We start from the raw sequence: 57671 nt of genomic DNA on the forward strand, positions 1-57671 counted from the left end.
TCGCGACTGCGCGAGGGTGTCGGCGCTGAGCGTGACGGTCGGCCAGGCCACGAGCAGCGGGCGGATTTCACGATCGACGAGATGCAGGGTATCCAACGCGTCACTCCATCGAAAAGGCGGGATGCGCGCTCACAGCACGCTGCGCGCAACGACCCAACGGTGTACCTCGGTCGGGCCCTCGAAGATGCGCATCAAACGCGCTTCGCTGGCCATCTGCTGCAGCGGCATTTCCTTCGTCATGCCCATCGCGCCGAGCGTCTGCATCGCATGATCGATGACGCGCCAAGCCATTTCGGTCGCGAATACCTTGACCATCGAGATCTGCGTGCGCGCGTCCTGCCCGGCATCCACGCGCGCGGCCGCTTCGTAGGTCATGAGGCGGCACGCATGGATTTGCGTGAGCGCATCGGCGACCCACCACTGGATCGCCTGGCGTTCCGCGAGCAGCACGCCGAAGGTCTTGCGCTGTTTCGCATGGTCGCACAGCAGCGCGACCGCGCGCTCGGCGCGGCCGATGCACCAGGCGGCCATCTCCAGCCGCCGGTTCGCGAGCCGTGCCTGCATCGGCGCGAAACCGGCGCCTTCCCGGCCCAGCAGTTGCGCGGCGGGAATGCGGCAGTTCTCCAGCACGATTTCATACGTGGACAGCCCGCCGATCATCGGGATCCGGCGTTCGATGATGAAGCCCGGCGCGTCGCGGTCGACGATGAACGCCGACATGCCGCCGCGCTTGCCTTTGCTTCGATCGGTGAGCGCCATCACGATCGTCCAGTCGGCTTCGGTCGCGTGGCTGATCCAGATCTTGCGGCCGTTCAGCACCCAGATGTCGCCGTCGCGCACGGCCGTCGTGGACAGCGCGCCCGGATCCGAGCCGGCGCCCGGCTCGGAGATCGCCATCGCGGCCCGCGTGACGCCGCGTGCGTACGGGTCGAGATAGCGTGCGCGCTGCGCATCGTCGGCCACGTCGCACAGCATCCGCAGGTTCGGCGAGTCGGGCGGCAGGATGTACGGGGTCACGGTCGTGCCGATCGCTTCGTTCACGCCGACCATCGCGACGGCCGGCAGGTCGGCGCCGCCCGCATCGAGCGGCGCGTCGAGTCCCCACAGGCCGAGCTGCCGCGAGCGCTCGTCGAGGCGCGTACGTTCGTCGTCGAGCAGCCCGAAGGGCTGGCCGTCTGCTTCGCGCGCCATCACGGCTGCTTCGAGCGGAATCAGTTCGTCCTTCACGAAGCGTGCGACGAGGTCCCGGATCATCCGGTGGTCGAGTTCGAGTTCGAAATTCATGAGAGTCGATGAGGGGGAGGGAAGGAAATGCCGACGCGGTCAGCCCGCGTTCGGACGAGACGATGCGCGGGCGCGCAGCGTGAAAAGCAACGCGACGGCACCGGCTGCGAGCAGCGCGGCGTTGAAATAGAGTCCGCCGCGCATCGACCCGGTGGCCGTGTTGAGCACGCCCATCAGGAACGGGCTCGCGAACCCGCCGATCGCGCCGGACATCGTGATCGCCGCGATCGCGACCGCCATCGAACGCTTCGGCAGCGCGAGCCCCGGCAGCACCCAGAACGCCGGTAGCGTCGCTGCGTGCGTAGCGACCGCGATGCAGAGCACGATCAACAGGTGCGGCGTGCCGGTGACGCTTGCGAGACCGATGAGCGCCGCTGCGCACGCGATCATCGCGAACGCACCGTGCCCGCGCCATTCGCGCCGGTGTTCGGTGCGCCAGCCCATCCCGAGCATGCCGACGATCCCGCACAGGTAGGGCAGCGCGGACAGCAGCCCGATCTGCATCGCGCCATGCAGGCCGCCGCGATGCAGGATCACGGGCATCCAGAACACCAGCGCATAGCCGGCGGCCGCGATCGAGAAATTGGCCGCGCACAGCAGCCAGAAATCGCGGTGCGCAAGCAGCGGTCGAGCTGTGATTGCCTCCGGCTTGCCGGCTTCGGCCTGCGTGTGCGCGGCGCGCAGCGCGGCCTTGTCGGCTTCCGACAGCCAGCGTGCGTCGTCCGGCCGGTCGTCGAGAAAGCGCAGCGCGACGAAGCCGAGCACGCTGCTCGGCAGCCCTTCCACGAGGAACAGCCATTGCCAGCCGCTCAGGCCGGCGGCGCCATCGAAGTACGACAGGATCGCGCCCGACACGGGGCCGGCGATCATCCCCGCGAGGTACAGCGCGGTCATGAAGAGCGCGAACGCCTTCGCGCGTTGCTTCGGCGGATACCACGCGCCGAGATGGAACAGGATGCCGGGGAAGAAGCCCGCCTCGAACACGCCGAGCAGGAAGCGGCACGCGTAGAACTGCGCGGGTGTGGTGACGAACATCGTCGCGGCCGAGCCGAGCCCCCACAGCACCATGATCCGCGCGATCGTCCGGCGTGCGCCGATCCGCACAAGCAGCGCGTTGCTCGGAATCTCGAACGCCATGTAGCCGATGAAGAAGATGCCCGCGCCGAGCCCGTACACGGCGTCGGAGAAGTTCAGTTCGGCCGCCATCTGCGCGTGCGCGAAGCCGATGTTGATCCGGTCGATGAACGACAGCGTGTAGCAGAGGATGAGGAACGGCAGCAGCCGGCGCGAGATCCGGCGGTAGAGCGCCGGTGTCGCACCATCGTCGACGGCGTCCGGGTCGGTCGAAAGGGTCGGGGTCATGAGGACTCCATCAGAAACGGTGAACGATGCCGAGCGCGAACACCTGCTCGGTGCCGCCCGGTTGCGGCTGCAGGCCGACGACGACGGTGTTGCGCGCGTCGCCGCCGTTCTTCATGTAGAGATAGCGTGCGTAGAGCGACGTCCGCTTCGACAGCGGATGGTCGTACCCGATGCCGAGCGCGGTGGCGTCGTTCGCGGAACCTTTCACGTCGCGGCGCACGACCGACACGAGCACGCGATCGAGCGCGCCCACGTCGATCGACGCGCCGGCACCCGCGGTCGAGAACGCAGGCAGGTTCGGCGCGGTGCTGACGCCATAGAGAAACGCGGCGTACAGCTTGACGTGCGCGAACGCGTAGTTGGCCGCGAACACGTAGTGGCGGGTGGTCGACGGCGAGACGACGGGCGACAGGTTGCCGGCCGACGTGTCGCCCTGGAAGCCCGCGCCGACGTAGAGCCCGCCGATCCGGTACTGGAGCCCGGCGCCGTAGTTGCGTCCGGCCTGTGTGGACAGCGCATTCGGCGTCGGGAAGCCGTATGTCGCCATCACGCGCAGGCCGTTCCAGTCGGGGCTCAGGTACGACACCGCCTGGTTGAAGCGCGGAATCGGCGGCGTCGTGTTGGGGGTGATCGTGTCCGTCGACGTCGCGAGCAGCGCGAGCGGCGACAGCCGTTCGTTGAGCCCGAACGGATCGCCGTCATAGACGACGTAGAACGACGGCGTGTATTGCCGGCCGAGCCGGAGGTCGCCGTAGCGCGTGTTCTGCAGCGCGACGTAGGCCTGCCGGTAGAACAGCGTGCCGCCCTGGAACGAGCCGTCGGCTGGCGAGAAGCCGCTCTCCAGCACGAACTTCGTCGATGTACCGCCGCCGAGATCCTCGACGCCCGTCAGCCCGAACCGGCTCGTCGACGATCCGCCGCCGCTTTGCCGCACGCTCGACAGGCTGCCGATGCGATCGAATTCGACGTAGCTGTCGACGATCCCGTACAGCGTGACCGACGACGCGTGCGCCGATGTGGCGCATAGCACGCACGCGCCGACCACGAATGCTTTCCGTTGCATGAAGGTGTCTCCGTTCCATGTCTTTTGTCGCGCGCCCGCGTTCTGGGAGCGGTTGCGCGCGTGATGCTGCCGTGCTGCGTCGGGTTCAGCGCCCCTTGAATACCGGTTTGCGCTTCTCGAGGAACGCGCGGGCGCCCTCGATCCGGTCCTCGCTCGCATAGACGTCGGGGCCGACGTCCAGCCGCAGCGCGGCGGCCACCGGCAACCCCTGGCTGCGGGTCGCGGTTTCCTTGATGCGGCGGATCGTGAGCGGCGCGTTCCCGGCGATCGTCTGCGCCAGTTCGCGCACGGTGTCGTCGAGTGCGGCGCCGGGGACGACGCGGTTCAGCAACCCGGCGCGCTGCGCCTCGTCCGCGTCGAAGCGGCGGCCCGTGAACAGCAGCTCCATCGCGATCGCACGCGGCAGCATGCGCGGCAGCAGCACGCTCGCGAAGTTCGCGCCCATGCCGACGCGTGCTTCGGGCAGCGCGAAGGTCGCGTGATCGGCGGCGATTCGCAGGTCGCACGCGAGCGCGATCTCGAAGCCGCCGCCGATCGCGTAGCCGTTGATTGCCGCGATGGTCGGCTTGCGCAGCTCGAGGATCAGTTCGTGCACGTTGCGTGCGAGCCCGCGCATCGGCTGCATCCCGCGCATCTCGGGGTCGCCGAGATCGACGCCCGCGCTGAAGGCACGGTCGCCCGCGCCGCGGATCACGATCACGCGGATCGACGGGTTGTCGTCGAGCGTGACGAGTTCGTCGCACAGCCGCCGGATCGCTTCGGCGGACAGCGCATTGGCGACGTGCGGACGATGGATCGTCAGCCATGCGATGCCGTTGTCGTCGTTGCGCAGGATCGACGGGGCGGCGTCGCCCGTCAGCGAAGAGAACGAGCCGGACGAGGTCATGACGCGCTCCCGGTGGTGTCCGCGCGCATGTCGTGGAGCACGCCCGCTTGCCGGAGCGCGTCCCGGTGAGCCGCGTCGATGCCGAGTGCGTCGAGCACGGCGTCGGTGTCGGCGGCGAACGGCTGGGGCGGCCGGCGTATCGATCCGGGCGTGCGGGAGAGCTTGGCGGGGACGCCCGCGCCGGTGTACGTGCCGGTCTTGACGAACATCGCGTTGCGGGCGGCTTGCGGGTGGCCGAACGCATCGGCGACGGTGTTCACCGGGCCTGCCGCGACACCGGCATTCAGCAGCCGTTCGACGATGTCGTCGGCATGCCGTTCCGCGGTCAGCTGGCCGAGCAGCGTATCGAGCGCATCGCGATTGGCGACGCGCTTCGCGTTGGTCGCGAACCGCGGGTCGCGCGCCAGCTCGGGCACGCCGAGCACTTCGACGAGCCGCGCGAACGTGCGGTTGTTGCCGGCGCCGGTCGAGATCGGCTTGTCCTTGCACGGATAGATGCCGTACGGCGCGATTGCGCCATACACGTTGCCGGTCGCCACGGGCACGTCGCCGGTTGCCATCCAGGTCGTGCTGACCGGATGCAGCATCGACAGCGCGGTGCTGAACAGGTCGATGTCGACGTGCTGCCCGAGGCCGGAGCGGGTCCGTTCGACCAGCGCGAGCAGGACGCTCGACACGGCACTCAGGCCCGCCGCGTAATCGACGACCGGGAACGGCACCTTCAACGGCATGCCGCCCGGTTCGCCGTTGATCGACATGAAGCCGGCGAGGCCCTGTGCGACGGCGTCGTAGCCCGGAAACCGCGCCAGCGGGCCGTCGGTGCCGTATCCGGAGATCGAGCAGTGGACGAGGCGCGGGAAGCGCGCGCGCAGGCAGTCGTCGTAGCCGATGCCCCAGCGTTCGAGCGTGCCCTGCTTGAAGTTGTCGATCAGCACGTCGGCCGTGTCGAGCAGGCGGAACAGCACGTCGCGCCCGTCCGGATGCGACAGGTCGAGCGCGAGATTGCGCTTGTTGCGGTTGAGCCCCCAGTAGTAGCTGGAGATGCCGTTCGGCATTGCGGGCCCCCAGTCGCGCGTTTCGTCGCCCTGCGGCGGTTCGATCTTGATGACGTCCGCGCCGTGGTCGGCGAGCGTTTGCGCGCAGAACGGCCCCGCGTAGACGCGGCTCAGGTCGACCACGCGCACGCCTGCGAGTGCGCCTTCGTGACTGCTTGTCATGACGATGTTTCCTTCGATGTGGGATTCGGCCTGCCGGCATGCCGGCATGCCGGCAGGCGATGCGTCGCGGATTCAACCGCGCGCGGCGAACAGTGCGTTCACTGCCGCGCGGTGTTCGGGGGTGGCGTGCGCGAACGCCTGGTATGACGCCGACAAGTCGAGCAGCGTGTCGAGGCTCGCGTGGCGGCCTTCGCGCAGCAGCCGCTTGGTCAGGCGCAACGCGGTGCCCGAATGCCGGGCGATGCGGCCGGCCAGTTCAAGCGCGTGCGCAAGGAGGTCGCCATCGGGAACGACGCGCGAGACGAGCCCGCAACGCAGCGCCGCCGGTGCGTCCAGCGCATCGCCCGTGAACGACATTTCCGCGGCGACGGCGGCGCCGACGACCCGCGGCAGGAACCACGCGCCGCCGTCGCCGGGCACGAGGCCGAGGGCGATGAAGCTTTCGGCGAAGCGGGCGCGATCGGCGGCGATGCGGATGTCGCACATGCACGCGAGATCGGTGCCGGCGCCGATGGCCGGGCCGTTGATCGCCGCGATGGCCGGCACTTCGAGGTGCTGGAACGCGTGCGCGATGCGCTGGATGCCGCGGCGATAGCTCGTCCGGATCGCGGCGAGGTCGTGCGGGTCCGATTCCAGGAACGCACGCATCGCCTTCACGTTACCGCCCGACGAGAACGTCGTGCCGGCACCAGTCAGCACCAGCACGCGGATCGACTCGTCGCGATTCGCGTCGTCGCAGCATTCGGTCAGCGCATCGATCGCATCGTTGTCCGAAATGGCGTTGCGGGTTTCCGGACGATTCATCGTGACGGTCAGGATCGGTCCCTGCCGTTCACGGATCAGAAAGGCTGTCATGGTGTCTCCGAGTGTTCTGTACCGCGGGACTTCACGCCGCGGGCCGAAGCCTAGTATCGTCACGACGGTTGGCGGCGGGAAATTCCGTTCCACATATGTGGAAGGCTCGCCCGGTGGCGTGAGGAGACGGCTGGATGAGCGGAAACGTGGTCAAGAGCGCGGCACGCGTGTTTGAAGTGCTGGAGCTGTTCAGCACATTGCAGCGACCGCTGAGCGTGCGTGAGATATCCACGCGCTGCGGCTATCCAGGCTCGAGCGCGGCGGCGTTGCTGACCAGCATGAAGGCGCTCGGCTATCTCGCGTACGACGACGCAACGCATACGTATGCACCCACTGCGCGGCTCGTCAATCTCGGCGAAGCGCTCGTCGATTCGACGGCAGGCAGCCGGCGGCACTGGCATGCCGTCGCGAAGCGGCTGGCGGTCCGCACGCGCGAGGCCGTCGTGATCGCGGTGCAGAGCGACCTGTACGTGCAGTACATCGATGCGGTCGAGGGCGCGCATGCGATTCCGATCCAGTTCTACGCGCCGATCGGCACGCGTCGCGAGATCTGCATGTCAGGCCTTGGCTGGGCCCTGCTGAGTCTCCAGCCGGACAGCGCGATCCGCCGGCTCGTGTCGCGCAGCATCCGCCGGCTCGGCAAGTCGGGCCGGACGATCGACGAGGATGTCGTGCTCGACAAGGTCGAACAGACGCGCCGGTGCGGCTATTCCTATTCGGCGCATACGGTCACGCAGGGTGCCGCGATGATCTCGATGGTGATCGCGGACGGCTGGAACGGCCTGCCGCTGGCCATGGGCGTGGCCGGCCCCGTCGAGCGGATCCATCCGCAACGGGACGCGATTCTGGAAGCGATGCGTGACGTATTGGGTGAGCGCACCGAAGAAGCATAACTTCCGAGCTGGAATTTCAAGGTGTTCCGGCGAAATTCTTGATGGGAATCGGAATCGTTGCAGCTATAAGGATATCTGTTGTAAGCCCGACGCCTGGCATTGCACCATGCGAGAAGGCGGATTTTCAATTATTTGACGAACGTGTCAAAAAAACTATACTCAACTCAAAGTCGGGCTGCAAGGGTTGCCGATAAGTGACGCGGCTAAAGGATAAATGTTTTGCGAGATCGGCATTGTGTGAAGCTATCCCGATGTGGCGCGGCTTGCATCGATGGCGAGTGTCGGTTCCCAAGTTCCAGTCGCGTCCACGTAAATTCAGCATGCTGACTCTACCTTCGGCGCGTCTCGCTGCGCGCTTCCTGGAGTTGTCCGTCAATGAGCTCGAAGCAGCTCATTCCGCCATCGCCAACCGGTATTGCAATTACCGCGTCTGCGCTCAGGCGGCCGATGCGATTGCACCGATCGTGCTGCACGGCGTGGAGTGCGGGCTCTTTGCTGTATCCACGCTGGCATTTGGGCGCACCATCGAGATCGAGCCCGACGACCTCGGCGCTTGCCTGCTCATTACGACGACCATAAGGGGGCGGGCGGGAATGACTGCAGGGCAAGCGCAATACTACGGCGGTGAGCCGGGGGCGACCGTCCTTAGCTTAGCGTCGGACTCGCCGCGGTTCCATTACGAACCGACGGCGGAGGTCCTGAAGGTCCAGCTTGATCATCGGCGCGTGTCCGCAGCGTGCTGGCGCATGATGCGCCATCCGGGCCGCGCGCCGCTACGGTTCGAGATTGCGATGCGCGATTCCCATGCATTGACGCGATGGTTCATGCTGCTGGATTTCGTCGTGACGACGCTAAACGAAAGTGATGCCGTACTGAGAGATTATCTTGCGCCGAGCGTCGAGGAAATGCTTATCGTAACGTTGCTTGACACGCAACCTCACAACTACACGGCTGAGTTACATCGATCGAGCGGCGTGATTGCTCCCAAGCAGTTGCGTCGAGCTGTCGAGTTCATGGAGGCGCGGCTTGGACAGGCGCTGACGCTCACGGAAATTGCCGCGGCGGCGGATTGCAGCATCCGGTCGCTATCGCGAGCGTTCAGCGCATTCCGCCAAACGACACCGATGCAGCACTTGAACCATCTGCGACTGGAAAAGATACGTACCGAACTGATCTCGAACGTCGGTTCCGCGGCAACTATCTCAACGATTGCGCTGCAATACGGGTTCACTCATCTGAGTGCATTTAACCTGCAATACCGGCGGCGGTACGGCGAAACGCCATCGCAGACCCGTAGGCGGGCGCGCGATAGCTCGGGCTAGCAGTCGGGGTCACGAGATTTTGTACATTCCCCCGTCGACTGCCAGTGCCTGGCCGGTCACGAAGGCGCCGTCGTCGCTGGTGAGAAACAGGATCGGCCCGACGATATCTTCAGGCGTCGCGAAGCGCTTGATAGCCTGCTGCTGCCATACGCTCCGTGCAAGCTCGTCTGGAATGCCACTCGTGCCGGGTGTGCGAGTGAGTGCCGGCAGGATAGCGTTCACGGTGATGTTGTCGCCGGCCACTTCGTTGGCGAGCCCACGAACGAAACCGATAACGCCCATTTTTGCCGCCATGTAGTGGCTGAGTCCCGCGAGCGGCGTGCCGATCGAATTCGACGAGAAATTCACGAAGCGTCCCCACCGGTTCGCACGCATCAGCGGGACGAATGCCTTTGCTGAATGGAAATGCGAATCGAGGTTCACTCGTAGCGTGCGCGACCACAGATCGAAATCGAGATCGTCGAACGCAGCGAACGGATAAATGCCGGCGTTGTTCACGACGATGTCTGCGCGTCCGTAACGTTCGTCAACCGCCCGCGCGAAACCGATCCATGCCTTTGCGTCGCTGACGTCCCCGGTTAGCATAAGCGGATCGCCGCCGATCAGCGCACGCGTTTCCGATGGGGCGTCGAGATCGATCAACACCACTTGCGCGCCGCGCGCTGCTAGACGCGTGGCGACTTCTTGCCCGATTCCGCGGCCGGCGCCAGTTACGATAGCCACCCGCCCTTCATGGGTGTTGTTCATGACATCCCCTTCGATTTGAGGTTAGTGAAGGACCGCAATGAGTTAAAGCAGAAATAACGCCTCGATCGAAAAAGCATCGAACTCCGCACCGTTCCAGAGTGCCAATTCGCGTTGCTAGTTGGCCGTCACGAACCAAGCCCGGCGACTCACTTATTTGATGCTCAGACCAATCGCGACCACCCGATGACGATTGCTCCAAACCGCCGGGCCGTCGTCTTTGTCCGGCCAGGAGTCTGAACCGTCACATGGCCACCCACACCGGGGGGTAACTCCGATTTGGCGACCCAGCGGAGTGAATTGGCAGCATATGGGTATGCATGGTTCGTCCGGTTGTATAGGTGCCCCGATTTGTTGCCGGCGTCGCTTGGCGTCCACATGCCGTCGATGAAATGACCATACTCGTAAGGAAATCCTGCGCTTGCATTCGCGTTTGATGGAGCATTCTCGGTCATTGAGATCTTTTCCTGGATACTGTCTGTTCGCGGGTTCCGCGCTCGAGGCTCCTCACATGAACTGCGGTTGCTCACATCAGACGTCAAGGTAGGCGCGTGCGGACTATGTCGCTACCATCCGCTGGCCAGCGCCAATACATTCTTGCCAAAACGTGGTTCGCGCCGCGCGCAAACCCCGGGTGCCCCGGAGAGGTGGGGAAGAAGCGAGGGGCTCTCATAGACAATCGGCTTCCGTCTTCCCGGCCACGTATGACAGCAACAAAGCGACGCCGCTACGTCAGAACTTCTGCTGGACGCCAATCATGGCGCCGAGTTGGTTCATACCTGTCCCCACCGTTCCGCCTGCGGCAACTGGGTTGGCCGCCAGCTTGCTGTTGAACATGTACGCGACCGACGTATAGGCGATCGTGCGCTTCGACAACGCGTAGTTCGCGCGCGTAACGAGCAGTGTTGAGTTTGCGTCGTGGCTTCCAGCATCGCGGCTGCGCTGCAGGTAGCGGACGCCCTGGGCGTCGACGGAAAAAGCCGGCGTGACCGAATATGTTGCACCGGCGAAAAAGATGTCCGATTGCAGGTGGGAGGCGGCCGATATGTTATTTCGTATCCAGCCGATACCGAGCTTGGCCGTGCCCGCGACCAGGTAACCGTCGATGATATTCCGCGTTGCAGTGGATGTGCTTCGATTCAATGGGGCGGATGCTCCGGTGCCGCCTCGCATCACGTCGAAGGACGCCGCCACGCCGAAAGTAGCAGTATCGTAGGCGACGAGTGCGGTGTATTGCCGGCACGCCAAGATGTCCCCTGCTACCTGTCCGGCGCAATTTGTCGCACTCGGTCCCGCGGGGCCGGCTGCGTCTCGACCGAAGCTGTATGTGGCTCCGACGGTGATGCCGCGGAAGCGGCCGAAGTAGCCGATAGCATTGTCGCTGCGTGCATTCGGCAGGTACCCGTCGAGCACGTACAACGAATGAATAGACGGCCCGATTACGTCGGCCTTCGCCAACGCGTAGGTTGTCATGTTCATCTGCCGGCCAAGCGTCAATGCACCGTAATCGCTGTCGATCCCAACGTTGGCCTGCCGGCCGAATAGGCGGCCGCCGTAATTCAGTGCGCCGGTGCCTGGCTGGAACCCCGATTCGAGCACGAAGAACACGCGGTAGCCACCACCAATATCTTCAGTACTCCTAAACCCGAAGCGGGAGGGTAATTCACCGGTCAGAATGGGCAAGCCAACCCACGATCCATCATGTGGAGTCGCGTGGTTGTAATAGGATATGCCCGTATCGACAATTCCGTAGAGCGTGACGCTGCTTTGCCCGTATGCGAGCCCTGACGCCGTCGCGAACACGGCGGCGCTCCATTTGATTTTCATGACGGTTTTATCTCCATTCTGGCGTTGCAACGCCTTGTTTAGAATATGTTTACTTCGCATGCGCGATCGGTGCTCTATTCGAAAACACTTGTGTGCGCCAATCAATTTGTAGGACTGGATTTGGCCCGGACGAGCTGGTCGGATCGGTCGCCGCTCACCCGAAAAATGTGGCTTCATACCGGCCAGAATGCAAGCTTGCGTGCGACGAATCAGCGTGCCTGTAGCAGAGCGCCCGCGTCAGGGATCTTGGGTGCCGGAACCAGATTGTCGGGCATCCGGCGGACGTACACATCGCGGTGGAGACCGTCCGAATCCCGGTCGCATCATCGATGCGTCGGACAGCCGGCAGCGACTGCATTTTTACGCAGGCGGACGCGACGATCACGTCAGCCCCCGCTGTATTCAAACGCTTTACGTCGTTCAGCAATTGCAACGGATTCCGCCTACCGACTTCGAGGTTGCCGGGAGTCTCGAATCAGATCGCATCGACGACCTCGATGCCCTCGAGCTCGATGTACTGGACGACGAGGTTGGTCAGCCGCTTCACATACGGCGCCATCAGCGCGATGCGGCGTGCACCCAGCGTATTCAGTTCGTCCAAGAGCGCCGGCAGACGTCATTACCGGGACCAGGTAATGATTGGCTCGCGCGACCTCTGTCAATCGACGTTCGGTCATGCGGTGATAGCCGAGGCCCATGGACACGATTGTGACGAGGCACGCCGTGCTCATCACGTCCACGCGCGCGTCGGTGAGTTCGGCGGCACAGCGCAGGGCTCCCCTCTCCATCGCGGCCAGTTCCTCCTTTGCGACCTTGTACATACGCATGCGGCGCGAATGGAAGGTGAAGCGCTCAGCCGAACGGACAGACTCGCGAGCGCGAAGCATCGCCGGAATCTCGGTATCCATCGTCGTGCTGGAACTGGGCACGATCTGTCTGTTGCGGAAATGTCTGGTCAAGGTATGGTCCTTTTCGTGCGGTGTGGAGGGTCAGCTGCGGGAGGCGACGTCGCGTGGCGTTGGTTCAAGCGTTTTTGCCCGACCCGGCAGGTCGCCGGCTCGCCAGAAGGCGAGAGTTGCGAGTAGAGCCGCGACGCACGGCGCGGCCGCCGCCATGAGTAGGCTGGAGGACGGCCAGTTCAATCGCACAAGTTCGCCGCCAACTACGGGGCCGAGGATCGAGCCGAGGCGGCCTACGCCGAGCGCCCAGCTCATGCCAGTGGACCGCAACGCGGTCGGGTAAAACACCGCGGCTAGCGCATTCAGCGCGGTTTGGCCGCCGAGTACACCGAAGCCAGCGATCGCAATGGCGATGAAAGCGCTCGTCAGGGAGCCGGCCACCTGACCGATCGCGGCGACCGCCAGCGCCGAGCCGACGAAGGTCAGCGCTAGCGTGGGCCCGAAGCCGTACCGGTCCACCAGCCAGCCGAGAAGAAGGTTACCCGCGATGCCCCCGACCCAGAAGACCATGCCGGCGAACACGGCCTGAGAGGTGGTGTGTCCCGCACCGTTCATGATCATCGGTAGCCAGTTTGCGAGAAAGTAAACGGCCAGCAAGTTCATAAAGTTAAGGACCCAAAGCAGCGCGGTGCCAGTTCCGAGCGCATGATGGAATAAGTGCAAGAAAGGCATGCCGGCGGCTTTCTTCTCAGGAACGAAAATTTCGACGTGCGGACCAATTGCGAGCGCGGGATCAATGCGTCGCAGAAGTGCTCGAACGCGGTGACGGCTGCGGTGTTGCATTGCCATGAACTGAGGCGATTCAGGCATACCCACAATCATCGCGATGGCCACCAGCAATGGTGCAGCTGCGCCGACGATAAACACGGATCGCCAGCCGAATGCCGGAATCAGCGGCGCGGCTACGGCGCCACCGATCGCGCCGCCGACGATGAAGCCAGAGGAAATGATCATCATCGTCGTAACGCGAATGCGCGTCGGGCTGAACTCCCCAGCAAGGGCGACCGCGTTCGGGATAATTGCGCCCATGCTCAATCCGGCAGCGAACCGAAGCAGTAGCAGCTGCGGCACTGAGCCAGCTTGGGCCGTCGCATACACGCTCGTCGCAAGGAATGTCATGGCGCCGATTAGCACCGGCCGTCGGCCGATGCGGTCCGCCACGGGGCCGAGTAACAGCGCACCGATCGTCATGCCGACAAGGCCCGCTCCGAACACGTGTCCGAGGTCGGCACGGGCGATGCCCCATTGTTTGATGATGGCGGGCGCGACATAGCCGATTGCCTGCACGTCGAAACCATCAATAATTAGGCATAGTGTGCAGAGGCTTAGTACGAAATACTGCAGAGCCCCGAGACGACTGCTCCCGATAACGTCGGCAACATTGATTGTGGTTGTCTTGGTCATAGTATTTTCCTTTATTGCGCGCGTGCCTGAAGCGTGTCGTAGGCGTCGACAAACAACGGGTCGCGTCGCCGAAGGTCGTCGCGGGTCACCTTTTCGGTTCGGCACATGTAGTCATAGGCGAAGCTGACCGGGTCGAGATGCAACTTGCTGGCGACGCTCTCGTACCAGTCGAGGCTCTTTGCCGCCGCGCCTAGAAAGCTGAACGACGCGGGCCGGCGCGCTGCCTCGAAGGCAGCGAACGCGGCCGGTAGGTCGCATGGCGTCGCCGCTATTGCACGGTAGAGCGCGATCGCGTCCTGCATCGCCATGCGGGTACCGGAGCCGAGCGAGAAGTGCACAGTGCGCAATGCGTCGCCGAGCAAGACAATGTTGTCGTGATGCCAGTTTGCGGTGTTGACGATGTTGGCTTCGAACCAGAGCGAGCGGTTGGTCAGCAGTACATTGCTGCCCAACTCGGAGCGGAACACGTCGGTGCAGAACCGACGGCTTTCGTCCTCGCTGGCGTGGTCGAGCCCGGCACGGCGCCACGTATCGGGGTCCGTTTCGATCAAGAAGGTCGACAGGTCGGAGCTGTACTGATAGCAATGCGCAATGAACACGCCGAGCAGCGTTTCGCGAAAGATCAGCGAAACGGGATGGAAGAGCTGGTGCGTTCCGTACCACGCGAATTTGTTGCGGCGCTGAACGAACTGCGGGCGAAAGTGATCGGCCAGTTGAGTGCGTATCGAGCTGTTGCCGCCGTCGGCAGCCACCAGCATGTCGCAGTCGGCCGCGAGCGCGTGCACATCCTCGATGCGCCGGCCGTATTCGATCCTGATACCTTCGCGCTCGCAAGCACGCTGCAGGACTCGCAGCATGTCGATGCGCGACGTGCGCGAAAAATGATTACCGTGGACCTGAACATGAGTGCCACGGTGAACGATTTCCATGTAGTCGCAACGTTCGTGATGCGCGATGAATTCGTCGAAGAACGTCATATCGGCTTCCTTCAGGAACGACAACCCGATATCGGAGAACACTACGCCCCAGCCGTAGGTCGCACCCTCCGGATTCTGTTCATAAATCGTGACGCGATTAGATGGATTGTATTTTTTGGTTAGTAATGCGAAGTACATGCCGGCCGGGCCGGCGCCGACAATGTCGATTTTCATGATGCGTTGTCCTTGACGAATTCATTCGAAGTGGCGCCGGTACAATCTCGCTGGTGGTCTAGCAACGCCTGGCGGAAAGCGGGCGGGATAACGATCGAGCTGCGCTCGTCGTGCGCGGCGCATACGGTTGTGCGGCGTGCGGTGAAGGCGTGCGTTGACCGCGGTCGGGCCTTGCGGCGTGCGGGACGCGATGTCCAGCATGTACGAACGATTGCGCACGTCCGCCACTCGCGTGGTCATGTCGAATTCGTCGTCGGGTCGCAGCGCGCCGATGCAATCGAACGACAGCGCACGGCTTGGCGTGCCGAAGCCGAGTGCGCGTTGTGCACACTGTGGCGTACCGCCGAGCAACGCTCCGGAGAGCAGTTCGCCTGCGCAGATTACGAAATCGGCGAAGGTGGCGGCGTCGACCACGCAGGCGGGCTCGCATCCGTTCCATTTCATTCGACGGCGCACCGTGGGCGGCCGTTCGCCGATCAGGTGTTCGATTGGTGCGGGCGCGTTCATTGTCCAGCTTCCTGCGCGATGAGATCGACGATGATCCGTTTCATCGCAGGCTTATCGACCTTCCCCACGCGCGTGACGGGAAATGCGTCGATTACCTCGACTCGCTCGGGGCACTTGTACCGGGCCAGGCCCCGCTTAACGAGGAACCGCCCGAGCGCCTGCACGTCGGGCGCTTGCATGCCCGGGCGAGGGATGATGAAGACGCAGCCTTTTTCGCCATAGAACGGGTCGGGCATGGGCACCAGCTTGGCGTCGGCGACCGACGGATGCTGACTGACGTGGCTTTCGACTTCCTCGCAGCCGATCTTTTCGCCGCCGCGGTTGATGTTGTCCCGCAAGCGCCCTTCGAACGTGTAGTAAAGCGCGCCGTCCACTTCATGCGCGGTTGCCATGTCCCCGGTGCGGTAGAAACCGTCGGACGTAAAGGCTTGCTCGTTGGCCTCCGCGTTCGCGAAGTACCCCGTAAGCGTCGACGGCCCGCGGAAGCATAGTTCGCCGATCCGGCCGCGTGGGACGGGCTGTTCTGAGCCTGGTTCCAGCAAACGGATCTCGTCATCGTCGCACCCGGAGCGCCCTTGCGTCTGATGTCGTACCCGGTCTGGAGCATCGGCCGGCGAGCCGAGCAGTAGACCTTCCGTGGTACCGTACAGGTTCGAGCACGGCACGCCCAAGTGTGTTTCCAACGTATCGGCGCGGCTCATCGTTGCGAACAACTCGAGCGACGACAGATCATGCCGTGCGATATCTGCATAAGCCATCAGTTGCGGTGCGATCGGGCCGATCGACAGCGCATGCGTAATACGGTGCCTGCTGATTAGGTCGAGCATCATCGGAATGTCGACCTGTGGCATCAGAACGACCGGCAGTCCGATGAGCACCGCTGGAATCAGGGCGTAAAGCTGGCCAGCGTTGTGCACCAGTGGCAGTGACCAGATCAACCGGCTGTTAGCGTCAACGCGATAACGTCGCATCCAACCCGCCGAGTGGCCGAGATACTCGGCATGGAACCGCGGAATGATCTTGGGGATGCCCGTCGTGCCGCCGGAGAGCTGGAAGCTGAGTACGTCCGACAAGCCGATCCGCACACGCGCTAGGCGTTCGCGCGCTTGCCCGAGCGGTATGCCATCGATCAGCGTCTGCATAGCGACTGCGCCAGCATGTTCGCCGCGCACGATCACCCGATGCTCAATCCACGGATGACGCGCCGACATCGATTCGGCGAAGACCGGCAGGTCGAAGCGGGGGCTGAAATCCGCCTGAATGAAGTAGCCGCGTGCACGGGATAGGTGCGACAGCTGACCGATTTCGATCTCGCGATGCTGCGGTAGCGAACACACCGGCACGATGCCGGCCTTGAAGCAGGCGAGCAGAGCGATTGCGGTTTCTACCGTAGTACCGAGTTGAAAGATCGCACGGTCGCTTGGGGCGAGGCCCCGCGCGAGCAATGCGGCACCGAGGCGTTCGGTGGCCTCGTCGAGTTCGGCGAAGCTGATCTTTCGGTCATGACCGACAAACGCGAGTCGATCCGGATAACGCAGTGCGGTGGCGCGCAGTGCGTCGCCGACGGTACTGGCGATCCACGCGCCGCTGGCGAGTGCTGCCTCAGCACGGATTCGGCAGGGATAAACGACACCGCTAATCGGTTGTTCGATTCGTATCTCCATTATGTCTCCTCTCGCCGCGGCTCAGGACTGTAACGGTGCGATGCGTACGATGTCGTGGTCGTACTGCTCAATGCGCCCGTGCAAGCCGCCAGTGAGCATGCTGTACCAAAGCGCGGGCTTGAAGCCGAGCGCGCGGCGCTCGAACTCGATCGGCCCGTCGGCTTCGATAGAATCGTATTCTTCACCTTCGTGCACGCGGCAATTGGGATGCTGCAATGCTGTGCGCACCAACGGCGCGAATTCCGCCACGCGGGGCACGGAGATGCGCACCGGCGCGGCGGAGGCATTGCCGCGTTCAGCGACCAGCTCCGCCTTGCGGTTCCATATCGCGTCGATGGTATCCATCGGGCGACCAGCCGCGCGTGCGGCGTCCTCCAGCGTCATCGCCGCCTCGAGTGTGAGCTGTGCATCGGTGGCATCAACAGTTGTCAGCGAGCGCAGCTTATGCGTGAACTCCACGAAGTAGCCGTTGGGATCGCGTACGTAGACGGATTCGATCACTTCGTGCCGGGTTTCCATCGATACGTCGAGCCCTTGAGCATCGAGATGTCGCTTCCACGCGCGTAGCTCGTCCGGGCCGTCGACAAGCCACGCGGTATGTGTGGCGTCGGCGACATGATCGTCTGGAAGCGGGCGAGCGGTCGTGCGTGCCGGGATCTCGGCTGGCTCTTCGCTGCCGAGGTAGTAGAAGAACGCGATGGTGCTGCCGTTGCCGCTGTCGAAAAAGAAATGCAGGAAGTCCGGGTGCGTCGCAGGTCCCCAGCCGCGTGCGGAAATCACGTGCACGAGCGGCAGCCCGAGCTTGTCGCGGTAGAACTCGACGGTTTCACGCAGTCGCCAGGTGGGCCGTGCGGTGTGGTCGACACCGTGTAGCTTTAGCGGGGGAAGAGGGTGAGCATGCATGACTTGTGTCGTCCATTGAAAGTCGTGATGACGAAGACGGGCCGGGAACAGCTGGCTGTCCGGTCAGGGCGAAAAGTGCTCGCTCAGCCATAGAGCGAGCAGACGTCCCGCCTCGAGCCGCCCGGGCGCTTCGTGTGCGCTCAACGCGCGGCCGTGGTGATCGCCGCGTACGCGGTGGTGGCGTTTGGATGGTGACGCGATCGCATCGACGATGGTCTTCACGTCGCTCGGAAAGCACGCTTGGTCGCCGGTGTATTCGATGATGAGCACAGGCTGGACGATCGAGCGCGCAGTGCTGGCCAGTGACGCGTTGGACGACAGCGCCGACCAAGTCGAAAGCCAGCTCTCCGGTGTGCACTGCCGTGCAAAACCGACCGCGCCGTAGTTGGACACGTACGGATCGGCGCCCCACAGAGAGCCGAACTTGCGATCCGACGCATCGAGGCCGAGATCGAAGCAGCGTAGGTCGGCGTCGGTGCGCCAGATGTTGAAGATCGGCGTGTGCGCGGCGACGCGCCGGTCGTCTGGTTTGACCGAAATGCCGCTCGCGCCGTTTTCCTTTACGCGCCGACGAGCGTCCTGACGACGTGCGATCAACGATCGCGCGTACGCGTCGAGGCGCGCTACGCGTGCACGCTGTGCCGCGCGATATCGGTCGACAAATTCAGCGCTATAGCGGGTGTTGCCTTTGCCCAAGTACCCATTCGCCGGTGACAGGGGATCGAGCGACGGATCGACGGAGAGCGGATCGTTCTCGTTCGAGACGCTCGGATCAATGCAGTTGAGTAACAGCGCACCCTGCCCGGGGTGCGGACCGACTAGCGCGAAACCGTCGACGGTGGGCATGTCGAGTTCGGCGAGCTGTGTTATTCGTCCGCCAGGCGTGCATGCAATGCGCTGCGCGCCCGGCAGCTCGGACTGCTGCACATAAAGGGCATAAAGTCCGGCGCCGCCCGAATTGCCGAGCAGCACGATGCGCCGGAACCCTGCCGCGCGCAGGTATTGCAGCCCGGCGGCCACGTCGTGCAGCGCGAACTCGTGTTCCAGCCGCAGGTCGTTGCCAACAGCGCGCGGTGACTGCGACCACGCAGCGTAGCCGGCGCCCACGATATCCGGAATCAGGTAATGGCAGGCCATGAACTCGCGCGGATGCATCACGCACACCACCGTGTCCGTCGCGATCGGCGGACGGTACAGTGAGCCGCCGGTGGCTGCTTGGTCGGCGGTGCGCAGCACGACGTTCGTCGTGACCGTGCTCGGCGGAACGTCACGCGGATTCCAGTCAGCGTTTAGAAAGCCTGCGATGGCCTGGGCGATCGGCTTGCTGGATGAAGGCAAATCGTTCATCGGACGAATCGCGCGTGCGCGCTCCTGACATTGACCATGCGCCAATGCTAGGGAGTGTTGACGACCGCGTCAAATATTTGACGTAGATGTAAACACTAACTGAAACGCAGATGAGAAACTCGCGGCTGGTCTAGTCCTTACCGCCGAGCAGCGTGTTCTCGAGTGTGGAGAGCGCGTCATGCATTTCCGTCAGTGCACGGCGAATGTCAGCGCGTTCGTTCGAAGGCCGGGCGCTGTCGTCGGTCTCAACGCAGAGCATGCGCAGCCCGAGCGAGGCGATGAGTTCAGCAACCGCTTCGGCAGACTTTTGCCTGCGGGTATCGAACCACCACGCGGACCAGTTGCACATCCCGATGATGGCGAAAGCCGCTATGTCGGCGTCGACGGCTTGGAATGTGCCAAGGTCGATACCACGCCGGATGACGTTCACGAAATTGTTTCGCACAGCTCGGCGGGCAGTCTGAGCGGCGGCGCGCTGCGGATCCGGCAGGCTGCTCTCACTGCGTTCGACGACGCGAAACTGCAATGGGTGCGAGAGGATAAGGCCAGCGTGGCCGAGGATGAGCTGTCGAAGTCCCTCCTGTGGCGGAAGCTCTGGGCGTTGAGCGACAACTTTCGTGAGATCGCTCGCGCGCTCAGTCACGTCGCGGGTGAGCGCTTCAAGCATCGATTCCTTGCTAGGAAAGTAGTAGTACAGCGCCGTGCGGGTCATGCCGACCGCGTCTGCAATATCGTTGATATTGGTACCGCCGAAGCCTTTTTCGATGAACAGCAGCGATGCGGCATTGAGTATGGCCTGCCGCTGAGCGTCGCTACGGGTCGGGCGCGATTTAGCCGGGGCTGTCGTTTTGCTCATGCGTAGTTTGGGAGGAGTCGCTTCAGGTTGACGAATGTTAGCATCGGCCATCGACGCGCCGGAACTAGCGGCCGGTGTGCACAACAAGCAAGCGATGCAAGTGGCGGCGTCGGTCGTTAAGACTGCGTCCCACACTCGACCGGAAGTCGTGGGGCTGCGCGATTGACGCATGAAGCACGCAGGGAGTGCGCGTCACGAGGACAGCCGCGTGCACAGCGGCCTTCGTCTCCAGCGTGCCTGTCACCGCGACGATACGCTCGCTCGTTTTCACGCTGATGTCAAACTTCGTGCCACCAGCCGTTGCCAAGTCAGCCATCAACCTCGCCTCGATTCCCATTTTCGTGGGGAGAGTCCAGATGAGGCGGTAGCTTCAACCGGTCGATGCAAACGCTCGATCGAATCGTTCAGCCGGCGTATCGAAGTTTAGTGTCTTGCGTGGACGTTCGTTGAGCCGTCGCGCGATAGCGTTGAGCTTGGCTTGCTCCCTAATCAACCTACCCAATCGAAGTTCTGGCGAGGTTTCCCTGACGAGTTAATCCGGCATTGTGCCGGTCACTAAACGGCGCTTTCGTGGAGGTGTCCTGCACCTTGGTTTTCTTGCGTTGCTTGAAAGCGAACCATACGGTGGCGGGAAATCGATGTGCTTGAGGACGAGCATCGCGCAAATACGCGGTATCGATTAGAGCGTTTGCATGCACGACGGAACCCGTTAGTGAAAGCAGTGCATGGCCCGATCGCTATGATCGGTACGCGCGTGGCGCAACTCCGTTTGGTGAGGAGCCGCACGGTATCGGTGCGGTATGTGCTCGTACTATGTGGATAGTCGGTCAATGCTTCGCGACAGGGCCTGCGGCGTGTGATCAATTTCGGGCTGTGACCGGGCGTCCCAGCACAGACGAACGGCGGATACTAAATCGGCGATAGGGAAAATACTTCAGTGAGCGAATTGACAGATGAGCAAACGCTGAAAGAATATACCAATAGGCACCAACTGCACCAGATCATCGCGGGGCTCACCGCGGGTGTGATCCTGGTCGAGCCTGACCAGCGGATCGTCTGGGCGAACGACGCCGCGCTCGCGATGCACGGCGTGACCGAGCTGAAGGCGCTCGGCGCGACCGTCACCGATTACCGCGAGCACTTCCGGCTGCGCTACCGGAACAACCACCCCGTGCGCGATGGCCACTATCCGATGGATCGCGTGATCGCGGGCGAGGAGTTCAGCGACGTGACGGTCGAAGTTGAATCGGTCGCCGACGAAACCGTGAGTTGGGTCCACCGCATCCGCAGCCTGGTGCTGACGAATGCGGCCGGCGAGCCCGATTGCCTCGCGCTCGTGCTGCACGACGCGACCGAATGGGCGAGCGCCGAGGAACGCTTCGAGCGCACCTTCAACGCGAACCCTGCGCCGGCCGTGATCTGCCGGCTCGGCGACCTGCGCTACGTGAAGGTCAACCAGGGCTTTCTGGACCTGACCGGCCACGCGCGCGACGACGTGCTCGGCCGCTCGGTGTACGAGATCGACGTGCTCGACCAGGCCGAGCGGCGCGAACTCGCGATCGAGCGGCTCGGCGAAGGCGCGACGATCCCGCAGATGGAGGCCGTGCTGAAGCGCGCGGACGGCAGCACGAAGGCCGTGGTGGTTGCCGGGCAGCCGATCGACATGAACGACGAGGCGTGCGTGCTGTTCACGCTCATGGATCTAGAGGCGCGCAAACAGGCCGAGCGCGCGCTGCGGCAGAGCGAGGAACGCTTCGCGACGGCGTTCCGGATGGCGCCGGTCGCCACCGCGATCGTCACGGCCGACCGCTTCGAATTGCTCGACGTGAACGGCGCGTTCGCCGCGATGACGGGCCACGCGCAGGACGACCTGCTCGGCAAATCCGCGGACGAGATCGGGCTATGGGCCGAGCGCGCCGCATGGCAGCACATCGAGAGCCAGCTCGCGCGCGACGGCAGCGTGCGCAACGCCGACGTGCAGATCCGCACGCGTGAAGGCGACGTGCGCGATTGCGTCGTGTCGGCCGATCCCGTCGCGATTCACGGGCGCGACTGCCTGCTCGTCGCACTGCTCGACATCAGCGACCGCAAGCGCACGGAGATGGAGCTCGTCTATGCGATCGAAACGGCGATGCAGGATGCATCGTGGTTCAGCCGCACGCTGATCGAGAAGCTCGCGAACGTGCGGCGTGCGAATGCGCCGGATGCGGGCGCCCAGCTGTCGGACCTGACCGCACGCGAGCGCGACGTGTTCGACCTGCTGTGCCACGGTCTTGCCGACAAGGAGATCGCCGGCCGCCTCGGGCTCGCGCCGAACACGGTGCGCAATCACGTCGCGACGATCTACGCGAAGCTCGACGTGCACAGCCGCGGCGAGGCGATCGTGTGGGCGCGCGAACGCGGATTGGTTAGTGGGGCCGGCATACGCGGCAATTGACGTCTTGAGTGGATCGAGCGTGATTTCAAAGATGGTGGAAGATGCGCAGGCAAGTGCTTTGTAAGCTCTTACGTTCAACGGACCGCTAAATCTCAATACAAGGCGACATCTGTGATTTAAGCGGCACTTCCAATTCAGACAGGGACTCCATTGTTCACAAGCACTCCCTCGATCTCTCTGGCACCTGCACTTACAAGGGTCGCTAGTCGACCAACCACACGTTCCTCTGTCGTGTGCGGAACGACATAACTCAGACTGCCGATTGCGGTCCGGGCTTCGTTCAGGATGGGGGCTGCGATACCGGTTCTGCCAGGGTCAACGTCAGAGTGTGTAACCATGCACGCGGACTTACGCCACGCCGCGAGCGTATCGCGAAATTCTGCGAAGGACGTTCCCAGACCCGCCTGTTCAATTGCGCGCACGTGCTGGGCATAAATCGCCTTCATGCCTCTTGCCGGTTGATTGGCGAGAATAACCTTCGACGTGGCACCGAAGAATAAAGGCATCGGCCTCCCGCGCTCGTAACTAACAGGTTCTTGCGGTCCGGTGGTTAGGACTTGATGAATGCACAGGACACAATCTGCGGCGGGCCGGCAAAGCAAAATCGCAGATCCGTCTGGGGCAAATTTCGATAGGTCAGCCATGACAGGTCGAGCCGCCTTCAACAACGGATCCGTCAATTGAATTTGGCGATCGAGCTGAACGATTGCCGGTCCGAGCCCGTAGTGCCCTACGGTGGCAGCTGCAACGAGTCCCGCCTCGTCCAGCGAGGCGAGATAACGATAGGAAGTAGCCAACGAAACCGAAAGTGCGGTGGAGATCTCCTCCGCTGTCCATACCGGCTTATCGATTGAAAACAGTTTCAGTACTGCAAGCGACCGATCCGAAGTACTCATGATCCTAGGTGTCAAGATTCGTTGGCAGTCTATTATCGCGTATGATTTAGCTACGCATCCATGCTCGCCCCCAGCTATTCAGCGTGCGTTCACTTGCAGGCCACACACCAGCTGTAGAATCGATCGACACTTGTTGCAATTCTGCCGAGAACTCTAGACGGTTGCCATCAGGGTCGGTGACCATAAAGAACAGATTGTTGCCGGGGCCGTGGCGTCCCGGGCCAAAGAAAATGGGGATCTCAGCTGCAGCGAAACGATCGCCCCAATCCCGGATGTCATTCCACTCGTTCGTTTCGTAACAGTGATGATCCCATTCATTGCGACTACCGCGAAAGAATGCAAGCGTGTGGTGATCGTCGTCGGAACGCAGGAACACTGCGGCTGCGCGCGAATCGTCGCTCACCACCTCGTCAGATACAGTAAAGCCAAGCTTGTCGACGTAGAAGCGCACTACATCGTCCAGCTCAGTTGTCTGAAAGACGCAATGTTGAAGACGTGCCGGCGCTCCCGAATGGGGCAGAGTGTGGCATGCGACACCAAACGCAGTTTGGCGTCCCTGCGGGTCAGCCACTACAAACGAGCCCGGTTCCAGCAAAGGATCGTGTAGTGGTTCGCATGCGATATCGTTTGCCGCAAGGCGGCATCTTAGAGTCTGGAGCTGAGAGTCGGTGGAGATCCGATAGGCGGCGTAAGCGAGATCTGCGGTCGCACCCGGTCGAATCAATATCGATCGACGTGGCCCCGATAACAAGCGGAGCTCATTGAGTGGTGTTTCGGCGCAATCCATCATCTCGCAGTAGAAGCGGGCCAGCCGCTCCGGCTGGGGTGAATCGACGCAAAGATGGTTTAGTTGAGCCGGGGTTTCTTTCTGCAGGCTGGTCATCGTGATATCCAGTTGATTGCTGGTGGTAACGTGATGGATGAGTCGTCGGGAGATACCCCCGGTACGCTGATAGTGGCATCGACGCCCAACACCGTGGCGAATTCGTCAGCGAATGTGTGCTCTTGTGACGGAAGGAATGCGCCCGCAGCGTAACGGTCTGGCCGTAGCACAATGACCCGGTCGCAGTTGTGAGCGAGCGCGTTTACGAATGCAGAGTCGTTGCTCACAGCTACGGTCCAGCCACGCTGTTCCAGCATGCGTTCCGACACGCCGTTGGGCTCAGGAAGAATCCATACAGTTGCGGCGCCTAGATGACGCCAAAGTTGATGAGCGGGCCGCAGGCTGGTCCCGACCGATGGTCGTCCAAAGCGGAGGAGGGCAAAACGTGGTCCAAGAAGATCATCGAGCGGCATCGATCGACCGCGGGACGTCACGAATGGTTGCGGAAGCATTCGCCCCCGAACGCTGTGACGCCCGAGTTCGTCAATAGGTCCGAGCAGTCCGCAGGCATACCTTGGTTTCGGCTTGAACTTCATTTGCAGAAAGTAGTCGCGGACAGGTGGTACGTATGCTGCGATCCGGAAAAACGACTGCCATGCCCATGCGCTGCAGCGCGACTTCGGTGCCATGACCATGCCTAGATTCAGCGCCAGGCGAATTAGTGCCCATGCGTGCTTTCGACGCTCGATCTCGTATGAAAGAAGCACTGATTCCGGCAGTTGCCCGCGCACGACGGCGGATAGCTTCCACCCCAGATTGTGCGCATCACGTACACCACTGTTCATTCCTTGGCCAGCATAGGGTGGGGTCAAGTGCGCAGCGTCGCCGGCCAGATAAACTCGGCCGACTTGCCAGTGCTCCGCTACTCGTGCATGGAAGGTGTAGACGGTTTTGCGCACAATGTCAGTTTTTCGACTCCCTCGAAACGGGAACAGCCATTTGCGAACCTGTGCTTCTGTTACGACGTCGTCTGCGGACTCGTGCGAGTGAATGAGAATTTCGAAGCGGCGAGTTTTGTGTGGACCGGGAACGTCAACGACTGCCCGGCGGGGATCACAATAGACCCGCATCTGAGAGAAGCTGTCGTCGTCATTTTCAGTATCGATCACTAGCCAGCGAGACTTGAACGTCGAGCCCACCATCTTGACACCCAGTAGTCCGCGTATGGGACTACGGCCGCCGTCGCATCCTACAAGATATCGAGCCCGTATTGAGAGTGCGGTACCGTCGGGGCAACGGACAGTGGCATGTACTCCGTGTTGCTCTTGGTAGAACGATTCCAAAATATGGCCGAATAGTGCTTGCACGTTCTTGAATCGATTCAAACCTTCATGGACGGAGGCTTCGAACAACGGCTGCCTGAACGCGTTACGGCGTGGGTAGCCATATTCGCTCGCAGTTGGCTCAACACGTCCAAAGCACCGACCACCTACACGGGTCAAATAGTGCACGCCATACCCAGGAACGACGTCCCGCATTACGGGCTCTATCAAGCCGATTGCCTGCATGGTTCGCAAGGATTCGTCATCGATGGAGACGGCCCTGGGTTCCGCTACGGTACTAGTCTTTCGGTCAAGTAAGATGCATTCGATCCCGTCTTGCCCGAGGACGTTAGCGAGCGAAAGACCGGTGGGTCCACCGCCGACGATCAATACGCTAGTGTTGATTTCTTTGAGATCCATTCGTTTTCTCCGCCGTCGAATTGGCTCAATCTGCGGGCGCCTCATCAACAATATGGTTCCGCAGTGTGCCAATACCGGAAATTTCGACCTCGACTACGTCACCCGGCTTCATCCATAGGGGGGGCTGACGGAACGCGCCCACTCCACCGGTAGTTCCGGTGATGATCACGTCGCCTGGATTGAGCGTCGTGAAGGTCGAGCAGTATTCGATTAGACGGGGGACGGAGAAGATTAGATCGTCTGTGGTCGCTTTCTGAACGATTTGGCCGTTGAGCCTTGTGACGAGAGTCAAAGTCGACGGGTCAGGAATCTCCTCCGACGTCGCGAGCCATGGCCCGAAACCACCGGTGGACGGGAAGTTTTTCCCAGGCACAAATTGAATACTGTGCTTCTGCCAGTCGCGCAGGCTGCCATCGTTGTAGCAGGCGTAGCCGGCGACATAGTCAAGCGCGTCTTTGGCTTTGATGTGACGCGCACGCGCACCGATGACCACCGCGAGCTCACCCTCGAAGTCCAAGCTGTGAGATGTAGACGGTCGGACAATTGCTTGGTTGTGGCCGGTTTGCGAGTCGGCGAACCGCGTGAAGATCATAGGCCAGATGGGCACGTCTCTACCGGTCTCTTGAACGTGACTCAAATAATTGATTCCAACGCAGAGGATCTTTGAAGGATCTGGCACAACGGGCAGGAAATCTACGGAATTGATCGCATGCGTCGCTACCTGAGTTTCCGCCCACGCGCGGACACGATCCAGCGAGCGTCGTTCCAGCGCGGATTTCAGGGTGTGACCGACATCGTCGGCAATCGGAGCAACATCAACGATATCGCTATCCCGCACAAGGCCCCACGAGCAACGCCCGTGTTTGCTAAAGCTAACTAGATTCATGGTCTCTCCGTAGACGTTCCACGGAGTATAGTGTTGCATTTTTCTCTAAATATGAGAAATTATGGTATACGAGTAGTAAAAATTATCTCATGGTGAAAATTTAGGCATGAATGATGCTGAAGAATGGTCTACGTTGTCCCGGTCGATGGCGAGGACCGGGTGTCAGAAACAGGCGCCAGATGGCGCTGCAGCATGCATGCCGTTCTTGTCGACATGGGCTGGCCGACGCACGAGTCAGTCGAACCGATTTAAGACCCGGGGCGTGTGCCGATGCTATGTGCCATCCGCGGGTGCTTTGTTATCCGGTTGTTTCGGGGCAGGGATGCGATTCTGACCGACCGGCGATTGAGCCGGGCTCAGCGACGCGGCGACGCGAATTGTGCGTGAGCGGGAGGCGTTCCGGGCCACGACTGGATGGATTACGCGTCGCCTTTCGATCGCCACAATTGACACCGTTGCGGGGTGAGTAATGGTGTGCCCCCGTACACTGAACGACGACAAGCCGAACTCTCTCCCGATTGCCATCCTGGTTGGACGGGGAATGTTATCTGTCGTCGTGATGTCGAGAGTGAATGTCGGTCAATCTGATGAATCTGTTGAGCGGCGAATGCGGGGACGATGCAATCTTGAACGACATACGTAACAATTCCCGAACTGCTTCACTGACTAAGCGGGTGGAAGAGGGCGCGTGGGAAAGCCAAATGCAACGATGAACCATCTATGGATGGCGTGACTACAATCTCCATTCAGTCTATCCCGATTGCGAACCATTCGGAAATCTCGATTCGCGTGACCCGTGTCGCTGCCGAGCTGAACGTCCACATGGTGGCGATCTAATCGAAGGGAGACCGCCTGGCGGTGCATCGCTTCGCGGTGACGAATGCTACCTGATCGGAGAAGGCAAGAAGCCGCTCGCCGCGCATCTCGACATCGACGGCATCCTGGGCGTCGCACGGCAGGTCAACGTCGACGCGATTCACCCCGGCTATGGCTTCCCGTCCGAGACCCCGGAATTCGCGCAGACGGTAAATCGATGAGGGCATCCGCAGGGTCGACCCGTCGCCGGACGTGATGCGCACGCTTGGCAACAACGTGGCCGCGAAACGCGGCGATCGCCGCCGGCGTATCGGTGATGCCCGCGACCGCGCCGCTGCCGGACGATCTCACCGCATGCGAGAATCAGGCTGGAGAAGTCGGCTATCCGCTGATACTGAAGGCGAGCTGGGGCGGCGGGCGCGGGACGCGGGTGCTCGAGAGTGAGAGCGAGAGCGACCTAGATACGAATCGACGTTTTACCGTGTCGAATCTGGATTGAGCCGAATGGCATGTCAGTCGCGGCTGGCTCCTCAATCGCTATCGATGGCTGAGCGGGTGGCAAAGAGGAATCGCTGACGACAACCGGTAACATTGCTGTCTCTGGACGCGCCTCATCCGTTAGCGGGCCTTGCGCATGGAGGCGACGCAACGCCGACACCTGATTGGCATTGATGCCGTTCTCGCGAGCAAGACGGGCGACCGACGCGCCGGGCTCGAAAGTCAGTGCGACGATGGTCCGCTTCCATTCGGTTGGGTGTCGGCGAGTTTGCTGTTTTGACGGGATCTCGACTGTCTGAGTCACTCCGTCTACAACTCCTATCGTGGGCACGACGGTCATTCGCGTCCTTCGCCGGAAATCATGGCATTCGTCATCGAACGCTCCTAGACCGTACTGGTCTTGCGCTTACGAACATGACTTCATCCGAGATGATCGACCGCGGAGAGAATGAGCGCCGGTCGGCTCCTGCGGCTTCAGTGCGCTGCCATTGCTGGTATACGTCGGTCGGTGCCGACAGCCAGAGAGTCAGAGAGAGTTCCCACCAACTCCACTTTCTTACCGGGCGCGACATTAATCCCCGGTCACCGAACGTCACGCTACCTTCTCCCGGGGTGTTCCTCATCGACATGGTCACGGATGTAAGCGTGTGACCATTCAATTGCGCGAGCGGTGGTTGCGCAAGTGTCGCTGCGGAAATGTTTCTGCGAGAGGTTGAATTGAAAACATCACCCAAATATTCGATATTATCAACTCGTTCGTTCGATAGCGTATAATTCCATCCACCGATACAGTGTGGCCCGTGACACGCCAAGTTCGCGGGCGGCCCTTGATACAAGGCCACCATTTTCTATCAGTTTATTTTCGATCATCTCGCGCGTTACGGATTTGTGCGTGACAGGAGTGGATTGAGGTTCGATTGCGGTCTTGTCAAGTTCAAGATCACCGGCGGTAATGAATCGGCGATTCGTCATGACAAGTGCGCGACGGATCCGATTGATCAGCTCCCGTACATTACCCGGCCATTCGTAACTATGAAGGGCGGCAATGGCATCCGGAGATAGCCCATAAACACGTCCACTTCCATCACCTCGAAACTGATTGATTACATGATGTGCTAGAAGTTCGATATCCTTTCCTCGCGCGCGTAGCGTCGGTTGTTCAATTCGTAAAACGCATAGCCGATGATATAAATCGGTACGAAAGTTTCCTTCTTGTGATGCTTTCTCGAGATCAACGTGAGTCGCCGTCACAATCCGAACATCTACCGAAATGGGGCGCGTCGCACCCAAACGAAAAATATTGCCATTCTGGAGAAAGCGTAGCAAGCTCACTTGGCTTTCTAGCGGCAAGTCGCCGATTTCATCGAGAAACAATGTCCCGTGGTTGGCAGTTTCGATAAGCCCAATCTTCGAGGCGGACGCGCCAGTGAACGCTCCCCGTTCATATCCAAACAACTCAGACTGCAAGAGATGAGGTGGAATTGCCCCGCAATTTAATGCGACAAACGGTTGCGAGACACGGGAAGAGCATTGATGTATGGCCGACGCAGTTAATTCCTTGCCCGTACCTGTTTCGCCATAGATATGTACTGGCGCGTCACTTTTGGCCATCCTGTAGATGTAGTTAAATAATTTCAACATGGGATTACTTGCTCCAATCATGCCGAATTTTGAATGATGATAATTTGAGATGTCTTGTGAAAATAAGCGCTCCATTCCATATGCGCGTCCGACGGTTTCGATGATTTCCTGATTTTTGGTTGGTATGGTGATGTAATCGAAACAATGGGTTTTTATTATGTTCAAGACAGTTGTTTCTATCGACTGTTGCTTATCGATAATCGCGACCCATCCAACATTATCAAATTCCAAGCAAAATTCATCAATTTCGACCAGTTCATCGGCTGTTGAGTTTTGTAGATCTAATATCCCTCCTTTGGTGGATTTCTCTATTCTATTTATTTTGCTTGAATCTTCGATAAGTACGACTTTCCAGTCATTTCTGGAGAGTTCTTTGATTAATGAGGTGTCTGGTTTTTTTGTCCAATAGATTACTTCTCTTGGTTTTGTCGTGCCCGGCATTTTAATATCTCTTTGTTGAGGTTTTGGGTATGGTGTTTTTTGATTTCTAGATATTTTTATGATGTTATTAAAAATTAAATATTTTCGTTGATTTGGGTGGCCGGTTGCGGTGATTCGGTGTGGTTCGTTTTTCAATGAGCTTCGCAAGTAGGGAGTGAGTTGTGTTGTAATTTTAAGTAATCGTAAAAATGGTGTGACGTATTGCAATTCGTGCACGCTAATTTTAGCGCCTTGGAAAGTGAGGCGATGAATGTTTGGTGCCATCGGCGCCGCGTTACATACTCAAACTTGTTCGTCACACTATTTACTTGTTGGTCGCTATATCCCGAGCAAGTGAAGTCGACGGAGAACAATGATCGTAGATCCAAGATTTCGACAGGAATTTTAGAAATTATGAGAAGAGCGCTCATGATCATCTATGATCGGTTCGAATCCGAGGTTAATGATTCAACGTATCGTTTCGATTCGCCCGAGAGACTTCAAATCGTAGGAGCAGATTCCTCCCTGTCGAGCAGGTCCAGAAATAGTGGGAAATCTGATTCGTATATCCCCGCATCGAACCGGAGGAGGTTGCCTAAGAAGAATTCGCGATAATCGGCTCGATTGCTGTTTCGCAATCGTTGTCTGGTCCCCAATATTCTGTATCGGCTTCATGCACGCCTCACGGTCGTAGGTCGTTTGCAATCGTAGGATGTAATCGCCACGCATCGCGTGTTAACCAATTAAAGCAGAATTCGATAGGGATGATGTAGGTTGGATACATATTTGTCATTTTCAATTGTGGTAATTGTTTGTAGAAAAGGTAAAGCACTACGCGCGGCGGACATTTTAGAAATTTGTGAAATATAAAACCCTGACGTTTTGTAATAAATATGTCCCATTTTATTAATGGGCGTTTGAACGCGCTCTGAGAAGAACGTATCGATCCTGTCTCAATCAAGCTATCTGTGTTCTAGTATGTAAATGGAGGCGTCGTTGCATGAATCGGGCGAGCAAGGGGAGCAATAGTTGTTGACGCGCAATGGCGGGTGCGGCGACCCTGTCAACAATGCGGGTTCCCGCGCAGATTTTCGATTTCTTGCTTCGACACGACGCGCAGGAACTAGCGCAAGAGGAGCGAATCGAGGGCGCGCTACCGTATCAGGAACTGATTGGCCTACGACGCTCGCCCGATCAACTGAGGTAACGTCACGATGAGGGTCGATTAAGCCGCACTTACAAACATATTAGATGCCGAGCCGGCGCTTGGCCGTTCTTGTCTGTACCGCGACGCTGATCCAAGCGCCGCCGGGCCTCAGGACCGTGTACCGTATGTCGCCGCGTTTGTTGCAAGGCTTCTCGCAAGGCCTGCTCGAGATAGCTTTCGCCACCTTGCTCGTGCTTAACTACGTAGGCGGGCCGCCGCACACAAGCGATAGAAGTCCAGCTGCAGATCGTTGGCGACGACGATTGGACGGCGCGCAAGCATGGTTATTGGGAGCGTGGCACATCGCACTAGTGCATCTCAGGCTCGACCCGGATACCGGTCAGGTGCGTGCTATGCTGTTGACGCATCAGAATGTCAACGATGGTGGCGACTTGGCCGAACTGCTCGGTCAGATTCCGGGCGACGAACGACTAAATGTCGTCGGCGGGACGGGGCCTACGACACCAAACCTTGGCATGCCGTGATCCCCTGGTGCAGCGCAACGCCCTTGATTCAGCTGAGCGAAGGCGCTGCTCGTCAGCCGGCAAATACTTCGGGCGGGATGTAGTGTAACGACGCAGTCAGTGCGATCGCGCGATGCGTTCGTCGCGAATGGAAGAAGGAGAGCGGCTACCATCGGCGCTCGCTCGCGGAAAACGGAATGTATCGCTACAAGACGCTCACGGGAAAATTGCCGGTGGGTGCGGCGCATCGAATCAAAGGCGACCGAGGTCGCCATTCGCACGGGCGGGTTCAACCGCATGGCGGACTTTGCAACGTCCGCAATCCCGTCACATCCGATGAAATCAAGAACATTGGCCTTGCCTTGTCGTCACGCCCAATTTAAGCACAACGCCGTATATAGGTGCTCACTTAAACCGCAGAGCGAACATGCTACTGAATATTTTCTCTGGAACCGCCCAGCAGGTGTAATTCAGTTTAAGGCAGGAGCGTTCGGAACTGTCAGCAAAGGCAGGAGATTCTTCTCATTCGAGGGAGAGGATTGCGGTGGAGTCGGCCGGATTCGCGTAGCGGTCCGATAGCCGCGGATGCGGGTTGCAATCTCGGGCTCAAGGTTTTCCACGTTGCGCGTGAAGTGCGAGTCGTTGTCTGGGAGCTATGCGGGTGGGCTCGATGGGAGGAGGTCATTCGATCAGTTTCGCTAACCGTGTCATTATCCCAAAACTCGTCGATCAAACTGAGCAGGATCGAGGACGTCGAGAATGGAATGTGGACAAACGCGTCCTTGTCCGCATTCGCAGCAGAAGCGTACATTGCTGCCCATGTAACGGTGATGTGTCAATCAGATTGTGCCAAACTCCTTGCCGCGGCAAGAAAGTAGAAGGCGTCGGCACCCCAACTCTAGTTATATCTGCCTAGATGTTTATTTGCCGACCAGACTTCATGAATTTAAGAGGGGGCTTGAAAAAAAGGAATTTATCGTTATTTTTATGACTATTCATCCGACAGGGCATTTATCGTCGGAGATATTTATTCGAAATTTCCTAGTCGGTTACCCTGTCATCATTTTTCGCCGTGCGTCCGGAATAAGCGGCGCGTCGAATTTCGCTTGGCGTTGCGCCAAACTGATGCTTGATGGCAGTAGCCAAGTAGCTTTGAGTTCCAAATCCGCAGTTCATGGCAATTGATAAAATACTGTCGGATGTGTTTTCTAGAAGCCATCGAGCGCGCTCGAGCCGCCTTTCTATCACGTATTGTTTTGGTGTCCGGGCGAACTGAATTTTGAACGCCTCGACAGTCGCGCGTTCGCTCATTCCTAAAAATCGACTGACTTCACTTGTGTCAAGCTTGCTCTCTAATGATTGATCGATGAACTGATTAATAGTTTCTCGGCTAAATTCTTCAAATGTGCGGCTTGTTGGACTCGAGGGGTAATCCACCGCGTTGGGGTTTCGGCGATAAGTCGAGCTTGGCGGTTCGCCAAAGCGTCGAACGTATTGGCGAACGAAACGGACTGAGATGGAAAATCCATGCGCCAATAAAATTTCAGCGAAACGCTGTGTGTCGCCCCCACGCAGAAGTGCCTTGTTCACTTGTGCAAAGCGGGCGTCGTCATGCAACTCCGCATATGACTTTCCTCTTACTCTGCGTATCCCGTGCTCGAGCGCTTCGCTAGGAACGCCAAGTGCATGGGCAACGGCGCCAAGTGTCTTCCAGTGCATTGGAAAGGCTTCAATCATTCTAATCGCCTCCCCAGTTTGAGCGTCGGAGGTGCACGATTCGCGATTGAACAATGCGCTGTAGTTGCTGAAGTGGCCAGTAACGACAATTTTGAGCATGTGTTCAAGCAGTCCCTCAATTGCCAGATCGGGAACCGGAGACATCCTCATCATACTTCGTAGGCAACTTGCAGCGATGTTCCACTGCGCGCTTACCTCGGGCGCGATCGGTTGCAACGAGAACTTGATCGGATCAGTTGCAGGCTGGCCAATCCATTGAGCAATGAAGCGACGGACCCGCTCGGCATCGATGATCACAGAGAGGTGCCCGAAGCCATCCGGCCCCGTCGAGCAGAACGATCGATCCGACGAGGAGATAGGCATGACATCACCAGGAATACAGGCCCCGTCGCTAGAACCTCCCTCGTACTTTGCCTGACCACGGCGGCAGGAGAGGAACAGATAGTTAGGCCGCGTCTCCGTCGACCGGAAGTGAAATGGCATCAAATAGTCTACGTCATAGATGCCGATACCATTGCGCTCGACCCCAGTCATGGTTACTTCCCGGTGTGTCGCATGCTGCGCCGTAAACTGATTGTCGGCATAGATTCTTCCAATGAAGTCGGAAACTTCGTCAGGATCGAAGCTATGGAAGCGATGTTTGTTGAGAAGGTAGTCGCTCATGATGCCGGAAGGTCCACGAAATCATCAATTTACTTCAATGCTAGCGCATTCTTGAAGACGCGATGGTGTGGTTTCGCTACACCTGGGTGAACTATCCCACAGTCTGTCGACTCCATCTTATAAAGATTGTCTAGGTGCAGTCGCGGTACGAACTAAACGCACAGGCGTTCGACGCGTTGCATTAGGGGAATGGTGCATCGAAACATCAGACAATTAAAACTGTAGTTCGATGCCCCGCCTCATCATCTCAGCTGTAGCGTCGCGAATTAACATTTTCATTTTTTAGTGCGTCTAAATTTGAAAGGTTTTTTCGGGTCAGTTAACTACTATCTCTAAACAACAGCTTGTCCTGCATTCATCTATATGTCTAATCATATGAATGTCTAACGTCGATGTATAAATTCCTCGGGCAATTAAGTGACGAAATGATGAAACGAGGGGCGGCAGCGTCGAGCAATTGCATCAATGCCAACCATTTTTCATTTTTAATGAGGCGGCATGATTTGTTTCGGATATTTTGTGGAGGGAAATCGGACTCAACCAAATTCATCATTGTTCTGAACGAGAAGTGGGGCGGCCGTGTGGATTCCGGTGCGATTTTTCGGATTCGCGTAGGTGATTGGAAGGTCTGCATGGGTATCAAGCAAAACATACATAGATTGTTAGGAGTGGGTGGCGAACGTTATATTCAAATGATCGGAAGCAACATTATTTTTGATTTGATGTTGGTATTTTCGCTTATACAAATCGGTCATGCACTGCAGAGAAATCTTACGTGGAATGGTGCCATAATTTCAGTAATTTTATGCGTAACCACATGGCGTGAGTGGCGTTACGCCGAATGGGTCGTTGGGCCGATTAAGGTTGAGGCGAAACTGTGGCGCGGTTCGGGAATTGTATTAATACCGATTTGCTTGGTTGCCGCAATAGAAATTTCGAACGCTTTGGAGATGGACTGTTCTAGATTTGTCTTCTTCTATGTGCTGTTTCAAATTTCGAGAATTGCACTGTCTTTTCGACTTGTGAGCGAGACAAATTCAGAAAATTCAGAGGGCGGGTGGGCATTGAAGTGGGCATTTGTGACCCCTATTTTCTGGATTATCGGTGGCACCATTGGTCGCGACACTCGAGCGATTTGGTGGGCTATTGCAGCTATTTACGAGGTTGCTCCAATAAACTCCGGTTGGAAGATGTCGGATTGCGAATTCGTAAAGAGGGGTGGATGGAGGGAATTAAATCGAAATTTCATCGAGCGTTACCAGTTGCTGACGATAGTGGCCTTCGCAACGGCGATAGTTTCAGCTGTGGCGGTGCTGGATAACACGAAACACCGAAGCATAGAAGGCGTTGTGACATTCGTGGGATCGGTCGTCGCAGTGATGGCTATGTGGGCGCTGTATTTCGATATTCCAAAAAGCGATGCTACGGGCTTTATCTGTTATTCAGCGAGACCGAGGCTTGATGCTTCCGCCATTAATCGGATTCATGAAATTATGGTGTCTGGAATTGTTGTTGCTGGGATTGGGGGAGGTGTTTCGGTTGCCAATGATAATACTGGTATTGGTTTTGCGCCGCCAATCTGGTTCTCGATCGGATTGATGCTTTATATGGTAGGAGGCTGGTTGTATAAATGGTTGATCTATAAATCGAGGTCAATTTGTTACATAATGATTGTTTCCGCCCTTGTTGCTGGAATTATGGTTGGGTGGGCGGAAAAATGGTGGTTTTCGTTTATTTTAATGAGCATGCTTTCGGTCACCGTCTGGTTCGAATCAAGAATTGCGAACCGACGTCGAGTAATGGTGGAGCGAATCTTTTCGTAAAACGATAATTGCCGGTGTGAGATTGAATACTTATTTAATTGCGAGGCGACTGGTACGCCGAATTTAGTAGAGGTGTCAGCGACGATCGGGACAATTATCGCTGGGGCGGCAACTGTGGCTCAGTGCCAAGAGCCCAAGGTGCAAACAAGGAGGCGATTGTTCGCAATTCGTGGATAGTTCATCTCGACTAGGGTTCTTCGTTGGCGGCTTGACTCTCGTTACACTCGTGTCACCTCAAAACCTCATATGGGATGGAGTCACAATGAGCGATTCGACTATGGATGGAAAGGTTGTGCTGGTTACGGGTGTGTCATCTGGTCTTGGGCGTGAACTGGCTCAACAGCTGCTGGCGGAAGGTGCGAACGTCGCTGGCACGGTGCGCAGCTCGGAGCAGGTCGGCGAGTTTGAGCGGCTGGCTCCTGGTCGTGCTTTTGGTCTCTTGATGGACATCACCGACTCTGAAGCGGTTGCAACCGGTGTCCGACAAGTACTCGATAGGTTTGGTCGTATCGATGTACTGGCGAACAACGCCGGTGTTGGCACGGTTGGCGCCGTAGAGGAAACGACTGAGGCGGACGCCCACCGAATCTTTGACGTAAATTTCTTCGGGGGGCTTCGGTTGATTCAGGCGGTGTTGCCTACTATGCGTCGCCAGAAGTCGGGGCATATCGTCCAGTTCTCGTCGATTGCTGGGTTCGCAGGGTACCCCGGGTTGGGAGTTTACGCGGCAGCCAAATCGGCCACCTGCGTGCTCGGCGAAGCGCTTGCTGGCGAACTCGCGCCTTTAGGAATTCATGTGACGATTTTGACGATTGGCATCTTTGAGACGCAATTTGCAGGTCGCTCTTTGGCGTACGCATCGAATCGAATCGACGACTATGCGGATACGCCGGCGGGCCAGTTTCGTGGTTTTATTGGTCAGCTTCAAGGGAAGCAGCCAAACGTTCCTCATAAGGGGGCGAAAGCGATCATTAAGCTTATGAAATCCAAGAACCCGCCGGTGCATTTCGCACTTGGTGCAGATGCGGTGGGAACCATGCTCGCTCGGGCAGAATCGATCGAGAACGAAATTCGCGAATGGGAGGAAGTGTCGCGATCGACGCAACGAGATTGATCGAGAGGAGGTTAAGGTTGATCGCGTGATGGTTACAATTTGATAAATTGGACTCCTTAATATTTGGATCCCGTAGTTTTGGTAAGGGTCATTGTCGGCGTGAGGGTGCTGAGTGCGTTATTTGATACGTGAATTAAACGCTCTGAAATACCACTGAAATTTTTTGGTCAGCCGCGGCGCGATGTAATAGAAGCTGACGTTTATGGAGAGCATCATGAGTACTAAATCTCAAGTGGCAGTTGTTACCGGCGCATCGCGGGGCATTGGAGCAGCAATTGCTAGGCGTCTCGCCGAGGACGGATTTTCTGTTGTTATCAACTACGCAGGCAAGGCAGCGGAGGCTGAGGAGCTTGCAGGTGATATTGAGCGGGCCGGTGGAAGGGCGATCGCGGTACAAGCTGATGTGGGCGACGCGACAGATGTGGCACGGCTTTTTGACGTTACTGATGCCACGTATGGCGGCGTTGATGTACTTGTAAACAATGCGGGCATCATGAAGCTGGCGCTACTATCGGAGAGCGATGATGCGCTTTTTGATAGCCAGATCGCCGTCAATCTGAAGGGCACGTTCAACACACTCCGCGAAGCGTCGCGTCGGATTCGCGATGGTGGTCGAATCATCAATCTTTCGAGCAGCGTGGTCGGACTCAAGCCGGAGACTTATGGCGTGTACACAGCCACAAAGGCAGCAGTCGAAGCCATGACCGGTATCCTCTCGAAAGAGCTGAGAGGGCGCTCGATTACTGTCAATGCAGTGGCGCCTGGTCCGACAGCCACCGCGCTTTTCCTGAATGGGAAGTCGCCGGAGTTAATTGAGCGCATGTCGAAAATGAATCCGCTCGAACGACTTGGAACACCGGACGACATTGCTAATGCAATAAGCTTTTTAACAGGCCCGAATGGTGGCTGGATCAACGGGCAAGTCCTGCGCAGTAATGGCGGAATGGTTTGAGTGAAGCCTCATTTCGCTGACCGATCCCTCTCGATTATCAAGGAACATCATCATGAGCAAGACTATACTGATTACTGGGGCATCCAGCGGATTCGGCCGTCTGGCAGCTGAGGCGCTAGCGCGGGCGGGACATACAGTCTACGCGTCGATGCGCGATACAAAGGGTCGCAATGCCCCTGTTGTTGAGCAAATGGCGACGTACTCAAAAGAGCATGATGTCGATCTGCGGACGGTTGAGGTCGATGTCCAGTCACAAGATTCTGTCGATGCTGGGGTTGCGCAGGTCGTCGGTGAGGTCGGCCAACTCGATGTTTTGGTGCACAACGCAGGCCATATGGTGTTCGGACCAGCGGAAGCATTCACACCCGAGCAATACGCTCACTTGTATGACGTCAATGTGCTGAGCACGCAACGTGTAAATCGCGCGGTACTCCCGCATATGCGGAAAGTGGGAGAAGGCCTGCTGATATGGGTATCGAGCAGCAGCTCGGCAGGGGGCACGCCTCCATATCTGGCGCCGTACTTTGCCGCAAAGGCCGCGATGGACTCTATTGCGGTGCAGTATGCACGCGAACTGTCCCGTTGGGGCATCGAGACGTCAATCGTAGTACCTGGTGCGTTCACCGGCGGCACGAACCATTTTGCCCACGCAGGGGCACCGGCGGATGACGCTCGCGCCGCAGAATATGACGCCGGTCCATATCCCGGTTTCGGCGACCAGGTACTGAAAGCATTCGCAGAAATCGTACCGGCAGACGCCGATGTTGGGGAAGTGGCGCAAGCCATTGTCGATATCGTCGGCATGCCCTTCGGGAAGAGGCCTTTCCGGGTGCATATCGATCCGACTCAAGACGGAGCAGCCGTCGGGTTCGCCGTCCTCGATCGTGTCCGTGCCGAGATGCTGCATCGCGTCGGGCTCTCTGATCTTTTAAAGCCTCGCGCCAAGGAGTGAGCCGGCATATTTGCCGAAGCAAGGGGGCTCGGTGATATAGGGTGGATCGAGTTGGTCGCGCTGAGCTCCTATTGCAAGTAAACGTGGTAGTTAAATGCGAGCGCTAGATTGGCGTCAAAGAGCGAAAGCATTACGGAAACTTTCCGAAGCTCATGCAGGATATTTCTAGCTAGGAGTTTGGAACCACTGGGCGTGAATTTCTAAATCTGACGAACGCGTTGCGCGTTTGTCGACTCTGGAGAACGAAATGGCGAACCACGAAATCAAAGGTAAGACAGTATTGATTGCCGGAGGCGCGAAGAACCTTGGCGGGCTAATAGCGCGTGATCTGGCAAAACATGGTGCGAAGGCAGTTGCGATTCACTACAACAGCGCGAGCTCCAAGGCGGAGGCCGACAAGACTGTTGCCGACATCAAGGCCGCCGGTGCAAAGGCGGTTGCATTTCAGGCGGATCTGACGAGCGCCAGTGCAATGGAGAATCTGTTCGCCGATGCTGTCGCTACCGTCGGCCGCCCTGATATCGCGATCAATACTGTAGGTAAGGTTCTCAAGAAGCCGTTCACTGAAATCAGTGAAGCGGAGTATGACCAGATGAGTGCAGTCAACGCGAAGTCCTCGTTCTTTTTCTTGCGTGAAGCGGGTAAGCACGTAAATGACAATGGCAAGATTGTCACGCTAGTCACAGCACTGCTCGGGGCGTATACCCCGTTTTACGCTGCATATGCGGGGACGAAGGCTCCGGTTGAGCATTACACGCGTGCAGCTTCAAAGGAATACGGCGAACGAGGGATTTCGGTCAATGCTGTCGGCCCGGGCCCGATGGATACGCCTTTCTTCTATCCGGAGGAGGGTGCTGACGCGGTAGCGTATCACAAGACGGCGGCTGCGCTCTCGAAGTTCTCGAAAACCGGGCTCACGGATATCGAGGATGTGGTGCCGTTCATTCGCCATCTCGTCTCCGACGGCTGGTGGATCACCGGCCAAACGATCCTAATCAACGGCGGGTATACGACCAAGTAACTCGGGATCGTCCACGACGCGTCCGGTATGGGCGGCGTTTGGCCCACGCCGGATGTGTGACGATCCTCCGACTAGGAATGGCAATATGGACACCAGCACACTGTCTCATCCCGTTGTCAGGAAAGCAATCGAAGCCTTGCAACAAGGCGACAGAGCCGGATGGCAGGCGCTGTTCGCCGAAGGCGCTGAAATGTATGACGATGGCAGTCCCCGTGATTTGTCTGCGTTCAATCGAGAAGCGATTGGTTCGGAGCGGTTTACGAAAATTGATCGGGTCGAGAATGACGGTCTCGAGGTCTTCGGGCGATTTCACTCGGATAAATGGGGTGATTTCAATACGTACTTCAAGTTTTCGATCGACGCAGAGGGTCTGGTTTCTCGCCTCGACATCGGGCAAGCCTGAGCAGACGAACGCAGGCAATCCCGCAATTTATGTGGTTACGTTACACACCGTAGTCCGGCGCACGTGACGTTAGCTTCAACTTCAAGAGATTACGATCATGTCGAATCCATACCAGGCGGTGCTCGACGCGCAGCGTGCGCGTTTTGATTCGGACGTTACCAAGACCTACGAATGGCGCATTCAGCAGCTCGATCAGATGGAGCGAATGCTGCGGGAGAATCAAGACGAGTTGTGTGAGGCTCTTTACCAGGATTTTGGCAAGCCACCGTTCGAGCAGCTCTTCGAGATCTCCGTGCCAACTGGTGTGATTCAGTACTACCGCAATCATTTGCGCGAACTGATGGCGCCTCAGAAGGTCGCGATTCCATCCGCATTGGAGGGCGATGGAAACGAAGGGATGGTCTACAAGGAACCGTACGGTGTGACGCTGGTCATTGGGCCGTTCAATGCGCCGATTCTGCTGCTTCTAGATCCGGCTATCGCGGCACTTGCCGCTGGCAACACGGTCGTCTTGAAGCCGGCCAACACGACACCGGCTACGGCCGCGCTGCTCAGCAAACTGGTGCCGTCATACTTCGGATCCGAAGACGTTGCAGTTGTGACGGGCGGGAGGCAGGAAATTAGCGCGTTGCTAGAACTTCCGTTTGACTTCATCTTCTTCACCGGAAGCTCCGCGGTGGGGAAGGTCGTGATGCGCGCAGCCGCCGAACATCTAACTCCTGTCCTGCTCGAGCTTGGTGGGCAGAATCCATGCATTATTGACGAAACCGCGAACCTCGACATCGCCGCCGACCGAGTTGCATGGGGACACAATGCAATTTCGGGGCAATGGTGTATCGCGCCGGGCTATGTCTATGTGCACGAATCGGTGGCAGACGCCTTTCTCACGCGCCTCAAGGCGTCGATCCGGAGAATGTACGGGGACGATCCGCAGCGAAGTCCTGATTTCGCGCGGATGATTAGCGAACATGACGCGGAACGCGTCGCATCTTACATTCTCGCAGATAAAGTTGTGCACGGCGGGCGTTTTGACGTCGCCGCCCGTTACGTCGAACCTACATTGCTGTATCCATCAACGTGGGACGATCCAGCCATGCAACAGGAGGTTTTTGGTCCGGTGTTGCCCGTGCTGCCTTACAGCAACCTTCGGGAAATCGTGGGTATTATTAAACGCAAGCCTAAACCGCTAGCCTGCTACATTTTCAGTAAAACACAAAAAAATATCGACTACGTACTCAATGCGCTCTCGTTTGGTGGCGGTTGCGTAAATCAGACTAACCTACATTGCTGGATCGATAGTTTGCCATTTGGCGGCGTTGGTAACAGTGGAATGGGAAAATACTATGGTAAAGCTGGATTCGACGCTCTTAGCAATACAAAGGCTATGCTGATTGGAAATCCCGATTCGGTGCTCGACGTATTTCCGCCATACAAAGGAAAGGACATCGGAAAGATGCTCAGTGTATTTGCCTGATAAGGGGGCGCGATGCATACAGTTTGGACAATTTTCGCTGGAATTTTGCTGTTGATAGTATTTTTGTTGTTTGGTCGACTTTGGGGGGCACATGTCGCAGAACTTAGCGTTGCGGCGCTAGTTTTTATACCATCCTGGGCTGTGTTGTCGCTGGCCAATCTTTGGGTAGGAGTGCATCGAGCCGGTTATGGTGTCCGCGAAGAATTGCCAGTACTTGCGATTGTGTTTAGTATTCCAGCCGCGATTGCTGTGGCTATAGCTTTGCTATTCCTACGAAAGTGAATGGGTGATGCGCTATGAGTATTCAATCTAGCGGGCATCCGCTCATGCGCAAACGTAACGGGCAACACGCGCGCGTTACGTACGAGGAATTATTCTTCGATCTAGTGTACGTGTTTGCCGTAACGCAGTTGAGTCATTCACTACTGCATCACCTCACGCTCACGGGCGCGCTCCAGACGCTTATTCTATGGTTTTCGGTCTGGCTTGGCTGGCAGTATACTTGTTGGGTGACAAATTGGTTTGATCCCGAGCGCCCGGCAATTCGCCGCCTGATCTTTGCCACGATGCTGGGCGGTCTGATAATGGCAGCCGCAATTCCGGATGCATTCGGCACGCGCGGTCTTCTGTTTGCTGGTGCATACACGTCGATGCAAGTAGGCAGAACCGCGTTTATCGTGATTCGTCTGGAGCGAGACCATGCGTTGTCAGCAAACTATCAGCGAATGCTCGGTTGGGTTTCCATATCCGCCGTGCTTTGGTTGGCTGGTGGGTTGGCGGAACGCGAGACACGGACAATTCTATGGCTTGCTGCTGTGTTGTGTGAGTATGTGTCACCGATGTTTGGTTTCGCTCTGCCGATCCTCGGACGTTCTCATACACGCGACTGGACCATTGAGGGCGGGCATCTGGCGGAACGTTGCCAGTTGTTCGTCATCGTCGCGCTAGGGGAGGCGGTACTAGCGACGGGTGCTTCCCTGAGCGGAGAGTCGATGTGGAAAATTGAAACGCTCTCCGCTTTCCTCAGCACTTTCGTTGGCGCACTTGCTATGTGGTGGCTCTATTTCGGTACTTCGAGCAAAGACGCGAGCGCTGCGATTGCCCATTCCAACGACCCCGGGAGAATGGGGGCCTATTTTCATTATGTGCATGCGATTCTTGTCGCCGGGATAATCGTCACGGCAGTCGGAAATGACCTTGTGTTGACGTATCCCGATACGCGATCTAAGTTTGCTTATACAATTGCTCTGGTGGCAGGTCCCGCGATTTACATACTTGGCAGTGCCATTTACAAGCGAATTGTTTACGGTGTCATACCCCGTTCGCACATTGCATCTGCGATAGCTCTTGGCGGTTTGGCAATCTGTTTCGGTGACCTGGGAACGCTGGAAATGGGGTGGGCTACAACCGTTGTTCTATTGGTTGCGTCGTGGTGGGAAACGCGGGTTGGTCGCCAACAATATGCTTCTCAAGATGGTTCGAACTTGCTGGAGCATGATTGAACCCAAAGTTTTGAAAAATCAAATATGATGTACTCCTCGGAAGTGCTTTCAATATTGGATGTAATTTCCTTCTGGAGAGAGGCCGGTCCGTCATTATGGTTTGCAAAAGATGCGTCTTTTGATAATCGCTTTAGACAACGTTTTGTCGATGCTCATTATGCCGCTGCCCGACGCGAACTCGATGACTGGCAAAGTAATGCGTATGGATTATTGGCGCTGATAATACTGACTGACCAGTTTCCCCGTAATGCTTTTCGTGGAACTGCGCATATGTATGCGACCGATGGTCTTGCGCGACATTTCGCGACGCTTGCGTACGTCCGTGACCAAATGGCGGCGGTGGAGAAACCGCTCCGCCTGTTCTTTTGTCTACCATTCGCGCATTCAGAAGAAATTTCTGATCAGCGCATATCTGTAAAGCTTAATGAAAGACTGGGGCAGCCATGGTATTCGCACGCATTGGGGCATTTTGATATTATCGAACGGTTCGGTCGTTTCCCGCACAGGAATCCGCTTTTAGGGCGCCAGACTACGCCCGAAGAGGCAAAATATCTGGCGGACGGTGGGTTTTCAGGTTGAGATGGGTCTTGAAAACCGGCCACGTATGCCATTTGATATGAGCGCTTGATAAAGCATTCTGAAGTTGCACCATTGCCAGGATTGTCGGGTGGCCAACTCTGTTCCGTCTCGATTTGAGTGCAGGGGACAGGGCAGCCACGCACGGGATCCCTGTCCGACTTTCTACATCATTGCCTTGACTCGAGTTTGCGTTTTTGACTTGGGTACGACTTTCCTCGTTATGAAGTCCGCCGCGCGTTCGGCCATCATCATGATCAACGCATTGGTCGGCCCGCGGATGATGCGGGGAATCGCCGATCCATCGACCACGCGCAGCCCACTCACTCCGCGCACCCGCATCTGTGTGTCGACGACGGCCGCTGCATCGCCGTCAGCGCCCATACGGCACGTGCCAACCGGGTGATGAAGGGTTATCGCGATACGGCGAATGAATGCGTCGACGTCCGCATCGCTTTGCACCTGTGCGCCAGGCGCAATCTCTTCGCCGATGAACGGGCGCAGCCCGGCCTGGGCGCCGATTTCCCGCATGCGCCGGAACATCTCCCGCGCAGCGGTGCGATCCTTCTCGGTCGTGAGGAAGTTCTGTTCGATCCGTGCATGCTCGGCCGGATCGGCCGACTTCAACGTCACGCGCCCGCGGCTTTCCGGCGTGAGGAATATACCTTTGATCGCGAACGAGTCGGAGTAGGCTCGCTTGAACGGCTCGAAGTATGGCGCCGCGTTCATCGCGCCGGCAGCGAGAATCAGCTGAACGTCGGGTAGCGAAAGATGAGGCTGACTTCGAACCAGGCCGAGTGCGGCGGCGGGAATCTTGCTTGAGAAACCGTTGCCGCCTAAAAGCGTGCGCGCGACGTCGAACACAATCCGATCGGCCCGCATCATTCGGTGGAGCGGGCCGGGTTCCTTGCGGCTCCAGCGTAGGTCGAACACGATGTGGTCATGGAGATTGGCCCCCACACCGGGCAGTTCGATTTGCGTTCGGATGCCGTGCGCGCGCAGGTTGTCGGTAGCGCCGATGCCGGATAGCATCAGGAGTTGCGGTGAGTTGATCACGCCGCCGCAGAGGACAACTTCGCGGCGCGCATCGGCGCAGTAGTTAGCTCCACCACGGCTGTACTCGATTGCGGTGGCGCGGGGTGTGCCCCTATCAGTGCCTAGAACGATCCGCTTAGCCAGTGCGCCTGTAACGAGTGTGACGTTGCCGCGCTCAAGCGCCGGGCGGAGGTATGCAACTGCGGCACTGCATCGGAGGCCATTGCGGATGGTGGCCTGCATTGGTCCGAAGCCTTCGACCGATTCGCCGTTGTAATCATCGTTTTCCGAGTAGCCGCACGCATGCGTCGCCTTAAGGAAGCCACCGATCAATGGGTCGCGATAATCAAGTCGGATCACGGTAAGAGGGCCGCGACCGCCGCGCAAAGCAGATTCCCCACCTTCCCAGGATTCCGAGCGCTTAAAGTACGGCAGCACCACATCGTACGACCAGTCCGTCAGACCGAATTCGCTAACCCAACCTTCGTAGTCCTCGCGCGCGCCGCGTGCATACGCCATGCCGTTGATTGACGACGAACCACCCACTACCTTGCCGCGCGCGCATTCGATGCGACGGCCGTCCATTCCCGGTTCTGGCTCCGTACAGTATCCCCAATCGTAGAGCCGATTCTTCAAGATCTGGCCCCATGTGAGCGGTACCTTGATGTACGGTGATCGATCCTGCTCGCCGGCCTCGATCACAAGGATGCGGACGTTCGGGTCCTCACCGAGTCGGTAGGCCAACGCACAGCCAGCTGAGCCTGCGCCGACGATCACATAGTCATACGTATCGGTCTTCATCGCCGCTCCTCGGGCTTCCACGGAACCGACCGATCAGTTTGTACTCGCAGCTCAGGATTTCTGCGAACGGAGAAAGTCTCTTTCGAATGAACCACGATGCCTCCAAGACGGGCCCACACTCTGGCCACTAGGTTGGTTCCTTCGATTGTGCGCAACCTAAACTATATCTTCAAATAGGAAATGGAGTGGGGTTTGATAGTTCGTTAAGTATGGGAGATGTCCTTATGCGCAGCCGCGATCCGTCCCTTACGTTTCAAAGACTCGAGGATTTTTGCACGTTCGTAGAGTTTGGGAGCGTCCCCCAAGCGGCGGTCAGCTCTGAGTGGCGCAACCTTTCGTCACTGCGCATATACGGAGTATGGAGAGGCGTCTCGGTTATGCGGTCTTGAAGTGCGCCGGGCGCAATATCGCGCTCACCGAAGCCGGTGAACACACTTACCGTTGGGCGATCGAGGTAATCAAGCGCACCCGCGAAGTCGATCGCGAACTCGTCGCTTTGTGAGGGCGAAATTGGGAATGTGCGGTTGCCACGTCGATGTCCATCGGGTCCTATGAACTGCCGCCATTGATCGCGAATTTTCATCGTCGACAGCGGCGCGGCCTTGTGAGAGACCAAATTATGACGCCTTAGGCCACAGCCAATGCGACACGGGTGGCCACGTGCGATTTTGCGGTAATTCAGGACCCTGATGGTCTGACAGCGCTGCCGCTATGGCGTGACGAACTCATACTCGTGACAGGCGCTCCGAGCTCGAGGGCTGGACAGAAGGCAGAGACGCTTGACTTCCGTCGGATCCCATTCGTCAGTACACCACGCAATCAGCGCGGCGCGAGTTGGAAGAGGCACTGATGCGCGAGCACGATTTGGAAAAACGCAATGCCGTAACGGAGCTCTGGCCCCGGGAACCAATGAAATGCGCTGTCAGACCAAACCTTGGTGTGAGCTTCGTGTTCGAATCTGCAGTGCGCTCAGACGTTAGTCGCTGCGAGTTAGTAGTCCTTACTCATACCGATATCTCCATGAGGGTGCCAATTTATCTGGTTCATCGCGAAGATAAGCGCTTTGCGGCCTTTCAGACCGAACTGGTCCAGCTCATCCTCGACTTAGCCTGGCCCAATACTGTTCGTAATTCATCAGATCACAAGAAATTGAGTATCTAAATAGTCGGATATGGATAATAGACGGTGTTCGACTCGATCCTACGATTGCAAGATGTTTGCGCAAAACGCCACACGTGTCTGACCGCCGAGTGTAAGCATCGATGGATGCCGGAACGTGATTGCGTAAGCCTTCGTCACACTAGAATCAGGTCCTTCATCATGCATACTCTTCACAACCATTCCGGTAGCCGCGCGCCGTTAGTAGACGATGCCGGCCATCTCCAAGAGGCGACGGGCCCTGCGCTCGTCGACTCTCTAGTTTGTGCGAACCGCATCCTGTTCGACCTGAGCATCGTCGATGCCTTCGGCTACGTCAGCGTCAGTCATGACAAGGATCCGCAATGCCACCTATTGGCGCGCGACATGGCGCCGGGCACCGTTTGCATCGACTACACCATCGAATTCACGCTGAGCGGGCCGCAACCGCGCTCGTACCCGGCGACACCATGCTGGCGAAGCCGCCCGAAACGTCGCCACTGACCGTGCTCGTGCTTGGTGAGGTCGCGCGTGACACATTCCCGGCCTGCGTGTTCAACATCGTCAACGGCATGGGAGCGGAGGTCGGCGATACACTGGTGCGCCATCCGAACGTGAAGCAGCTTGCGCTGATCGGGGCCGTGCCGACGGAGCTAGTGATCCCAGCGCAGTGCGGCAGAAGTCAGGGGCAAGCACGTGACGCTCGAGCTAGGGGCAAGAACCCGATGATCGTGTTTCCGGATCCGGACGCAGCGGCGGAGAGTGCAGTGTGCGGGACGAATTTGTCTTGACAGGGCCGTCGCGTGAATCCAATTCGCGGCTGCTGTTGCTCGACTACATTTACGACGACGTACTCGCGCGTGTCGTCGAGCGCGTGGCCCCGATTCGCGCCGGTGATCCGATGTCACCCGACACGAGTATGGGTCCGATCAATTCGCGCAAGAGATACGACCACGTGATGAGCTTTCTCGAGTCGGCGCAGACGCACGGTGCGCGGCTGATGACGGGCGGTTCGTCAACCGCAGCAACACGCACATCCTTGGCGTGGCATGGGGCGGCCTCAAGAACAGCGGTGTCGACTGGGAAGAGGGCGCGAGGAAATGTACCGTAATGTCGAGAAGAAAGTCGTCAACGTGGTGGCGTGATGGACTTGACTTACCGCCAGCCGAATCTAACGTCGAGGCCGTCGCTAAATGGTGGAAGTGATTCGCGCGGCACCATCGGGGAATACTCGTGAAAAAGGGTGTTCGCGACGTTCTTCTTCTGCCTGCTGGCCAATGCGATCGCGCCGGTCGCAGGCTCAAAACTATCGCTAAGAAACCCGATTCGTCGCATTGATCGGCGAGGGCGGTCAGAACATTCCTCCCCACTGCATGCTAGAACCTTTGTGGGCTCGTGGCGCGGCATCGATGTGACGCGCCTCGGCCAGTAGGTGAAAAGGCGAGAAATAGACTCTACGACTCGATCGACATCGACCATTAGTTCACGAGAAAACTCTTCGCGACGGGCTACCGCAAGACATAGCGCCAAATGATTTTGGAATTCCGCAACGGACTAGAATGTTAAAGAAAGCGCTCTTGTGAGCGTTTGGCGAACTATAGAGGTCAATTTCAAATTGCGCTCGTGGCTTGGTGGAGATCAAGAGTAATGCAACAATTGGCGAGATCGATTGACGTGTCGTTACGTTCCAATAGTTCTTGGCCTCCTTCTCACGCGCTTCTTTCAGATTGGCAAGTCAGTTCGATTCATCACTTCGCCAAAATATCATGCGACCCGATGCCGCCGACGCGAGTCGAGTTAAACCGAAACGCGTGCAACAACTGTGGATATTTCCGAGGTCACGTATCTCACAAGAAGTGCAAAATTGCCGAGAGTACTCGGAGGTATCAACAACGAAATTTCGTCGCTGCGATTATTAGAAATCTGCTTATTAATCGTTTATAACTCGATCTCGGCAGATACTATCCAAGCTTCGGCAACAGGACTCGGACCTCCTCAATTAAGTCTCGGACGGCATTCGGATCATCCGACACGTGCCGGAGTAAGTGCTTCTGGAATAATCCGTCGAGCAGTGCATACGCGGCGCTTGACGAAATTGAGACCGTTTTCCCGCCAAGTTCCGCATAACGTGTGATTACGCGCCACACCATGTCTTCGAGGCTCTTGTCAATCTCAGTAACAACGTCCCGAAATGAGGTCTCGAACAGCGCCTGAGCCCTCAGGTCATACCAAAGGCTATGCATTTGCGGCTCATTACGAATTGTCTCTTCAAGCTTACAGAGGAAGCCTTGCATCAATTCGTCCTGCGACTGCGCGGCTTCCACCACCGCATCATAGCGTGTCGCGCACTGTGCTTTGAAATGACGAATGCTACATCGGATGAGATCTAGCTTGTCTTCAAAATAGTAGTGCAGTACCGCGTGGGTGTACTCAGACTTTTGTGCGATCTCGCGCAAACTCGTTTTCGCATACCCCAGCTCCGACAGAGTTTGTAGCGCGACTTCCGCGAGTTCCACGCGGCGTGCCTCGTACTTATCGATCGGGTCACGCCTCGATCTGGCAGAACGTTGTTTCGCCATCACGCGTCCAGTCTCAGCCTGCCTCATCATCCTTTCGTTGCCTCGCATCAATCACAACAATCACATCGCATGTGCCCAAACTCGCATGCGCCGTATGAGACCTAGGCCACAGTGTGCAAAGCGAAGATGTGCATGTCAAGAAAAAGCGGACGCCTGTAAAAAAAATTCTTGACATTCGCACAAAGAAATCTAACCATTTGGTAAAAATAAACTTTCCAGTTGGTTAGGCGTTGTGGAGGCGAGCCGGCGACCCCGTCCGGAAATCTTTGGAGCGTGGAGGGAGACATGACAAATGGAAGGCTTCACGGGCGTAAAGCTCTAGTGACTGGTGGCGCGCGCGGCATTGGTGCGGGTGTGGCGCAGGCACTTGCACAAGAAGGCGCGGATGTACTTCTTGGTGATGTGTTAGTTGATGTTGCAACGCAAACTGCGCGCGGTATCGCACAGACAGGCACACGTGTGGGCGCGGTGGCACTTGACGTTACCGACGATGAGCAGTGGGCACTTGCTGTCAATGCGATGGTTAGTGAGTTGGGAGGGTTCGATATCCTGATTAACAACGCTGGTATCGAGATCACATCGCTCATCTCCGACCTTCGGGCTGAAGATTTGCGTCGGATGTGCGATATCAACATTGTCGGAGTCGGGCTCGGGCTGAAGCATGCATTTGGGGCAATGCGCCCCGGCGGAGCCGCCGGACACGGTGGTGCAATCGTCAATGTGTCATCAGTCGCCGCGACGATCGCATATCCCGCAATTGCGGGATATTCCGCCACAAAGTCTGCGGTGGATCGGATGACTCGGGTAGCTGCAATGGAGGCAGGCAAGCTCGGTTACGGAATTCGAGTGAACTGCGTATATCCCGGCCTTACCCCAACCGAGATGGGGATGAAGCTCGCGTCGGACATCGTCTCGAATGGCCTCGCCCCAGACGTCGGCAGCGCAGTGTCGGCGGTCGTTGAGCAAACGCCCCTCGGGCGTCTTGCGACGGTTGAGGAGATCGCCGATTCGATCGTATTTCTATGTTCCGATCATGCCCGTTTCATAACCGGTATCGGTATGCCGATAGACGGCGGCATGGGTATGTGAATCGGCAAGCGATGATTACATTAATGGGGGAGTCATGAGCAACAAGAAGCCCGTAGTCGTCTATGGAGTGTCGGGGTATACCGGCCGTCTGGTCTGCGAATATTTGCGCGAATACAACATACCGTTCATTGCCGCTGGGCGGGATAAGGCGAGAGTCCAGGAGGTGGTCGAAAGGATTCCAGGTATCGAAACTGCAAGCTATGACGTCGTAGGTGTCGAGCACAATATCGAAGCGCTTACAGAACTGTTCAGCGGTGCACGCTTTGTAAGCAACATGGTGGGCCCTTTCATCAAATACGGATCGGAAGTGGTCCAGGCGTGCCTTGCCGCCGGTTGCCATTATTCAGATACCACCGGAGAACAAGATTGGGTAATGCTCGCGAAAGAACGCTGGGGTGAAGCATTTGCGCTGAAAAAATTGCTGCTCGCACCGGGCATCGCACACATGTATACAACGGGCGAGATTGCTGCGCAACTTTGCCTTGAGGTACCTGGGCTCGATACGCTGGACATACTCACGCTGTTCAGTGGATTTCCAACCACGGCATCGGTCGCCACCATCTTCACAATCCTAAAAGCCAAGTGGCACTATCTCGAACAGAACGAATACAAGGAATGGCCTCTCTCAACGAAATTTGATGTGGTGATTCCCGGGCAACACGGTTTGGGTCTAGCGTTACCTTGGGGAGGGACGTGCCATCCGGTCTGGTTCAAAGACGATCCCCGAGTGGCAAATGTAAAGGTCGCGGCAGGAGTATTTGCCCGCGAAGTGATGGAAGGGGTCATCGCTACGGTGAAACTCTATGAAGAGCAGATCAAGACACTGCCGCTGGAGCAACAGGAAGAGGCGCTCGGCAAGGTAGCGGCATCGGTACAGAGCGGTATGCCGCCGCGCGAGAATCCTCGCGTCAATCGCTCAATTGATTCAGTTTATGCGTCCGGCCCACTGGGGCGTGCTCACTGCGTAATTCACGGAAACAGCAACTACAAGCAGACAGGACTGTTGCAGGCCTATGCGGCAATGTCATTACTACAAACGTCACCGAAGAAAATTGGTTTCGCGTCCGGGTGCCAGGCATTTGGTCATCGCGAGTTGCTCGGGCAGTTGCGCAGTTTTGGTTTAGTGATGAAACCTGTTCTGACTATTGAAGACTGACGCACCGCACTTATCGGGAGGATCGTCATGCGTTTGACCCGTTATCTCGACAAGGGGGCGTCGCTCGGCACCGATCAACCTTGCCTTGTCACCGAGGACGAGACGCTCACATATGTCCAGGTGCAGCGTCTGACTTATCGAGTCGCACGCGCGTTTGTACGCGACGATGTCGCTGCTGGTGATAACGTTGCCATCCTGTCTGGCAATGATCCGGTTGCGTTTTCGTGCGTATTCGGTGTGGCTCGTGCAGGCTGTGTCTGGTGTCCAATCAATCCCCGCAATGAAGTTGCCGAGAATGGATTTGTACTCGCAAGCTTCGAATGCCGTGCGCTTCTGTTTCACAGCAAGTATGCGGTGATGGTCGAGAAAATGCTGCCATATCTGCCAGCACTACGGTTAGTGATCTGCCTCGACGCAGCGCTACCATTCGCGCGGAGTCTCCATGACTGGCTCGGCGATCTGCCCGACACACCCTTCGAGCGAGAACCTGTAGACGACGTCGTGATGTTGCCTGGTACGGGTGGTACAACAGGAGTACCAAAAGGTGTCATGTTATCCGAGCGCAACTTAGAAACGATGACGGCACTGACTTTGATGAGTTACCCGTTCGACGGCCGGCCGGTCTATCTTGCCTTCGCGCCACTTACGCATGCCGCTGGCGTATTGTGCTTTCCGATTATGACACTTGGCGGTCGAATCGTCGTAATGCGGCATCCGGACGTCGGCGAGTTTCTCGCTGCGATTGAACGCGAAAGGGTTACGCATACCTTCCTACCGCCGACAGTGATCTACACGCTGCTTGATCATCCCAAATTGCCGTCAACGTGCATCGATTCGTTGCAGTGTTTCTGGTATGGGGCCGCGCCCATATCTGTCGATCGTCTCTTAGAAGCTCTTGAACGGATCGGCCCAATGGCTCAGTTGTTTGGCCAGACGGAGGCGCCAATGATGATATCAACTTTCCCGCCTGAGGAGCACTATAACGCCGACGGCACAGTCGCCCTTGAGCGACTGGGGTCGGCAGGGCGGCCAACACCACTCGTCGAGGTGGGAATCATGGACTACCGAGGCCGACTGCTACCAATAGGGGAGAAAGGCGAAATTGTTGTACGAGGGTCATTGGTAATGAAGGGTTATTACCGAAACCCCGAAGCAACAAAGGAAGTATCGGCTTTCGGTTGGCACCACACCGGCGACGTAGGTTATCTTGACGCAAACAACTACTTATTCATCGTCGATCGTGCGAAGGACATGATTATCACGGGAGGTTTTAACGTCTACTCCATTGAAGTCGAGCAGGCGCTGCTTGCTCATTCGGACGTTCGTGATTGTGCGGTGATCGGAGTGCCGGACGAAAAATGGGGTGAGCGAGTAGTTGCAGTTGTCCAGCCACGTGACGGTAAGCAGATTGACGCAGAAGCGTTGAAAAATTTCGTAAAAAAGAGAATTGGAAGCGTCAAGACGCCGAAACAGATCGAGATTTGGGACGATCTCCCGCGGTCAAAGGTCGGCAAGATTTCTAAGCCAGACGTGAAAGTGAAGCTTAAAAACGAGTCAACGCCGGGATAGAAAAGCAGCTCCAATAGATTCATGAATTATAGTTCACGAGTCGACCATTTCGGATCACTTATTAAATGGAGTGAGACATGAAGGTGAAGTTGACGCCGTCAACTCTGGCCGTATGTTCTCTGTTGGCGTTCTCGAAGGCCGCATCGGCAATTGACATCTTTCCGGCCGATTACACGGTACTGCCGCCTGGAACCACACTTGCGCTTGGCTACATCGGCTATACACCAAGCAGCAATTTTCGGCTTGATGGAGTTGGCAGAGTACCGGACTCTAGTCTTGACCAAACCGTCGGTATCGCTCGGGTGCTGCACTACACCCAGATCGGCGGGGTTCCTGTGGCGTTCCAGGCATTTCTTCCATTCGCGAAGCTGACCGACGTGAAAGTTGGCGGCAGCCCGCTGCCGACCAACAACGGGCTCGGTGACCTCACATTTGGCGCAACTGCGTTCCTTGTTAACCGTCAGGATCCTCAGTACGGAACAACCGTTGGGTTCACTGCATATTTTTCCGTACCGACCGGGAAATATGATTACGGCCGAGTTGGAGCCGGTGCTGGAACAGTTGTGTTCACACCGCAGCTTGGCGTTATCCAAGGATTGGGGCGGAACCTCTTCCTCGATGTGGCCGTCGACGTTGCTGCTCAACCAGGGCACGACAATAGCGGTTACCGCATTTCGGTGCGACCGTCAATCGAATTGCAGTCCTACCTGCGATACCAGTTCACCCCGGCAACATCAGTATCGGTCGGTTACGCGGGTAATTTCGGTGGAAAGCAGTATGTGAACGACGCCTACACAGGACAAAAGACTAGCACAAGTCAATTGAGACTGTTTGCGAGTCACATGCTGACGCCGACGTGGCAAGTTGCCGGCATGCTCGGCAAGGCAATCTCAACAGAGGGCGGCTTTAAGAACAGTTACAGTGTGCAGCTGCGTGTGATGAAAATCTTCTAAGCTCGAAAAGGAGTACGACATGAATCGTCGCGTGAATGTCATTGGGGTTGGTATGGTACCGTTCATGAAGCCGGGTGCAAGCCTACAGTATCATCAGATGGCTACGACAGCCGCGCGGCTGGCACTCGACGACGCAAGAATCTCGTACGAGGAGATCGAGCAAGTCTACGCCGGTTACGTCTACGGTGATTCGACCTGCGGCCAGCGTGCGGTCTACGATATTGGTATGACGGGCATACCGGTCATCAATGTCAACAACAATTGTTCAACGGGCTCTACCGCGCTATGGCTTGCAAAGCAGGCGATCGAAAGCGGTGCTGCCGAATGTGTAATGGCGGTCGGATTCGAGCAAATGGAAAAGGGCGCGTTGACGACAAAGTTTAATGACCGCGATTCGCCCCTTGAGCGCCATCTCGCGGTTGCAGATTCAATTCAAGGCGGGACATCTGCTCCGCTCGCCGTGCGAATGTTTGGGGGCGCAGGAAAGGAGTATATCGAGCGCTACGATGTCCATAGAGAGACGTTTGGGATGATCTCGGTAAAGGCACGCAAGCACGGAGCCCGCAACCCTTATGCCTTGTTCCGTGAACCACTCGACTTAGACCAGGTAATGAACTCCGGTGCGATCTTCGATCCTCTCACGCGGTTCCAATGTTGCCCACCGACCTGTGGTGCCGCTTGCGCGGTGCTATGCTCGGACGAATTCACGAAGCGTCATGGGCATCCGCGCACTGTTTATATTGCGGGGCAAGCAATGACCACGGATTACCCGAGTAGCTTCGAGCCGGCATCAATGATTCGGATGGTCGGGTTTGACATGTCAGCCGCTGCGGCTAGACAGGTTTATGAACAAGCCGGAGTCGGGCCAGAGGAGCTTGACGTCGTTGAACTGCACGATTGCTTCACAAGTAATGAGCTGATCAGCTATGAGGCGCTGGGACTTTGTCCCGAGGGCGGTGCTGAGCAGTTTATTCGTGATGGCGACAACACATACGGCGGCAAGGTCGTTACCAATCCATCAGGCGGACTGTTGTCGAAAGGGCATCCGCTCGGTGCAACTGGACTGGCGCAGTGTGCGGAACTAGTCTGGCAATTGCGGGGGGAGGCGAACGGTCGGCAAGTCGAGGGCGCGCGTTTGGCGTTAGCTCACAACATCGGACTGGGTGGTGCGTGCGTCGTGACTATGTATCGTCGAGACGTAGGCTGACCAGATATCTTGGTAGGGTGCGCCGCTCGTATACACATGCCCGCTAGCCAAACAATGCCAATTTGACCGCGGAAGATGCCTATCGAGCGTTATGCATGGTGCCGCTAGAACCTTGCTGCATTCGTTCGCTATTGACTCACTAGTGAGGCTATCCGTGAGCGCTAGGCATGGTCGATAGCGTCTCAAATGTCATAGCGATCGCCAGTAAATTGAATTCCATGTGGTCCGTATCTCAAAGACACACGACCTAGGACAGTAAGGCGTTTCTGCTCAGTACTTTAATCGCGTTGTGTCGGTCGAGTGAGTTTAAATCCGTGATTAAAGTGGCTAAATAAATATCATTATCAAAATCTCAGCGGACTAGTTCGCAAGTGCGGCATTCAGCGTTCCTCGTGGAAGAAGCGAACTCATATCAGGCCTGCTAATCGCCCTACGGTCGCCGCTTGTGTGCGATTTCTTACTTTCAGTGCTTTGAAAATCGCGGTAATGTGCGTCTTGACCGTTTTTTCAGATATCCCGAGCGTTCTAGAGATTACCTTCGTAGGCATTCCATCACCAAGACATCTTAGTATATCAAGTTGGCGCGGCGTTAATTGGGAGACCTGGGAGAACAAAGGCGCCGCACGCTTTAGTAGCAGCGGAGGTACATAGAGCTCACCGGTGAGGACCATCTTTACGGCAGAGAGTAGCGTATGTGTATCGGCAGATGTCGGCACATAACCAAAAGCTCCTTGCGCAAACGCAGCACGAACATCTTCGGGTTTCTCAGAGGGCGACAGTACGATTATGCGGATATCTTCCCGCGAATGCGTAATAGACGACAAAGAATTCAAGTCATTGATTCCATTTCGTTGTATATCGAATATTACAGTATCAAGATCTCCGTCCGATTTTAGGGTCGTCGCTGCTTCATCAACATCATGCGCGTGACGGACAATCACCTTGTCATTGTCCTGACGCAGCAGGGCGGTGATTCCGTCTCGCAAAATTGGATGGTCACTCATGATCAGTATCTTCATAAAATTCAAATATCTCGCAGATTAATTCTTAAAAAATTGCCACGTTTATGCGACCTTTTATGATAGTCCTAAGACCTTTGGACGATCTACGTCGCCCTATTGGTCTGATTTACAACTGAATCACCATCATCAACACTGGTTTTGCGGAGGGTCATATGAATCGTAGTACTAATTGTAAGATTGGTGGATTTTTTAAAGTTTAAGAAATTGAAAATTTATATCTTCGAATCATTTTAACATTGACTATACGACAAAATTCATGTGGTCGCAGCATTATGGTGGTGCGGATATTTTTTATGTTACGAACTGGTATCGAATTCATTGATTGATGAAGGCGGAATTGAATAATATTTGTTGTTAATTGCCGAGATAAAAGGCTGGCCTTATTAGATTGATTCGGCTCAACTTGCAATCAAGGTTTATTATGAACATTCTTGACGAACACGATGCTATAAGAGATCTGAATATTTCTTACCTATGGTTGGCCCAAAAATTACTGAAATCAGACCGTGCGATGGCGATGTTTCGACTCGGTGTGACGCCGGAGATTGCCAGCGTAATCGAGGAGCTTCCCATAAAACGAATGATGAATTTGGCCTCCGCGGGGCAGCTCGTGTGTGTGTTGCGTTTGAATCGATGTGGAACGTTTTTGGCGCTCTCGAAATCACATGCGTCTGCCGAGATCGCCCACTTACATGCTGCAGCGGCACTCGCAAGTTCTGAACCACACGTTCAGGATGCTACGTGAATAGCGACTCAAATTCGGATGGCCTGGTCCATGGCGCGCAAGATATTCTAGACGCCGTGGCAATGATTCGTTTGGGTGCTCGTCCGC

At 57.5% G+C, this 57671-nt stretch carries 49 protein-coding genes and 2 pseudogenes (1 of these 51 running past the window's edge); 25 read left to right on the forward strand and 26 right to left on the reverse strand.

The features are described from left to right. Positions 1-129: 129 nt before the first annotated feature. From G3N99_RS01170 to G3N99_RS01195, 6 genes are all read right to left on the reverse strand, one after another. Positions 130-1284, reverse strand: a complete 1155-nt coding sequence (locus tag G3N99_RS01170; protein ID WP_206121403.1) for an acyl-CoA dehydrogenase — start codon at positions 1282-1284, stop codon at positions 130-132. A gap of 39 nt (positions 1285-1323) precedes the next feature. Beyond that, entirely contained in the window at positions 1324-2646 is a 1323-nt protein-coding gene (locus G3N99_RS01175; protein ID WP_206121404.1) for an MFS transporter, read from the reverse strand. A 10-nt stretch (positions 2647-2656) separates the two neighbouring features. Then, positions 2657-3709, reverse strand: a complete 1053-nt coding sequence (locus G3N99_RS01180) for a porin (RefSeq protein ID WP_174985402.1) — start codon at positions 3707-3709, stop codon at positions 2657-2659. Between the two features lie 85 nt (positions 3710-3794). Next, positions 3795-4595: an enoyl-CoA hydratase-related protein gene (locus tag G3N99_RS01185; protein WP_174985404.1), complete on the reverse strand. Its 801-nt coding sequence runs from the start codon at positions 4593-4595 to the stop codon at positions 3795-3797. Continuing rightward, on the reverse strand, positions 4592-5812 hold the full coding sequence (locus G3N99_RS01190) for a CoA transferase (protein ID WP_206121405.1): 1221 nt from the start codon (positions 5810-5812) through the stop codon (positions 4592-4594). Before G3N99_RS01190 ends, G3N99_RS01185 begins: the two co-directional genes overlap by 4 nt. A gap of 72 nt (positions 5813-5884) precedes the next feature. Next, a complete protein-coding gene (locus tag G3N99_RS01195) occupies positions 5885-6667 on the reverse strand; it encodes a crotonase/enoyl-CoA hydratase family protein (protein ID WP_174985409.1) in 783 nt (260 codons plus the stop codon). A gap of 134 nt (positions 6668-6801) precedes the next feature. Here G3N99_RS01195 and G3N99_RS01200 point away from each other — a divergent pair, with 134 nt between their 5' ends. Together G3N99_RS01200 and G3N99_RS01205 are read left to right on the forward strand one after the other, a co-directional pair. Continuing rightward, positions 6802-7560, forward strand: coding sequence for a helix-turn-helix domain-containing protein (locus tag G3N99_RS01200; protein ID WP_174985411.1), 759 nt, complete (start codon positions 6802-6804; stop codon positions 7558-7560). Positions 7561-7880: 320 nt separating this feature from the next. Next, positions 7881-8882 (forward strand): AraC family transcriptional regulator, encoded by a 1002-nt coding sequence (locus tag G3N99_RS01205; RefSeq protein ID WP_206121406.1) that lies wholly within the window; start codon positions 7881-7883, stop codon positions 8880-8882. A gap of 9 nt (positions 8883-8891) precedes the next feature. On the opposite strand, the gene G3N99_RS01210 is transcribed toward G3N99_RS01205, so the two are convergent. From G3N99_RS01210 to G3N99_RS01255, 10 genes and pseudogenes are all read right to left on the reverse strand, one after another. Then, positions 8892-9629, reverse strand: a complete 738-nt coding sequence (locus tag G3N99_RS01210; RefSeq protein ID WP_174985415.1) for an SDR family NAD(P)-dependent oxidoreductase — start codon at positions 9627-9629, stop codon at positions 8892-8894. A gap of 729 nt (positions 9630-10358) precedes the next feature. Then, entirely contained in the window at positions 10359-11453 is a 1095-nt protein-coding gene (locus tag G3N99_RS01215; RefSeq protein ID WP_174985416.1) for a porin, read from the reverse strand. Between the two features lie 209 nt (positions 11454-11662). After that, positions 11663-12412: pseudogene (locus G3N99_RS01220) on the reverse strand (Asp/Glu racemase). Between the two features lie 30 nt (positions 12413-12442). After that, on the reverse strand, positions 12443-13816 hold the full coding sequence (locus G3N99_RS01225) for an MFS transporter (RefSeq protein ID WP_174985418.1): 1374 nt from the start codon (positions 13814-13816) through the stop codon (positions 12443-12445). Positions 13817-13827: 11 nt separating this feature from the next. After that, positions 13828-14967, reverse strand: a complete 1140-nt coding sequence (locus G3N99_RS01230; protein WP_206121407.1) for an FAD-dependent monooxygenase — start codon at positions 14965-14967, stop codon at positions 13828-13830. Between the two features lie 21 nt (positions 14968-14988). Next, positions 14989-15474 (reverse strand): thioesterase, encoded by a 486-nt coding sequence (locus G3N99_RS01235; RefSeq protein ID WP_241011398.1) that lies wholly within the window; start codon positions 15472-15474, stop codon positions 14989-14991. Continuing rightward, positions 15471-17138 (reverse strand): AMP-binding protein, encoded by a 1668-nt coding sequence (locus tag G3N99_RS01240; protein ID WP_174985422.1) that lies wholly within the window; start codon positions 17136-17138, stop codon positions 15471-15473. Before G3N99_RS01240 ends, G3N99_RS01235 begins: the two co-directional genes overlap by 4 nt. Positions 17139-17159: 21 nt before the next feature. Next, a complete protein-coding gene (locus G3N99_RS01245; protein WP_174985423.1) occupies positions 17160-18041 on the reverse strand; it encodes a VOC family protein in 882 nt (293 codons plus the stop codon). Positions 18042-18104: 63 nt separating this feature from the next. Next, the gene (locus G3N99_RS01250) at positions 18105-19388 is read right to left on the reverse strand and encodes an alpha/beta hydrolase (protein WP_174985425.1); all 1284 of its coding nucleotides are present in this window, start codon (positions 19386-19388) and stop codon (positions 18105-18107) included. Positions 19389-19518: 130 nt separating this feature from the next. After that, entirely contained in the window at positions 19519-20244 is a 726-nt protein-coding gene (locus G3N99_RS01255; RefSeq protein ID WP_174985427.1) for a TetR/AcrR family transcriptional regulator, read from the reverse strand. Positions 20245-21181: 937 nt separating this feature from the next. On the opposite strand from G3N99_RS01255, the gene G3N99_RS01260 reads away from it, so the two are divergent. Then, entirely contained in the window at positions 21182-22681 is a 1500-nt protein-coding gene (locus G3N99_RS01260; protein ID WP_206121408.1) for a helix-turn-helix transcriptional regulator, read from the forward strand. Between the two features lie 134 nt (positions 22682-22815). On the opposite strand, the gene G3N99_RS01265 is transcribed toward G3N99_RS01260, so the two are convergent. The 4 genes from G3N99_RS01265 to G3N99_RS01280 are packed head-to-tail and all read right to left on the reverse strand — an operon-like array spanning position 22816 to position 27028. Then, on the reverse strand, positions 22816-23577 hold the full coding sequence (locus tag G3N99_RS01265; protein ID WP_174985431.1) for an IclR family transcriptional regulator C-terminal domain-containing protein: 762 nt from the start codon (positions 23575-23577) through the stop codon (positions 22816-22818). A gap of 46 nt (positions 23578-23623) precedes the next feature. Beyond that, complete coding sequence (locus tag G3N99_RS01270) at positions 23624-24460, reverse strand: VOC family protein (RefSeq protein ID WP_174985433.1); 837 nt, start codon at positions 24458-24460, stop codon at positions 23624-23626. Then, positions 24457-26142: a bifunctional 3-(3-hydroxy-phenyl)propionate/3-hydroxycinnamic acid hydroxylase gene (locus tag G3N99_RS01275; RefSeq protein ID WP_206121409.1), complete on the reverse strand. Its 1686-nt coding sequence runs from the start codon at positions 26140-26142 to the stop codon at positions 24457-24459. Before G3N99_RS01275 ends, G3N99_RS01270 begins: the two co-directional genes overlap by 4 nt. Positions 26143-26167: 25 nt before the next feature. Next, positions 26168-27028, reverse strand: coding sequence for a fumarylacetoacetate hydrolase family protein (locus G3N99_RS01280; RefSeq protein ID WP_174985437.1), 861 nt, complete (start codon positions 27026-27028; stop codon positions 26168-26170). 852 nt (positions 27029-27880) lie between these two features. Between G3N99_RS01280 and G3N99_RS01285 the strand changes: the two are divergent. Beyond that, a pseudogene (locus G3N99_RS01285) lies at positions 27881-28289 on the forward strand (biotin carboxylase N-terminal domain-containing protein); the annotation flags it as partial. Between the two features lie 12 nt (positions 28290-28301). Here the strand turns inward: G3N99_RS01285 and G3N99_RS01290 are convergent. Next, positions 28302-28682, reverse strand: coding sequence for a transposase (locus G3N99_RS01290; RefSeq protein ID WP_206121410.1), 381 nt, complete (start codon positions 28680-28682; stop codon positions 28302-28304). A gap of 407 nt (positions 28683-29089) precedes the next feature. Then, positions 29090-30424: a sigma-54 dependent transcriptional regulator gene (locus G3N99_RS01295; protein WP_206121429.1), complete on the reverse strand. Its 1335-nt coding sequence runs from the start codon at positions 30422-30424 to the stop codon at positions 29090-29092. A gap of 1245 nt (positions 30425-31669) precedes the next feature. On the opposite strand from G3N99_RS01295, the gene G3N99_RS01300 reads away from it, so the two are divergent. Further along, complete coding sequence (locus G3N99_RS01300; RefSeq protein ID WP_206121411.1) at positions 31670-32095, forward strand: hypothetical protein; 426 nt, start codon at positions 31670-31672, stop codon at positions 32093-32095. A gap of 176 nt (positions 32096-32271) precedes the next feature. Next, entirely contained in the window at positions 32272-32457 is a 186-nt protein-coding gene (locus G3N99_RS01305; RefSeq protein ID WP_206121412.1) for a hypothetical protein, read from the forward strand. 658 nt (positions 32458-33115) lie between these two features. Here the strand turns inward: G3N99_RS01305 and G3N99_RS01310 are convergent. Continuing rightward, a complete protein-coding gene (locus tag G3N99_RS01310; RefSeq protein ID WP_206121413.1) occupies positions 33116-34474 on the reverse strand; it encodes an AraC family transcriptional regulator in 1359 nt (452 codons plus the stop codon). A 392-nt stretch (positions 34475-34866) separates the two neighbouring features. On the opposite strand from G3N99_RS01310, the gene G3N99_RS01315 reads away from it, so the two are divergent. The 9 genes from G3N99_RS01315 (at position 34867) to G3N99_RS01355 (ending at position 44294) form a co-directional block, all read left to right on the forward strand. Next, the gene (locus G3N99_RS01315; protein WP_206121414.1) at positions 34867-36297 is read left to right on the forward strand and encodes a low temperature requirement protein A; all 1431 of its coding nucleotides are present in this window, start codon (positions 34867-34869) and stop codon (positions 36295-36297) included. A gap of 262 nt (positions 36298-36559) precedes the next feature. Further along, positions 36560-37411 carry an oxidoreductase gene (locus tag G3N99_RS01320; RefSeq protein WP_241011399.1) on the forward strand — a complete coding sequence of 284 codons (852 nt, stop codon included), beginning with the start codon at positions 36560-36562 and terminating at the stop codon, positions 37409-37411. Positions 37412-37625: 214 nt separating this feature from the next. Further along, complete coding sequence (locus G3N99_RS01325) at positions 37626-38363, forward strand: SDR family oxidoreductase (protein WP_174985447.1); 738 nt, start codon at positions 37626-37628, stop codon at positions 38361-38363. A gap of 52 nt (positions 38364-38415) precedes the next feature. Beyond that, positions 38416-39315, forward strand: coding sequence for an SDR family oxidoreductase (locus G3N99_RS01330; RefSeq protein WP_174985449.1), 900 nt, complete (start codon positions 38416-38418; stop codon positions 39313-39315). A gap of 247 nt (positions 39316-39562) precedes the next feature. After that, positions 39563-40336 carry an SDR family oxidoreductase gene (locus G3N99_RS01335; protein WP_206121415.1) on the forward strand — a complete coding sequence of 258 codons (774 nt, stop codon included), beginning with the start codon at positions 39563-39565 and terminating at the stop codon, positions 40334-40336. An 85-nt stretch (positions 40337-40421) separates the two neighbouring features. Further along, on the forward strand, positions 40422-40739 hold the full coding sequence (locus G3N99_RS01340) for a hypothetical protein (protein ID WP_206121416.1): 318 nt from the start codon (positions 40422-40424) through the stop codon (positions 40737-40739). A gap of 97 nt (positions 40740-40836) precedes the next feature. Next, the gene (locus G3N99_RS01345) at positions 40837-42213 is read left to right on the forward strand and encodes an aldehyde dehydrogenase family protein (protein ID WP_206121417.1); all 1377 of its coding nucleotides are present in this window, start codon (positions 40837-40839) and stop codon (positions 42211-42213) included. A gap of 296 nt (positions 42214-42509) precedes the next feature. Beyond that, a complete protein-coding gene (locus G3N99_RS01350) occupies positions 42510-43715 on the forward strand; it encodes a low temperature requirement protein A (protein ID WP_206121418.1) in 1206 nt (401 codons plus the stop codon). Between the two features lie 27 nt (positions 43716-43742). Beyond that, positions 43743-44294, forward strand: coding sequence for a DUF924 family protein (locus G3N99_RS01355; RefSeq protein WP_206121431.1), 552 nt, complete (start codon positions 43743-43745; stop codon positions 44292-44294). A gap of 162 nt (positions 44295-44456) precedes the next feature. Here the strand turns inward: G3N99_RS01355 and G3N99_RS01360 are convergent, their stop codons facing one another. Then, positions 44457-46127 (reverse strand): GMC family oxidoreductase N-terminal domain-containing protein, encoded by a 1671-nt coding sequence (locus G3N99_RS01360; protein ID WP_206121419.1) that lies wholly within the window; start codon positions 46125-46127, stop codon positions 44457-44459. A 358-nt stretch (positions 46128-46485) separates the two neighbouring features. On the opposite strand from G3N99_RS01360, the gene G3N99_RS41685 reads away from it, so the two are divergent. The 3 genes from G3N99_RS41685 (at position 46486) to G3N99_RS01375 (ending at position 48055) form a co-directional block, all read left to right on the forward strand. Then, the gene (locus G3N99_RS41685; protein ID WP_241011400.1) at positions 46486-46629 is read left to right on the forward strand and encodes a hypothetical protein; all 144 of its coding nucleotides are present in this window, start codon (positions 46486-46488) and stop codon (positions 46627-46629) included. Between the two features lie 818 nt (positions 46630-47447). Continuing rightward, positions 47448-47768 carry a hypothetical protein gene (locus G3N99_RS01370; RefSeq protein ID WP_206121420.1) on the forward strand — a complete coding sequence of 107 codons (321 nt, stop codon included), beginning with the start codon at positions 47448-47450 and terminating at the stop codon, positions 47766-47768. Beyond that, the gene (locus G3N99_RS01375; RefSeq protein ID WP_206121421.1) at positions 47735-48055 is read left to right on the forward strand and encodes an aldehyde dehydrogenase family protein; all 321 of its coding nucleotides are present in this window, start codon (positions 47735-47737) and stop codon (positions 48053-48055) included. Before G3N99_RS01370 ends, G3N99_RS01375 begins: the two co-directional genes overlap by 34 nt. Positions 48056-49225: 1170 nt before the next feature. On the opposite strand, the gene G3N99_RS01385 is transcribed toward G3N99_RS01375, so the two are convergent. Beyond that, complete coding sequence (locus tag G3N99_RS01385) at positions 49226-49843, reverse strand: TetR/AcrR family transcriptional regulator (protein WP_206121432.1); 618 nt, start codon at positions 49841-49843, stop codon at positions 49226-49228. A gap of 285 nt (positions 49844-50128) precedes the next feature. On the opposite strand from G3N99_RS01385, the gene G3N99_RS01390 reads away from it, so the two are divergent. The 5 genes from G3N99_RS01390 (at position 50129) to G3N99_RS01410 (ending at position 55817) form a co-directional block, all read left to right on the forward strand. Next, the gene (locus G3N99_RS01390; RefSeq protein WP_206121423.1) at positions 50129-50932 is read left to right on the forward strand and encodes an SDR family oxidoreductase; all 804 of its coding nucleotides are present in this window, start codon (positions 50129-50131) and stop codon (positions 50930-50932) included. A gap of 34 nt (positions 50933-50966) precedes the next feature. Next, positions 50967-52088 carry a DUF5938 domain-containing protein gene (locus G3N99_RS01395; protein WP_206121424.1) on the forward strand — a complete coding sequence of 374 codons (1122 nt, stop codon included), beginning with the start codon at positions 50967-50969 and terminating at the stop codon, positions 52086-52088. A gap of 27 nt (positions 52089-52115) precedes the next feature. After that, a complete protein-coding gene (locus G3N99_RS01400) occupies positions 52116-53657 on the forward strand; it encodes an AMP-binding protein (RefSeq protein WP_206121425.1) in 1542 nt (513 codons plus the stop codon). A 77-nt stretch (positions 53658-53734) separates the two neighbouring features. Then, complete coding sequence (locus G3N99_RS01405; protein ID WP_174985469.1) at positions 53735-54610, forward strand: transporter; 876 nt, start codon at positions 53735-53737, stop codon at positions 54608-54610. Between the two features lie 19 nt (positions 54611-54629). Further along, entirely contained in the window at positions 54630-55817 is a 1188-nt protein-coding gene (locus tag G3N99_RS01410) for a lipid-transfer protein (protein WP_206121426.1), read from the forward strand. 407 nt (positions 55818-56224) lie between these two features. Here the strand turns inward: G3N99_RS01410 and G3N99_RS01415 are convergent, their stop codons facing one another. After that, positions 56225-56821 (reverse strand): response regulator transcription factor, encoded by a 597-nt coding sequence (locus tag G3N99_RS01415; protein WP_241011401.1) that lies wholly within the window; start codon positions 56819-56821, stop codon positions 56225-56227. Between the two features lie 439 nt (positions 56822-57260). On the opposite strand from G3N99_RS01415, the gene G3N99_RS01420 reads away from it, so the two are divergent. Then, positions 57261-57584: a flagellar transcriptional regulator FlhD gene (locus tag G3N99_RS01420; protein ID WP_174985475.1), complete on the forward strand. Its 324-nt coding sequence runs from the start codon at positions 57261-57263 to the stop codon at positions 57582-57584. Beyond that, positions 57581-57671 carry the 5' end (the start) of a FlhC family transcriptional regulator gene (locus G3N99_RS01425; RefSeq protein ID WP_307873421.1) on the forward strand. Its footprint extends 452 nt past the window's final position, so 91 of the gene's 543 nt are visible here — the first part of the coding sequence; its start codon is at positions 57581-57583; the stop codon falls past the right edge of the window. The genes G3N99_RS01420 and G3N99_RS01425 overlap by 4 nt, the downstream gene beginning before the upstream one ends.

Source organism: Burkholderia sp. Ac-20392 (assembly GCF_017104585.1).
GTDB classification, from domain to species: Bacteria; Pseudomonadota; Gammaproteobacteria; order Burkholderiales; family Burkholderiaceae; genus Burkholderia; species Burkholderia lata.

Excerpts from the sequence above, each read along its gene's own strand:
- G3N99_RS01170 (WP_206121403.1), bottom strand. The coding sequence starts at position 1,284 with ATGAATTTCGAACTCGAACTCGACCACCGGATGATCCGGGACCTCGTC.
- G3N99_RS01175 (WP_206121404.1), bottom strand. The coding sequence starts at position 2,646 with ATGACCCCGACCCTTTCGACCGACCCGGACGCCGTCGACGATGGTGCG.
- G3N99_RS01180 (WP_174985402.1), bottom strand. The coding sequence starts at position 3,709 with ATGCAACGGAAAGCATTCGTGGTCGGCGCGTGCGTGCTATGCGCCACA.
- G3N99_RS01185 (WP_174985404.1), bottom strand. The coding sequence starts at position 4,595 with ATGACCTCGTCCGGCTCGTTCTCTTCGCTGACGGGCGACGCCGCCCCG.
- G3N99_RS01190 (WP_206121405.1), bottom strand. The coding sequence starts at position 5,812 with ATGACAAGCAGTCACGAAGGCGCACTCGCAGGCGTGCGCGTGGTCGAC.
- G3N99_RS01195 (WP_174985409.1), bottom strand. The coding sequence starts at position 6,667 with ATGACAGCCTTTCTGATCCGTGAACGGCAGGGACCGATCCTGACCGTC.
- G3N99_RS01200 (WP_174985411.1), top strand. The coding sequence starts at position 6,802 with ATGAGCGGAAACGTGGTCAAGAGCGCGGCACGCGTGTTTGAAGTGCTG.
- G3N99_RS01205 (WP_206121406.1), top strand. The coding sequence starts at position 7,881 with ATGCTGACTCTACCTTCGGCGCGTCTCGCTGCGCGCTTCCTGGAGTTG.
- G3N99_RS01210 (WP_174985415.1), bottom strand. The coding sequence starts at position 9,629 with ATGAACAACACCCATGAAGGGCGGGTGGCTATCGTAACTGGCGCCGGC.
- G3N99_RS01215 (WP_174985416.1), bottom strand. The coding sequence starts at position 11,453 with ATGAAAATCAAATGGAGCGCCGCCGTGTTCGCGACGGCGTCAGGGCTC.
- G3N99_RS01225 (WP_174985418.1), bottom strand. The coding sequence starts at position 13,816 with ATGACCAAGACAACCACAATCAATGTTGCCGACGTTATCGGGAGCAGT.
- G3N99_RS01230 (WP_206121407.1), bottom strand. The coding sequence starts at position 14,967 with ATGAAAATCGACATTGTCGGCGCCGGCCCGGCCGGCATGTACTTCGCA.
- G3N99_RS01235 (WP_241011398.1), bottom strand. The coding sequence starts at position 15,474 with ATGAACGCGCCCGCACCAATCGAACACCTGATCGGCGAACGGCCGCCC.
- G3N99_RS01240 (WP_174985422.1), bottom strand. The coding sequence starts at position 17,138 with ATGGAGATACGAATCGAACAACCGATTAGCGGTGTCGTTTATCCCTGC.
- G3N99_RS01245 (WP_174985423.1), bottom strand. The coding sequence starts at position 18,041 with ATGCATGCTCACCCTCTTCCCCCGCTAAAGCTACACGGTGTCGACCAC.
- G3N99_RS01250 (WP_174985425.1), bottom strand. The coding sequence starts at position 19,388 with ATGAACGATTTGCCTTCATCCAGCAAGCCGATCGCCCAGGCCATCGCA.
- G3N99_RS01255 (WP_174985427.1), bottom strand. The coding sequence starts at position 20,244 with ATGAGCAAAACGACAGCCCCGGCTAAATCGCGCCCGACCCGTAGCGAC.
- G3N99_RS01265 (WP_174985431.1), bottom strand. The coding sequence starts at position 23,577 with ATGAGTACTTCGGATCGGTCGCTTGCAGTACTGAAACTGTTTTCAATC.
- G3N99_RS01270 (WP_174985433.1), bottom strand. The coding sequence starts at position 24,460 with ATGACCAGCCTGCAGAAAGAAACCCCGGCTCAACTAAACCATCTTTGC.
- G3N99_RS01275 (WP_206121409.1), bottom strand. The coding sequence starts at position 26,142 with ATGGATCTCAAAGAAATCAACACTAGCGTATTGATCGTCGGCGGTGGA.
- G3N99_RS01280 (WP_174985437.1), bottom strand. The coding sequence starts at position 27,028 with ATGAATCTAGTTAGCTTTAGCAAACACGGGCGTTGCTCGTGGGGCCTT.
- G3N99_RS01290 (WP_206121410.1), bottom strand. The coding sequence starts at position 28,682 with ATGACCGTCGTGCCCACGATAGGAGTTGTAGACGGAGTGACTCAGACA.
- G3N99_RS01295 (WP_206121429.1), bottom strand. The coding sequence starts at position 30,424 with ATGCCGGGCACGACAAAACCAAGAGAAGTAATCTATTGGACAAAAAAA.
- G3N99_RS01305 (WP_206121412.1), top strand. The coding sequence starts at position 32,272 with ATGTATCGCTACAAGACGCTCACGGGAAAATTGCCGGTGGGTGCGGCG.
- G3N99_RS01310 (WP_206121413.1), bottom strand. The coding sequence starts at position 34,474 with ATGAGCGACTACCTTCTCAACAAACATCGCTTCCATAGCTTCGATCCT.
- G3N99_RS01315 (WP_206121414.1), top strand. The coding sequence starts at position 34,867 with ATGTATAAATTCCTCGGGCAATTAAGTGACGAAATGATGAAACGAGGG.
- G3N99_RS01320 (WP_241011399.1), top strand. The coding sequence starts at position 36,560 with ATGAGCGATTCGACTATGGATGGAAAGGTTGTGCTGGTTACGGGTGTG.
- G3N99_RS01325 (WP_174985447.1), top strand. The coding sequence starts at position 37,626 with ATGAGTACTAAATCTCAAGTGGCAGTTGTTACCGGCGCATCGCGGGGC.
- G3N99_RS01330 (WP_174985449.1), top strand. The coding sequence starts at position 38,416 with ATGAGCAAGACTATACTGATTACTGGGGCATCCAGCGGATTCGGCCGT.
- G3N99_RS01335 (WP_206121415.1), top strand. The coding sequence starts at position 39,563 with ATGGCGAACCACGAAATCAAAGGTAAGACAGTATTGATTGCCGGAGGC.
- G3N99_RS01340 (WP_206121416.1), top strand. The coding sequence starts at position 40,422 with ATGGACACCAGCACACTGTCTCATCCCGTTGTCAGGAAAGCAATCGAA.
- G3N99_RS01345 (WP_206121417.1), top strand. The coding sequence starts at position 40,837 with ATGTCGAATCCATACCAGGCGGTGCTCGACGCGCAGCGTGCGCGTTTT.
- G3N99_RS01350 (WP_206121418.1), top strand. The coding sequence starts at position 42,510 with ATGAGTATTCAATCTAGCGGGCATCCGCTCATGCGCAAACGTAACGGG.
- G3N99_RS01355 (WP_206121431.1), top strand. The coding sequence starts at position 43,743 with ATGTACTCCTCGGAAGTGCTTTCAATATTGGATGTAATTTCCTTCTGG.
- G3N99_RS01360 (WP_206121419.1), bottom strand. The coding sequence starts at position 46,127 with ATGAAGACCGATACGTATGACTATGTGATCGTCGGCGCAGGCTCAGCT.
- G3N99_RS41685 (WP_241011400.1), top strand. The coding sequence starts at position 46,486 with ATGGAGAGGCGTCTCGGTTATGCGGTCTTGAAGTGCGCCGGGCGCAAT.
- G3N99_RS01370 (WP_206121420.1), top strand. The coding sequence starts at position 47,448 with ATGCATACTCTTCACAACCATTCCGGTAGCCGCGCGCCGTTAGTAGAC.
- G3N99_RS01375 (WP_206121421.1), top strand. The coding sequence starts at position 47,735 with ATGCTGGCGAAGCCGCCCGAAACGTCGCCACTGACCGTGCTCGTGCTT.
- G3N99_RS01385 (WP_206121432.1), bottom strand. The coding sequence starts at position 49,843 with ATGGCGAAACAACGTTCTGCCAGATCGAGGCGTGACCCGATCGATAAG.
- G3N99_RS01390 (WP_206121423.1), top strand. The coding sequence starts at position 50,129 with ATGACAAATGGAAGGCTTCACGGGCGTAAAGCTCTAGTGACTGGTGGC.
- G3N99_RS01395 (WP_206121424.1), top strand. The coding sequence starts at position 50,967 with ATGAGCAACAAGAAGCCCGTAGTCGTCTATGGAGTGTCGGGGTATACC.
- G3N99_RS01400 (WP_206121425.1), top strand. The coding sequence starts at position 52,116 with ATGCGTTTGACCCGTTATCTCGACAAGGGGGCGTCGCTCGGCACCGAT.
- G3N99_RS01405 (WP_174985469.1), top strand. The coding sequence starts at position 53,735 with ATGAAGGTGAAGTTGACGCCGTCAACTCTGGCCGTATGTTCTCTGTTG.
- G3N99_RS01410 (WP_206121426.1), top strand. The coding sequence starts at position 54,630 with ATGAATCGTCGCGTGAATGTCATTGGGGTTGGTATGGTACCGTTCATG.
- G3N99_RS01415 (WP_241011401.1), bottom strand. The coding sequence starts at position 56,821 with ATGAGTGACCATCCAATTTTGCGAGACGGAATCACCGCCCTGCTGCGT.
- G3N99_RS01420 (WP_174985475.1), top strand. The coding sequence starts at position 57,261 with ATGAACATTCTTGACGAACACGATGCTATAAGAGATCTGAATATTTCT.